The 48,380-nt window shown below is 58.3% G+C and carries 49 protein-coding genes and 5 tRNA genes; 30 read left to right on the top strand and 24 right to left on the bottom strand.

Features of this window, described 5'->3' with window-relative positions:
* Positions 1 to 186 precede the first annotated feature (186 nt).
* Genes ACQRAX_RS24675 through ACQRAX_RS24665 form a run of 3 tightly spaced genes read left to right on the top strand, consistent with a single transcriptional unit; the run spans position 187 to position 3,749 of the window.
* The gene (locus ACQRAX_RS24675) at positions 187 to 846 is read left to right on the top strand and encodes a paraquat-inducible protein A (protein WP_412041569.1); all 660 of its coding nucleotides are present in this window, start codon (positions 187 to 189) and stop codon (positions 844 to 846) included.
* Positions 833 to 1,456: a paraquat-inducible protein A gene (locus ACQRAX_RS24670; RefSeq protein WP_412041568.1), complete on the top strand. Its 624-nt coding sequence runs from the start codon at positions 833 to 835 to the stop codon at positions 1,454 to 1,456. Before ACQRAX_RS24675 ends, ACQRAX_RS24670 begins: the two co-directional genes overlap by 14 nt.
* Entirely contained in the window at positions 1,449 to 3,749 is a 2,301-nt protein-coding gene (locus ACQRAX_RS24665) for a PqiB family protein (protein ID WP_412041567.1), read from the top strand. Before ACQRAX_RS24670 ends, ACQRAX_RS24665 begins: the two co-directional genes overlap by 8 nt.
* 189 nt (positions 3,750 to 3,938) lie before the next feature.
* On the opposite strand, the gene rpsT is transcribed toward ACQRAX_RS24665, so the two are convergent.
* On the bottom strand, positions 3,939 to 4,211 hold the full coding sequence (rpsT, locus tag ACQRAX_RS24660) for a 30S ribosomal protein S20 (protein ID WP_045190361.1): 273 nt from the start codon (positions 4,209 to 4,211) through the stop codon (positions 3,939 to 3,941).
* A gap of 251 nt (positions 4,212 to 4,462) precedes the next feature.
* Between rpsT and murJ the strand changes: the two genes are divergently transcribed.
* From murJ to ispH, 6 genes are all read left to right on the top strand, one after another.
* Entirely contained in the window at positions 4,463 to 6,001 is a 1,539-nt protein-coding gene (gene murJ, locus ACQRAX_RS24655) for a murein biosynthesis integral membrane protein MurJ (RefSeq protein ID WP_412041566.1), read from the top strand.
* Positions 6,002 to 6,119: 118 nt separating this feature from the next.
* Positions 6,120 to 7,070 carry a bifunctional riboflavin kinase/FAD synthetase gene (ribF, locus tag ACQRAX_RS24650; protein ID WP_412041571.1) on the top strand — a complete coding sequence of 317 codons (951 nt, stop codon included), beginning with the start codon at positions 6,120 to 6,122 and terminating at the stop codon, positions 7,068 to 7,070.
* Positions 7,067 to 9,898, top strand: coding sequence for an isoleucine--tRNA ligase (gene ileS, locus ACQRAX_RS24645; RefSeq protein ID WP_412041565.1), 2,832 nt, complete (start codon positions 7,067 to 7,069; stop codon positions 9,896 to 9,898). Before ribF ends, ileS begins: the two co-directional genes overlap by 4 nt.
* Positions 9,891 to 10,406, top strand: a complete 516-nt coding sequence (gene lspA, locus ACQRAX_RS24640; RefSeq protein WP_412041564.1) for a signal peptidase II — start codon at positions 9,891 to 9,893, stop codon at positions 10,404 to 10,406. Before ileS ends, lspA begins: the two co-directional genes overlap by 8 nt.
* A complete protein-coding gene (fkpB, locus tag ACQRAX_RS24635) occupies positions 10,399 to 10,836 on the top strand; it encodes an FKBP-type peptidyl-prolyl cis-trans isomerase (protein WP_412041563.1) in 438 nt (145 codons plus the stop codon). Before lspA ends, fkpB begins: the two co-directional genes overlap by 8 nt.
* A gap of 14 nt (positions 10,837 to 10,850) precedes the next feature.
* Positions 10,851 to 11,798, top strand: a complete 948-nt coding sequence (gene ispH / locus ACQRAX_RS24630; RefSeq protein WP_412041562.1) for a 4-hydroxy-3-methylbut-2-enyl diphosphate reductase — start codon at positions 10,851 to 10,853, stop codon at positions 11,796 to 11,798.
* Here the strand turns inward: ispH and ACQRAX_RS24625 are convergent.
* Positions 11,787 to 12,266: a GspH/FimT family protein gene (locus tag ACQRAX_RS24625; RefSeq protein ID WP_412041561.1), complete on the bottom strand. Its 480-nt coding sequence runs from the start codon at positions 12,264 to 12,266 to the stop codon at positions 11,787 to 11,789. The two genes, ispH and ACQRAX_RS24625, sit on opposite strands and share 12 nt — an antisense overlap.
* 137 nt (positions 12,267 to 12,403) lie before the next feature.
* Between ACQRAX_RS24625 and ACQRAX_RS24620 the strand changes: the two genes are divergently transcribed.
* From ACQRAX_RS24620 to thiO, 5 genes are read left to right on the top strand one after another with little or no spacing between them, the layout of a single operon-like run.
* Positions 12,404 to 12,622: a type IV pilus modification PilV family protein gene (locus tag ACQRAX_RS24620; protein ID WP_412041560.1), complete on the top strand. Its 219-nt coding sequence runs from the start codon at positions 12,404 to 12,406 to the stop codon at positions 12,620 to 12,622.
* Positions 12,619 to 13,290, top strand: coding sequence for a hypothetical protein (locus tag ACQRAX_RS24615; RefSeq protein ID WP_412041559.1), 672 nt, complete (start codon positions 12,619 to 12,621; stop codon positions 13,288 to 13,290). The genes ACQRAX_RS24620 and ACQRAX_RS24615 overlap by 4 nt, the downstream gene beginning before the upstream one ends.
* Positions 13,287 to 13,808, top strand: coding sequence for a hypothetical protein (locus ACQRAX_RS24610; RefSeq protein ID WP_412041558.1), 522 nt, complete (start codon positions 13,287 to 13,289; stop codon positions 13,806 to 13,808). The genes ACQRAX_RS24615 and ACQRAX_RS24610 overlap by 4 nt, the downstream gene beginning before the upstream one ends.
* 11 nt (positions 13,809 to 13,819) lie before the next feature.
* Positions 13,820 to 14,227, top strand: coding sequence for a type IV pilin protein (locus tag ACQRAX_RS24605; protein ID WP_412041557.1), 408 nt, complete (start codon positions 13,820 to 13,822; stop codon positions 14,225 to 14,227).
* A 37-nt stretch (positions 14,228 to 14,264) separates the two neighbouring features.
* Positions 14,265 to 15,362: a glycine oxidase ThiO gene (thiO, locus tag ACQRAX_RS24600; protein ID WP_412041556.1), complete on the top strand. Its 1,098-nt coding sequence runs from the start codon at positions 14,265 to 14,267 to the stop codon at positions 15,360 to 15,362.
* Positions 15,363 to 15,406: 44 nt separating this feature from the next.
* Here the strand turns inward: thiO and ACQRAX_RS24595 are convergent, their stop codons facing one another.
* The 10 genes from ACQRAX_RS24595 to ACQRAX_RS24550 form a co-directional block, all read right to left on the bottom strand.
* Positions 15,407 to 16,816, bottom strand: a complete 1,410-nt coding sequence (locus ACQRAX_RS24595; RefSeq protein WP_412041555.1) for an amidase — start codon at positions 16,814 to 16,816, stop codon at positions 15,407 to 15,409.
* 1 nt (position 16,817) lies between these two features.
* Positions 16,818 to 18,092: a Zn-dependent hydrolase gene (locus ACQRAX_RS24590; RefSeq protein ID WP_412041554.1), complete on the bottom strand. Its 1,275-nt coding sequence runs from the start codon at positions 18,090 to 18,092 to the stop codon at positions 16,818 to 16,820.
* Between the two features lie 12 nt (positions 18,093 to 18,104).
* Positions 18,105 to 18,800 (bottom strand): ABC transporter ATP-binding protein, encoded by a 696-nt coding sequence (locus ACQRAX_RS24585; RefSeq protein ID WP_412041553.1) that lies wholly within the window; start codon positions 18,798 to 18,800, stop codon positions 18,105 to 18,107.
* Positions 18,800 to 19,552: an ABC transporter ATP-binding protein gene (locus ACQRAX_RS24580; protein ID WP_412041552.1), complete on the bottom strand. Its 753-nt coding sequence runs from the start codon at positions 19,550 to 19,552 to the stop codon at positions 18,800 to 18,802. The genes ACQRAX_RS24585 and ACQRAX_RS24580 overlap by 1 nt, the downstream gene beginning before the upstream one ends.
* Positions 19,549 to 20,559, bottom strand: a complete 1,011-nt coding sequence (locus ACQRAX_RS24575) for a branched-chain amino acid ABC transporter permease (protein ID WP_412041551.1) — start codon at positions 20,557 to 20,559, stop codon at positions 19,549 to 19,551. Before ACQRAX_RS24575 ends, ACQRAX_RS24580 begins: the two co-directional genes overlap by 4 nt.
* A gap of 2 nt (positions 20,560 to 20,561) precedes the next feature.
* Entirely contained in the window at positions 20,562 to 21,422 is an 861-nt protein-coding gene (locus tag ACQRAX_RS24570; protein ID WP_412041550.1) for a branched-chain amino acid ABC transporter permease, read from the bottom strand.
* Positions 21,423 to 21,486: 64 nt separating this feature from the next.
* Positions 21,487 to 22,689: an ABC transporter substrate-binding protein gene (locus tag ACQRAX_RS24565; protein WP_412041549.1), complete on the bottom strand. Its 1,203-nt coding sequence runs from the start codon at positions 22,687 to 22,689 to the stop codon at positions 21,487 to 21,489.
* 91 nt (positions 22,690 to 22,780) lie between these two features.
* Positions 22,781 to 23,551 (bottom strand): FadR/GntR family transcriptional regulator, encoded by a 771-nt coding sequence (locus ACQRAX_RS24560; RefSeq protein ID WP_412041548.1) that lies wholly within the window; start codon positions 23,549 to 23,551, stop codon positions 22,781 to 22,783.
* 236 nt (positions 23,552 to 23,787) lie between these two features.
* Entirely contained in the window at positions 23,788 to 24,018 is a 231-nt protein-coding gene (locus tag ACQRAX_RS24555) for a PP0621 family protein (RefSeq protein ID WP_412041547.1), read from the bottom strand.
* A 93-nt stretch (positions 24,019 to 24,111) separates the two neighbouring features.
* On the bottom strand, positions 24,112 to 25,128 hold the full coding sequence (locus ACQRAX_RS24550) for an outer membrane protein assembly factor BamD (RefSeq protein ID WP_412041546.1): 1,017 nt from the start codon (positions 25,126 to 25,128) through the stop codon (positions 24,112 to 24,114).
* A gap of 150 nt (positions 25,129 to 25,278) precedes the next feature.
* Between ACQRAX_RS24550 and rluD the strand changes: the two genes are divergently transcribed.
* The 10 genes from rluD (at position 25,279) to ACQRAX_RS24500 (ending at position 32,861) form a co-directional block, all read left to right on the top strand.
* Positions 25,279 to 26,241, top strand: coding sequence for a 23S rRNA pseudouridine(1911/1915/1917) synthase RluD (gene rluD, locus ACQRAX_RS24545; RefSeq protein ID WP_412041545.1), 963 nt, complete (start codon positions 25,279 to 25,281; stop codon positions 26,239 to 26,241).
* Entirely contained in the window at positions 26,238 to 26,978 is a 741-nt protein-coding gene (gene pgeF, locus ACQRAX_RS24540; protein ID WP_412041544.1) for a peptidoglycan editing factor PgeF, read from the top strand. The genes rluD and pgeF overlap by 4 nt, the downstream gene beginning before the upstream one ends.
* Before the next feature lie 125 nt (positions 26,979 to 27,103).
* Complete coding sequence (gene clpB, locus ACQRAX_RS24535; RefSeq protein WP_412041543.1) at positions 27,104 to 29,668, top strand: ATP-dependent chaperone ClpB; 2,565 nt, start codon at positions 27,104 to 27,106, stop codon at positions 29,666 to 29,668.
* Positions 29,669 to 29,963: 295 nt separating this feature from the next.
* Positions 29,964 to 30,039 (top strand) — tRNA-Asn (locus ACQRAX_RS24530).
* A 10-nt stretch (positions 30,040 to 30,049) separates the two neighbouring features.
* Positions 30,050 to 30,126 (top strand) — tRNA-Pro (locus tag ACQRAX_RS24525).
* A 5-nt stretch (positions 30,127 to 30,131) separates the two neighbouring features.
* Positions 30,132 to 30,207 (top strand) — tRNA-Lys (locus ACQRAX_RS24520).
* Between the two features lie 98 nt (positions 30,208 to 30,305).
* Positions 30,306 to 30,382: transfer RNA gene (locus tag ACQRAX_RS24515), tRNA-Pro, on the top strand.
* A 107-nt stretch (positions 30,383 to 30,489) separates the two neighbouring features.
* Positions 30,490 to 31,020, top strand: a complete 531-nt coding sequence (locus ACQRAX_RS24510; protein ID WP_412041542.1) for a dihydrofolate reductase family protein — start codon at positions 30,490 to 30,492, stop codon at positions 31,018 to 31,020.
* Positions 31,021 to 31,140: 120 nt separating this feature from the next.
* The gene (locus ACQRAX_RS24505) at positions 31,141 to 32,466 is read left to right on the top strand and encodes a S8 family serine peptidase (protein ID WP_412041541.1); all 1,326 of its coding nucleotides are present in this window, start codon (positions 31,141 to 31,143) and stop codon (positions 32,464 to 32,466) included.
* Between the two features lie 56 nt (positions 32,467 to 32,522).
* Positions 32,523 to 32,861 carry a hypothetical protein gene (locus tag ACQRAX_RS24500; protein ID WP_412041540.1) on the top strand — a complete coding sequence of 113 codons (339 nt, stop codon included), beginning with the start codon at positions 32,523 to 32,525 and terminating at the stop codon, positions 32,859 to 32,861.
* A 17-nt stretch (positions 32,862 to 32,878) separates the two neighbouring features.
* Here the strand turns inward: ACQRAX_RS24500 and ACQRAX_RS24495 are convergent, their stop codons facing one another.
* From ACQRAX_RS24495 to ACQRAX_RS24470, 6 genes are all read right to left on the bottom strand, one after another.
* A complete protein-coding gene (locus ACQRAX_RS24495) occupies positions 32,879 to 34,174 on the bottom strand; it encodes an NAD(P)/FAD-dependent oxidoreductase (RefSeq protein ID WP_412041539.1) in 1,296 nt (431 codons plus the stop codon).
* Positions 34,175 to 34,258: 84 nt separating this feature from the next.
* Positions 34,259 to 34,432 carry a DUF3094 domain-containing protein gene (locus ACQRAX_RS24490; protein WP_412041538.1) on the bottom strand — a complete coding sequence of 58 codons (174 nt, stop codon included), beginning with the start codon at positions 34,430 to 34,432 and terminating at the stop codon, positions 34,259 to 34,261.
* 168 nt (positions 34,433 to 34,600) lie between these two features.
* Positions 34,601 to 35,230, bottom strand: coding sequence for a DUF1780 domain-containing protein (locus ACQRAX_RS24485; RefSeq protein WP_412041570.1), 630 nt, complete (start codon positions 35,228 to 35,230; stop codon positions 34,601 to 34,603).
* 45 nt (positions 35,231 to 35,275) lie between these two features.
* Entirely contained in the window at positions 35,276 to 35,659 is a 384-nt protein-coding gene (locus ACQRAX_RS24480; protein WP_412041537.1) for a hypothetical protein, read from the bottom strand.
* Positions 35,656 to 36,054: a hypothetical protein gene (locus tag ACQRAX_RS24475; RefSeq protein WP_412041536.1), complete on the bottom strand. Its 399-nt coding sequence runs from the start codon at positions 36,052 to 36,054 to the stop codon at positions 35,656 to 35,658. Before ACQRAX_RS24475 ends, ACQRAX_RS24480 begins: the two co-directional genes overlap by 4 nt.
* A gap of 47 nt (positions 36,055 to 36,101) precedes the next feature.
* Positions 36,102 to 38,534: a DUF2235 domain-containing protein gene (locus ACQRAX_RS24470; protein WP_412041535.1), complete on the bottom strand. Its 2,433-nt coding sequence runs from the start codon at positions 38,532 to 38,534 to the stop codon at positions 36,102 to 36,104.
* 184 nt (positions 38,535 to 38,718) lie between these two features.
* Here ACQRAX_RS24470 and ACQRAX_RS24465 point away from each other — a divergent pair, with 184 nt between their 5' ends.
* Entirely contained in the window at positions 38,719 to 39,408 is a 690-nt protein-coding gene (locus tag ACQRAX_RS24465) for an energy-coupling factor ABC transporter permease (RefSeq protein ID WP_045190403.1), read from the top strand.
* Between the two features lie 3 nt (positions 39,409 to 39,411).
* Here ACQRAX_RS24465 and yacG read toward each other — a convergent pair whose 3' ends face one another.
* From yacG to ACQRAX_RS24445, 4 genes are read right to left on the bottom strand one after another with little or no spacing between them, the layout of a single operon-like run.
* Positions 39,412 to 39,618, bottom strand: a complete 207-nt coding sequence (yacG, locus tag ACQRAX_RS24460; protein ID WP_412041534.1) for a DNA gyrase inhibitor YacG — start codon at positions 39,616 to 39,618, stop codon at positions 39,412 to 39,414.
* A complete protein-coding gene (gene coaE / locus ACQRAX_RS24455) occupies positions 39,615 to 40,238 on the bottom strand; it encodes a dephospho-CoA kinase (RefSeq protein ID WP_412041533.1) in 624 nt (207 codons plus the stop codon). The genes yacG and coaE overlap by 4 nt, the downstream gene beginning before the upstream one ends.
* Complete coding sequence (locus tag ACQRAX_RS24450; protein WP_412041532.1) at positions 40,238 to 41,107, bottom strand: prepilin peptidase; 870 nt, start codon at positions 41,105 to 41,107, stop codon at positions 40,238 to 40,240. Before ACQRAX_RS24450 ends, coaE begins: the two co-directional genes overlap by 1 nt.
* A gap of 2 nt (positions 41,108 to 41,109) precedes the next feature.
* Positions 41,110 to 42,318 (bottom strand): type II secretion system F family protein, encoded by a 1,209-nt coding sequence (locus tag ACQRAX_RS24445; protein ID WP_412041531.1) that lies wholly within the window; start codon positions 42,316 to 42,318, stop codon positions 41,110 to 41,112.
* A gap of 220 nt (positions 42,319 to 42,538) precedes the next feature.
* Between ACQRAX_RS24445 and ACQRAX_RS24440 the strand changes: the two genes are divergently transcribed.
* The 5 genes from ACQRAX_RS24440 to ACQRAX_RS24420 all read left to right on the top strand — a co-directional run bounded on the left by ACQRAX_RS24440 (position 42,539) and on the right by ACQRAX_RS24420 (position 46,782).
* Complete coding sequence (locus tag ACQRAX_RS24440; RefSeq protein WP_412041530.1) at positions 42,539 to 42,967, top strand: pilin; 429 nt, start codon at positions 42,539 to 42,541, stop codon at positions 42,965 to 42,967.
* Between the two features lie 62 nt (positions 42,968 to 43,029).
* Positions 43,030 to 43,105, top strand: a tRNA-Thr gene (locus ACQRAX_RS24435).
* A 464-nt stretch (positions 43,106 to 43,569) separates the two neighbouring features.
* Positions 43,570 to 44,706, top strand: a complete 1,137-nt coding sequence (locus ACQRAX_RS24430; RefSeq protein ID WP_412041529.1) for a DUF262 domain-containing protein — start codon at positions 43,570 to 43,572, stop codon at positions 44,704 to 44,706.
* Positions 44,699 to 45,808 carry an AAA family ATPase gene (locus ACQRAX_RS24425; RefSeq protein WP_412041528.1) on the top strand — a complete coding sequence of 370 codons (1,110 nt, stop codon included), beginning with the start codon at positions 44,699 to 44,701 and terminating at the stop codon, positions 45,806 to 45,808. The genes ACQRAX_RS24430 and ACQRAX_RS24425 overlap by 8 nt, the downstream gene beginning before the upstream one ends.
* Entirely contained in the window at positions 45,805 to 46,782 is a 978-nt protein-coding gene (locus ACQRAX_RS24420; RefSeq protein ID WP_412041527.1) for a hypothetical protein, read from the top strand. Before ACQRAX_RS24425 ends, ACQRAX_RS24420 begins: the two co-directional genes overlap by 4 nt.
* Before the next feature lie 527 nt (positions 46,783 to 47,309).
* Here ACQRAX_RS24420 and ACQRAX_RS24415 read toward each other — a convergent pair.
* A complete protein-coding gene (locus ACQRAX_RS24415) occupies positions 47,310 to 47,627 on the bottom strand; it encodes a DUF3077 domain-containing protein (RefSeq protein WP_412041526.1) in 318 nt (105 codons plus the stop codon).
* Positions 47,628 to 47,705: 78 nt separating this feature from the next.
* Positions 47,706 to 47,933, bottom strand: coding sequence for a hypothetical protein (locus ACQRAX_RS24410; RefSeq protein ID WP_412041525.1), 228 nt, complete (start codon positions 47,931 to 47,933; stop codon positions 47,706 to 47,708).
* Between the last annotated feature and the right edge of the window lie 447 nt (positions 47,934 to 48,380).

The raw sequence follows: 48,380 nt of genomic DNA, 5'->3' as shown, positions 1-48,380 counted from the left end.
GAGAGTAGGTCATCGTCAAGATTAAATTCCGAAACCCCTATCTGCATCTGCAGGTAGGGGTTTTGTCTTTTCCGGCTCCCACAGCCCGTTCTCAGATCAACGCTTTGTGAGAGGGGGCTTGACCCGCGATCCAGAGCCCCGCGTATCGGTTAGAATACCGCCCTCGTGTTGACTTAGAAGTTCACTATGTCCGACCCTGTCGAATCCCATCAGCTCGCCGACCTGCCTCTGGATCAATTGGTGGCGTGTCACGAATGTGACCTGTTGATGCACAAGCCTGTGCTCAAACTGGATGAAAAGGCGCATTGCCCACGCTGCGGCTACGAGCTCTATGCTCATCGCCACAATGTTGTCGGACGCAGCCTGGCGCTGGTTTTAGCCGCCTTACTGCTGTACATACCCGCAAACTTTATCCCAATCATGCAACTCCACCTATTGGGGCAGAGCACCAAGGATACGGTCTGGAGTGGCGTGGTTGGGTTGTTCAACACCGGAATGCCTGAAGTGGCAGTGGTAGTGTTCCTCTGCAGTATGGCGATCCCTTTGCTCAAGCTGTTATGTCAGCTGTTTGTGTTGCTGAGCATTCGCTTTAATGTCGCCCGTAGCTACGGGTTGTTGATTTACCGCATTTATCACCATCTGCGCGAATGGGGCATGCTTGAGGTGTATTTCATGGGCGTGCTGGTCGCCATGGTCAAGTTGGTCGACCTGGCAGACATTAGTCTCGGCCTGGGTCTGGGTTGTTTTATCAGTTTGCTATTGGTGCAGGTGTGGCTGGAGGTGGTGATGTCACCCCACCAGATCTGGAGTGCTTTATCGGGGGAAGACCTGCATGCGTGCGATTGATGCTGGCATTCTGATTTGTGGCGAATGCCATGAACTGAATCGTCAGGAGCCTGAAAGTACCTCACAAACGTGCAGTCGTTGCGGCGCGATCGTACATGCGCGGCGGCCAAACAGCCTGGTACGAACCTGGGCCTTGCTGCTTACCTCGGCGATTCTTTATATCCCGGCCAACGTACTGCCAATCATGACGGTCAATACGCTGGGTCAGGGAGAGCCGGACACCATTATGTCGGGCGTCATTGCCCTGATTAAGTTTGGCATGCTGCCGATTGCCGCCGTGGTTTTCATTGCCAGCATTTTGGTACCTACCTTCAAATTAGTGGGTATCGGCCTGTTGCTCTATTCGGTGCAACGCCATCAGCCGCTTTCGGCGCGGCAGCGGATCTTGATGTACCGCTTCATTGAATTTATCGGACGCTGGTCGATGCTCGACATCTTCGTGATCGCCATTCTGGTGGCGGTGGTGAATTTCGGCAGGATCGCTAGCATCGAAGCCAATCTGGGCGCCGTCGCCTTCGCCAGTGTGGTGATTCTGACGATGCTCGCAGCAGTAACTTTCGATCCCCGACTGATTTGGGATAACACGGAGTCGGATGACGACCATGAGTGATTTACCTACGGCTAGAACCCGCCCAGCTTCGAACTGGTCGGCCATATGGATATTGCCACTGATCGCCCTGGTCATCGGTGGTTGGCTTGGCTGGCAGGCGTACCGCGACGCTGGCGTGAACATCGAGGTCCGCTTTGAAAGTGGCGAAGGCATCGTTGCCAACAAAACCGAAGTGGTCTTCAAGGGCATGTCGGTCGGTAAGGTGAAAGAGCTGGTACTGGATGACAAGGGCAACAGTACCGGTGTGATCGCCACCATCGAGATGAACAAGGACGCGGAGCCGCACCTGAACAGTGGAACCCGTTTCTGGCTGGTCAAGCCAAGCGTCAGCCTGGCTGGGATCACTGGCTTGGAGACGCTGGTTTCAGGCAACTACATTGCTATCAGTCCAGGCGAAGGGGAGCCGAAAAAGAGTTTCAAGGCGCTGGATGAGGCCCCGCCACTGTCTGACAGTGAGCCTGGGCTGCACCTGACGCTCAAGGCGGATCGTCTGGGCTCGCTCAACCGTGACAGCCCAGTGTTCTACAAGCAGATCCAGGTCGGTAAGGTGAAGAGCTATCGCCTCGCTGAAGATCAGGGGACAGTGGAGATCAAGGTCTTCATTGAGCCGGCTTATACCAACCTGGTGCGCAAACACACACGTTTCTGGAACGCTAGTGGCATCAGCATTGATGCCAACCTGTCCGGGGTGAAAGTGCGCAGTGAATCGCTGGCCAGCATCGTTGCCGGCGGCATTGCCTTTGCTACGCCAGAGCACCGTAAAGATAGCCCGCCAACCGATCCGAGCTTACCGTTCCGCCTGTATGAAGACTTCGATGATGCCCAGGCGGGTATTCGTGTCAAGGTCAAGCTGGGTGACTTTGAAGGCCTGCAGGCGGGTCGTACGCCGGTGATGTACAAAGGCATTCAGGTCGGTTCGCTGAAAAACCTGAAAGTCGACGGTGACCTCACCAGCGCCATGGCTGAGCTGACCCTGGATCCGCTGGCCGAAGATTACCTGGTTGATGGTACCCAGTTCTGGGTGGTCAAGCCGTCGATCTCGCTGGCCGGGATTACCGGTCTGGAGGCGTTGGTCAAAGGTAACTACATTGCCATCCGCCCAGGTGAGAAGGGCGCCTCTCCGCAGCGCGAATTCGAGGCGCGGGCCAAGGCGCCGCCCTTGGATCTGAAGGCACCGGGTCTGCATTTGGTGCTGTTCAGTGACAATCTCGGGTCGTTGGAGGTTGGTAGTCCGGTTCTTTATCGTCAGGTCAAAGTTGGCTCTGTACAGAGCTATCAGTTCTCGAAAAAAAGCAAGCGCCTGCTGATCGGTGTGCACATCGAGAAGGAGTACGCCGGCCTGGTCAACGGCTCGACACGCTTCTGGAATGCCAGTGGTATTACCCTCACGGGCGGCTTGTCGGGTGTTCAGATCAAGAGCGAATCGCTACAGAGCCTGATGGCCGGGGGGATCTCCTTCGATACTCCAACCCCTAATGTGCCGCTCAAGCGCCGTATCCCGAGCTTTCGCCTGCACCCGGATCAGGAAGCGGCCAATCAATCGGGCACCACCGTGACCATTCGTGTCGAGCGTGCAGATGGTTTGAAGGTCGGTACACCGATTCGTTTCAAGGGTCTGGATGTGGGCAAGATCGAACAGGTCGACCTGACCGATGATCTGCAGGCGGTGATGCTCAAGGCGCGTATTACCGAAGTACCCGAGCGCATTGCGCGTGTCGGTACGCAGTTCTGGGTGGTCAAGCCGGCGCTGGGTATCGTCAAAACGGCGAACCTCGAAACCCTGGTTACCGGTCAGTACCTGGAAGTACAGCCAGCGGCCAAGAACCAGGGGCCTCAGCGTGTCTTCAATGCGCTGCCTGAGGCGCCGGATTTCTCCGCGCGTGAAGCAGGTCTTGCCCTGGTGCTCAGTGCGCCGCGGCGTGGCTCTATCAAGCCAGGGGTGCCGGTAACCTATCGCGAAATTCCGGTCGGCAAGGTGACTGGCTTCGAATTGGGTCAAACCGCCGATCGTGTGTTGATCCATATCCTCATCGAGCCGCGTTATGCGACGCTGGTGCGCGGTGGTAGCCGGTTCTGGAACAGCAGTGGCTTCGGCGTAGACATCGGCTTGTTCAAGGGCGCTACGGTGCGTACCGAATCACTGGAAACCCTGATTCAGGGAGGCATTGCCTTCGCTACCCCAGATGGCGAGAAGATGGGCAATCCGGCCAGGCCGCAGCAGACCTTCGCGTTGTTTGATGATGCTGAAGATGAATGGCTGCAATGGGCGCCGAAGATTCAGATCGGAAAGTAACTGATCGTCAGGGTAACGCCGGCTCCTACATAGATTGTGGGAGCTGGCCCTGCCAGCGATGCAGGCACCACGTAACCGCTCACTATCATCGCCAGCAAGGCTGGCTCCTACAGAAGGGCAGCAGAGCCTGCACAAATCGAAGGCAATAAAAAACCGACCCTAGGGTCGGTTTTTTAATCAGCGTGTCGCTTAGGCAGCTTGTTTCAGCGCCTTGATGTGGCCATTCAGACGGCCTTTATGGCGAGCAGCCTTGTTCTTGTGGATGATGCCTTTATCGGCCATACGGTCGATAACTGGCACAGCCAGGATGTAAGCAGCTTGCGCTTTTTCGGCGTCTTTTGCGTCGATGGCTTTAACTACATTCTTGATGTAGGTACGAACCATGGAACGCAGGCTGGCGTTGTGGCTGCGACGCTTCTCAGCCTGTTTTGCACGTTTTTTGGCGGAAGGTGAGTTGGCCACCGTCGAGCTCCTCGAAAGACTTGGTAAATAGCAAACAAAATAGGCCGCGAATCATGCCGATGAGTTAATCGGTTGTCAAGGGCACTTGCATGGATCCGCTGAGTGGTCGTTCCTTACAAGGGAGAGATTCCCTTCTGCGGTGTGACCTGTAAACTCGGGAGCTTTTGCTCTGCTTGCGTTGCGGCGCGGAGTATCGCACAACTGGGCGGGTTCCGGCACAGCCCTTTATCTTTAGGCGTAAAAAACTTTCAATGAATCTTCTCAAATCCCTGGCCGCCGTCAGCTCCATCACCATGATTTCCCGGGTTTTGGGCTTTGTCCGCGACACCATTTTGGCACGTGTGTTCGGCGCAGGCGTGGCGACCGACGCTTTTTTCATTGCCTTCAAGTTGCCCAACCTGCTGCGTCGGATATTCGCCGAGGGCGCGTTTTCCCAGGCGTTCGTGCCGATCCTGGCCGAATACAAGACCCAGCAGGGCGAGGCGGCGACGCGCACTTTCATTGCCTATGTCAGTGGCCTGTTGACCCTGGTGTTAGCCTTGGTTACGGCCATAGGCATCCTCGCAGCGCCCTGGGTGGTGTGGGTTACAGCACCAGGCTTTATCGCCGACGGCGAACGGTTTGAACTGACTACCGACCTTTTGCGCGTCACCTTCCCTTATATACTGCTGATCTCCCTGTCGTCGCTGGCCGGTGCCATTCTCAATACCTGGAACCGCTTTTCAGTGCCGGCCTTCGTGCCGACTCTGCTGAATGTGGCGATGATCGGCTTTACCCTGTTTCTGACCCCTTACTTCGACCCACCCATCATGGCGCTGGCCTGGGGCGTGTTGGCCGGCGGTCTGGCGCAACTGCTGTACCAACTGCCCCACCTGAAAAAGATCGGCATGCTCGTGCTGCCACGCCTGAACCTGCGGGATAGTGGAGTCTGGCGGGTACTCAAGCAGATGCTGCCGGCGATCCTCGGGGTATCGGTCAGCCAGATCTCGCTGATCATCAACACCATCTTCGCTTCGTTCCTGGTGGCCGGTTCAGTGTCGTGGATGTACTACGCCGACCGCCTGATGGAATTGCCGTCCGGTGTGCTCGGCGTGGCATTGGGGACGATCCTGCTGCCGACTCTGGCCAAGACCTATGCCAATCGTGACCGCGATGAGTACTCGCGGATCCTCGATTGGGGCCTGCGCCTATGTTTCTTGCTGGTGCTGCCGTGCACCCTGGCGATGGCGATTCTCGCCGAGCCGTTGACGGTGGCGCTGTTCCAGTACGGTAAGTTCACCGCATTCGATGCGGCGATGACCCAGCGCGCGCTGATCGCCTATTCCGTCGGGCTGCTGGCCATCATTCTGGTCAAGGTCCTGGCCCCCGGCTTCTATGCCCAGCAGAACATCCGTACACCGGTTAAGATCGCCATATTCACTCTGGTCTGCACCCAGTTGTTCAACCTGATGTTCATCAGCCTCCTGCAACACGCCGGCCTGGCCCTGGCCATCAGCCTCGGTGCCTGCCTGAACGCCGGCTTGCTGTTCTGGAAGCTGCGCCAACAGCAACTGTTCGAGCCGCAACCGGGGTGGGCCAAGTTCCTCGCCAAGCTGGTCCTGGCGGTGGTGCTGATGTCGGCCGTGCTGCTGGTAGGGATGCACTACATGCCAGCGTGGGAGCAAGGGCAGATGCTCGAGCGTTTCCTGCGTCTGGGCGTGCTGATCGTGGCGGGTGTAGTGACTTATTTCGGCAGTCTGTTCGTGTTCGGATTCCGCCCGCGTGACTTTGCGCGCAAGGTGCTGCATTGAGCCGCGAACACGGCCAGACGTCGGTTTTATCTTTTCCATGCCTCGGGGTGACGCTGCTGCCTGTCGTCAGCGCCCGGGTGTGGTTATAATCGACCACTTTATGAGCAAGAAGCGCGTTATGCAGCTGGTTCGAGGCCTTCAAAACCTACGCCCCCTGCACCGGGGCTGTGTCGCCACTATTGGCAACTTCGACGGTGTTCACCGTGGTCACCAGGCAATCCTGGCGCGCCTGCGTGAGCGTGCGGTGGAGCTGGGGGTACCCAGCTGCGTGGTGATTTTCGAACCACAGCCGCGCGAATACTTTGCTCCGGACACCGCGCCGGCCCGTTTGGCACGTCTGCGTGACAAGGTCGCGCTGCTGGCTGCTGAAGGGGTAGACCGGGTGTTGTGCCTGGCGTTCAATCAGCGCCTGAGCAAACTCAGCGCTGCTGAGTTCGTCGACACCATCCTGGTTGATGGCCTGGGCGTTAAGCACCTTGAAGTCGGCGATGATTTCCGCTTCGGGTGCGATCGCGTCGGCGACTTCGAGTTTCTACAGCAAGCCGGGCTGAGCCAGGGCTTCACCGTTGAAGCGGCGCAGACCGTGGAGCAAGAGGGCCTGCGGGTCAGCAGCACGCAAGTGCGCAGCGCGTTGGCCAAGGCCGACTTCGCCCTTGCCGAGCGCCTGTTGGGCCGTCCCTACCAGATCAGCGGCCGTGTGCTGCACGGGCAGAAGCTGGCGCGCCAGTTGGGCACGCCGACCGCCAACATACAACTCAAGCGTCATCGCGTACCGCTGACTGGGGTCTACCTGGTCAGTGTCGAACTCGATGGCAAGGCTTGGCCAGGCGTCGCCAACATCGGCGTGCGGCCAACCGTTTCAGGTGATGGCCGTGCCCACCTGGAAGTGCATCTCCTGGATTATGCCGGCGATCTTTATGGCCGGCGCCTGACGGTGGAATTCCACCACAAGCTGCGCGACGAGCAGCGTTTCGCCTCCCTGGAGGCGCTGAAGTCGGCGATCGATGCGGATATCGCCGCCGCACGTGCCCATTGGCACGCTCAACCGCTAACGAAGAGCCTGAAATGACCGACTATAAAGCCACGCTAAACCTTCCGGACACCGCCTTCCCGATGAAGGCCGGCCTGCCACAGCGCGAACCGCAGATTCTGCAGCGCTGGGACAGCATTGGCCTGTACCAGAAGCTGCGCGAAATTGGCAAGGATCGTCCGAAGTTCGTACTGCACGACGGCCCGCCCTACGCCAACGGCAAGATTCACATCGGTCATGCGCTGAACAAAATTCTCAAGGACATGATTGTCCGCTCCAAGACTCTGTCCGGTTTCGATGCCCCGTACGTACCGGGCTGGGACTGCCACGGTCTGCCGATCGAGCATAAGGTCGAAGTGACTCACGGCAAGCACCTGAGTGCCGACCAGACTCGCGAGCTGTGCCGCGCCTATGCCGCCGAGCAGATCGAAGGGCAGAAAACCGAGTTCATCCGCCTGGGTGTGCTGGGTGACTGGGACAATCCTTACAAGACCATGAACTTTGCCAACGAGGCCGGTGAAATCCGTGCCCTGGCGGAGATGGTCAAGCACGGCTTCGTGTTCAAGGGCCTCAAGCCCGTGAACTGGTGCTTCGACTGCGGCTCGGCTCTGGCCGAAGCCGAGGTCGAGTACGCCGACAAGAAATCGCAAACCATCGACGTCGCCTTCCCGGTGGCCGATGAAGCCAAGCTGGCTGCAGCTTTCGGCCTGGCTTCGCTGGCCAAGCCCGCCTCGATCGTGATCTGGACCACCACACCGTGGACCATCCCGGCCAACCAGGCGCTGAACGTCCACCCGGAGTTCACCTACGCCCTGGTCGACGTCGGTGACAAACTGCTGGTACTGGCGCAAGAGCTGGTTGAGTCGTGCCTGAAGCGTTATGCGCTGGAAGGCTCGGTGATCGCCACCGCGCCAGGCTCGGCACTGGATCTGATCAACTTCCGACACCCTTTCTACGACCGCCTGTCGCCCGTCTACCTGGCTGACTACGTCGAACTGGGTGCCGGTACCGGTGTGGTTCACTCCGCGCCAGCCTATGGTGAAGACGACTTCGTAACCTGCAAGCGTTACGGCATGGTCAACGACGACATCCTCACGCCAGTGCAAAGCAATGGTGTGTATGTACCATCGCTGGAGTTCTTCGGCGGCCAGTTCATCTGGAAAGCCAACCCAGCGATCGTCGACAAGCTCTCGGAAGTCGGTGCGCTGATGCACACCGAAACCATCAGCCACAGCTACATGCACTGCTGGCGTCACAAGACCCCGCTGATCTACCGCGCTACCGCGCAGTGGTTCGTCGGCATGGACAAGCAGCCTGACAACGGCGACACCCTGCGCAAGCGTGCGGTCAAAGCCATCGAAGAAACCAAGTTCGTCCCGGCCTGGGGCCAGGCGCGCCTGCATTCGATGATCGCCAACCGTCCGGACTGGTGCATCTCGCGTCAGCGTAACTGGGGCGTACCGATTCCGTTCTTCCTCAACAAGCAAACCGGTGAGCTGCACCCGCGTACCGTCGAGCTGATGGAAGAAGTGGCAAAGCGCGTCGAGAAAGAAGGCATCGAAGCCTGGTTCAAGATGGACGCCGCTGAGCTGCTCGGCGAAGAGGCTGGCCAGTACGACAAGATCGCTGACACCCTCGACGTCTGGTTCGACTCGGGCACTACCCACTGGCACGTATTGCGTGGCTCGCACAGCATCGGTCACGAGACCGGCCCGCGTGCCGACCTGTACCTGGAAGGTTCCGACCAGCACCGCGGCTGGTTCCATTCGTCGCTGTTGACTGGCTGCGCCATCGACAACCACGCGCCGTACCGCGAGCTGCTCACCCACGGTTTCACCGTAGATGAAAACGGCCGCAAGATGTCCAAGTCGTTGGGTAACACCATCGAGCCGCAGAAGGTCAACGACACCCTGGGGGCCGACATCCTGCGCCTGTGGGTTTCGGCCACTGATTACTCCGGTGAAATGGCGGTTTCCGAGCAGATCCTGCAGCGCAGTGCCGACGCCTACCGTCGTATCCGTAACACCGCGCGCTTCCTGCTCTCCAACCTGTCTGGCTTCGACCCGGCCCGTGACCTGCTGCCGGCCGAAGATATGCTGGCGCTGGACCGCTGGGCTGTTGACCGTACCCTGCTGCTGCAGCGTGAGCTGGAAGAGCACTACGGCGAATATCGCTTCTGGAACGTCTACTCGAAGATCCACAACTTCTGCGTGCAGGAGCTGGGTGGCTTCTACCTGGACATCATCAAGGACCGTCAGTACACCACCGGCGCCAACAGTGTTGCCCGCCGTTCCTGCCAGACTGCGCTGTACCACATCAGCGAAGCGCTGGTGCGCTGGATTGCGCCGATCCTGGCTTTCACTGCTGACGAGCTGTGGCAGTACCTGCCGGGCGAGCGCAATGAGTCGGTAATGCTCAACACCTGGTATCAGGGTCTGACCGAACTGCCGGAAGGCTTCGAGCTGGGTCGCGCCTACTGGGACCGCGTAATGGCTGCCAAGACCGCGGTCAACAAGGAACTGGAAAACCAACGTTCGGCCAAGGCCATCGGTGGCAACCTGCAAGCTGAAGTCACCTTGTTCGCCGACGACGCCCTGAGCGCCGACCTGAACAAGCTGGGCGACGAGCTGCGTTTCGTGCTGATCACCTCGGCCGCCAGCGTCGCACCGTTCGTCCAGGCACCTGCCGATGCGGTCGAGACTGAAGTGCCAGGCCTGAAGCTGAAAGTGGTCAAGTCCGGTCACGCCAAGTGCGGCCGTTGCTGGCACTTCCGTGCTGACGTTGGCGCGAATCCGGAGCACCCGGAAATCTGCGCCCGTTGTGCCGACAACATCAGCGGCAAAGGCGAGGTGCGCCACTATGCCTAACCCCGCTGCAGGGCGCTTCGGGCGCCTTAGCTGGCTCTGGCTGAGCGTGCTGGTCCTGGTCCTTGACCAGGCCAGCAAGTTCTACTTTGAGGGCACCCTGAGCCTGTACCAGCAGATCGTGGTCATCCCCGACTACTTCAGCTGGACCCTGGCATACAACACCGGTGCCGCGTTCAGCTTCCTGGCCGATAGTTCCGGCTGGCAGCGTTGGCTGTTCGCCCTGATCGCGCTAGTGGTCAGTGCCGTATTGGTAGTCTGGCTCAAGCGCCTGGGGCGCAACGAGACCTGGCTGGCAGTAGCATTGGCCCTGGTACTGGGTGGTGCGCTGGGCAACCTGTATGACCGCATCGTGCTTGGCCACGTGGTCGACTTTATTCTGGTGCACTGGCAGAACCGCTGGTACTTCCCGGCCTTCAACGTGGCCGACAGTGCCATCACCGTGGGTGCGGTGATGCTGGCGCTGGATATGTTCAAGAGCAAGAAGTCCGGAGAACCCGTCCATGACTGAGACCCGAATTGGCCAGAACACCGAAGTTAAACTGCACTTCGCGCTGCACCTGGAAAACGGCGACACCGTCGACAGCACGTTCGACAAGGCGCCAGCGGTGTTCAAGGTTGGCGACGGCAACCTGCTGCCGGGCTTCGAAGCAGCGATCTTCGGTTTCAAGGCCGGTGACAAACGCACCGTGACCGTTGAGCCGGAAAACGCATTTGGTCAGCCTAACCCGCAGAACGTGCAGATCATTCCACGGTCGCAATTCAACGACATGGAACTCTCTGAAGGCCTGCTGGTGATCTTCAATGACGCTGCCAATACCGAGCTGCCAGGTGTGGTCAAGGCTTTCGATGACGCGCAGGTGACCATCGACTTCAACCATCCACTGGCCGGCAAAACCTTGAGCTTTGAGGTACAAATCCTCGAAGTCACGGCGCTTTGAGCCGGGAGCTGAACATGCAAATCAAACTCGCCAACCCCCGCGGCTTCTGCGCGGGCGTGGACCGGGCGATCGAGATCGTCAATCGCGCCCTGGAAGTCTTCGGCCCACCGATCTACGTGCGTCACGAAGTGGTGCACAACAAGTTCGTGGTCGAAGACCTGCGCGCGCGTGGCGCAATCTTTGTCGAAGAGCTGGAGCAGGTACCGGATGACGTCATCGTCATTTTCAGTGCCCACGGTGTTTCCCAGGCCGTGCGCCAGGAAGCTGCCGGGCGCGGCCTGAAAGTCTTCGATGCGACCTGCCCATTGGTCACCAAGGTGCATATCGAGGTGGCGCGCTACAGTCGCGACGGTCGCGAATGCATCCTTATCGGCCATGAAGGTCATCCGGAAGTCGAAGGCACCATGGGTCAGTACGACGCCAGCAATGGCGGCGCGATCTACCTGGTCGAAGACGAGGACGATGTGGCCAAGCTGCAGGTCAATGACCCGAACAAGCTGGCTTTTGTTACCCAGACGACCTTGTCGATGGATGACACCAGCCGGGTCATCGACGCCCTGCGCGCGCGCTTCCCGAATATCGGTGGGCCACGCAAGGACGACATCTGCTACGCCACCCAGAACCGCCAGGATGCGGTCAAGCAACTGGCGGATGAATGCGATGTGGTGCTGGTGGTCGGCAGCCCGAACAGCTCCAACTCCAACCGCCTGCGTGAGCTGGCCGAGCGCATGGCAACGCCGGCTTACCTGATCGATGGCGCTGAAGACCTGCAAAAGAGCTGGTTCGACGGTGTAGAACGTATTGGCATCACTGCGGGCGCCTCGGCGCCGGAAGTGCTGGTGCGTGGCGTGATTGCGCAACTCAGAGAGTGGGGCGCCACCGGTGCTGAAGAGCTCGATGGACGCGAAGAGAACATTACCTTCTCGATGCCCAAAGAGCTGCGTGTACGCTCACTGATCTGAGCCACCCGCCGCACACAGCGGGTGGTGGCTTAACGTGTCGCGCAGGCTGACTCTACCGCTGCGCGACAGCACCACCTGATAGTGACTCAGTGCTTCGGGACGTTGGCATACATGCAGCGTCCCGGCCTGAAAACCGCCGGTTTCCAGCACAGGTACACCCAGGCCACTGAAGCGCACCTGCCGAGCCACCGGTTGGTTCCCGACAATGACCGATCGCCCATTACGGCGCCATTCATGCAGCAATTGCATGTCTTGCTCGACAATCATCCTCCAGCCATTGCTCCAGTCTGCGTCCACTGCTTGCAGGCGTACGACGCTATTGCGCAGCAGTGCCTCGCTGCGCGTGGTGCGAAGCGCCTGTGCCAGGTCCTTGGCCGCGGCTTGTCGTTGTAGCCCACTGCTCATGGCGTTGTAGGCCGGAGTACCGATCTGTGTCAGCAGCCCCAGCAGGGCCGCTGCGAACAACATTTGTATCAGTGTTACGCCCTGTTGCCTCACCGTGCATTCCTCCCTGGAAGTGCTTCGCTATAGGTTCGAACCCTGTGTTGGCGGCGTCCAGTCGGCAGGGTTGGCAAACGACTGTGGAAAAGTCTCGGAGGTTGGCCATGGATGGCTGGCGGCAACAAGGCATGACATTGATTGAAGTGCTGGTGGCGATGGCAGTGTTGGGGTTGGGGTTGTTTGCTGCTGCCAGCTTGCAGCTGCAGGCATTGCAGGCCACAGAGCGCGCGTTGCGTAGCACCCAAGCCGCCTATCTGGCGCACGCTGTGTTCGAGCAGGCACATGCCGACAGGGTGTTGCGCGAAAAGCGAGTGGGGCCATGAACAGGCAGGCGGGGCTCGGCCTGCTGGAAATGCTGCTAGCCCTGAGTCTGGGTGTGCTGCTGGTGCTGGGGGCCAGTCGCCTGTTTGTTGCTGCGGTCCAATCCTGGCAGGCACAAGCGGTGGCGGCGCAGATGCAGGAGGATGCGCGCCTCGCCCTGCAGCGCCTGACCCAAAGCATTCGTATGACGGGCATGTTTGGTTGCCTGCATGACCAGGCCATCGTTTTTCTCGAGCCCACGGCTGCTCAAGCGTTTACCCAGCCTCTACGTATCACACGTGGCGCCGATGGACGCGTTCAGCGCCTGAGCCTGATCAGTGCTGAGGTTGCTCAGGTCAGTGGCCGTCCCGACTGGACTTTGATCACCGACTGTCACACACACGCCAGTGTGCATGCCGGTGATCGCCTTCCTGAGGTAGGGCAGTTCGCGCTACCGATCCGCCGCCAGGACTATCGGCTGGTGGCCAACGCGTTGCACCTGCGTAGTGGCGGGAGCGATGGCGTGTTGGTGGATGGGGTCGATGAGCTGCAGCTTGAACTGCTCAGAGACAGTACCGCAGGTATTTCCGGCATGAGGTTGGGCTTGATCTTGATCGACCCACAGCAGCGGGTGAGGCCACAGAGGTATCGAATGACCATCGCCCTCGGTAACCCGGTGACCGGGTCGTGACTAGGCTCGGCAAGATCCGGCAGCGTGGCCTGGTCCTACTACTCAGCTTGATCCTGGTATCGCTGCTGGGGTTGCTGGGGCTTTCGGCCATGGGTAGTGCGATCCAGCAGGAGCGTATGGCGCACAATCTGATGACCACCTTGCAGGTGTTTGAACAAACGCAGCAGTTGCTGCAGCAAGGGGAGTTGCAGACACATGCGCAAATCTGGCCAGTTTGTGAGTTCTGTTTGCCACCACCGGAGGCCGGCTTCATTAGCAAGGGCGGCGTGTATTCAGGTCCTGAGGCCAGTTCCGGTCTGGCCTGGCTGGTGGCTGACGGTGGTTTCTATCTCATCCAGTCCCTGGGCGTGAGTACCCAGGCCAGGCATGTGCCGCCGGGGCGTGAGGTAAACCTGTTTCGGGTCACTGCCGTCGCACGCACTGGCGCGGCTCGCACTGTGCTGGAAAGCGTGATTGCGCACCCTGTTGGGCAAGCAACGCAGCCATGGCGTCGGATCTTATGGCGACAGGTCTATTAAGGAGCAGGTAAATGCACCAGCAGAAAGGATTGAGCTTGATCGAACTGTTGATTGTCATCGCCGTGGTCGGCATTCTGGCGAGCATTGCCTACCCCAGTTACAGCGATCAGGTCAGAAAAGCGGCGCGTACGGAAATTGTTGGAGTGCTGTTGACCAGTGCACAGCAACTGCAACGTCACTACTCGCGTGCAGGGCAGTACAGCGACAGTGACGCGGTGGTGACATCCCTGGTGAGTGGGACAGATCACTACAGCCTGCACGCAACACGCGACAAGGAGTCATTCACCCTGTTGGCACGACGCCTGCCCGGCGGCCTGATGATGGCCGATCGGTGCGGTGACTATGTCCTTGATCAGGCAGGTGCGCGTGGCAATCGGCAAAGTGCCGAGGATGCTGGCAACAACTGCTGGGGTAGCTGAAGCCTTTCGCGATTTACTTCAGACGTTGGATCGATAGATGACCAAGCAAGTAGTGATAGTCGGCGGCGGAGTGATCGGCCTGCTGACGGCGTTCAACCTGGCGGCGGAGGTTGAGCAGGTGGTGCTGTGTGATCGCGGTGAGCTGGGGCAGGAGTCATCCTGGGCGGGTGGTGGCATCGTCTCTCCGCTTTACCCCTGGCGTTACAGCCCGGCCGTAACGGCGCTGGCGCATTGGTCGCAGGATTTTTATCCACAGCTGGCTGAGCACTTGTTTGCCAGTACTGGCGTGGACCCCGAAGTGCATACCACTGGCCTCTACTGGCTGGACCTGGAAGACGAAGCCGAGGCCTTGGCTTGGGCTGAGCGCGAAGGGCGGCCACTGAGCGCTGTGGATATCTCGGCTGCTTATGACGCAGTGCCGGTGCTCGGAGCTGGTTTCCAGCGAGCAATCTATATGGCGGGCGTGGCCAACGTGCGTAACCCGCGCTTGGTCAAATCGCTCCGGGCGGCACTGCAGGCGATGCCCAATGTGAGCATCCGCGAGCACTGTGAAATCACTGGTTTCAGCCGCGAAGGCGGGCGCATTACCGGTGTTGAGACGGCTGAAGGCGTTATTGCTGGCGACCGTGTGGTGTTGACTGCTGGTGCCTGGAGCGGTGACTTGCTGCGACCTTTGGGGCTAGAGTTGCCGGTCGAGCCGGTCAAAGGGCAGATGGTTCTGTTCAAGTGCGCCGAAGACTTCTTGCCGAGCATGGTCCTGGCCAAAGGGCGCTATGCGATCCCACGACGTGACGGACACATTCTGGTCGGCTCTACCCTGGAGCATGCCGGATATGACAAGACGCCGACTGCCGAAGCGCTGGAGAGCTTGAAGGCTTCAGCGGTGGAGTTGTTGCCAGCCTTGGCTGACGCCACTGTGGTTGCGCATTGGGCAGGTTTGCGCCCTGGCTCGCCTGAGGGCATTCCCTACATCGGTGAAGTGCCGGGTTGGCAAGGGCTGTGGCTGAACTGCGGGCATTACCGCAACGGCCTGGTATTGGCACCGGCATCCTGCCAGTTGTTCGCTGATCTGCTGCTAGGCCGCGAACCGATCATCGATCCACGGCCTTATGCACCTACTGGGCGCTTGAAATAGTGTCTTGAGAGAGCCGTAGCCGCTGTCGAGGCATGAGGCAGCGGTTACATGACAATCGGTGCCTGTAGATGTCGGCCCGGAAAATGCCGCTCATAAAGCTGGCACACCTTCAGCACCTGCTCATCGGCAAAGCGTGCCGCCACTACATGCAGACCTACCGGTAACCCGGTGGCGGTAAAACCGCAGGGTACCGATGCAGCCGGTTGCTGAGTGAGGTTGAACGGGTAGCTGAACGGCGTCCAATCCATCCACTGCTTGAACCCAGAGGCAGGTGGCACATTGTGCCCGGCTTCGAAAGCTTGCAGCGGCAGCGTTGGTGTGACCAGCACGTCGTAACGTTCATGGAAGGCGTTCATCCGCGCAACCAATGCAGCGCGTGCCTCCAGGGCTAACGTGTATTTGGCCAGGCTGATCCCGGCGCCCTGGTCGGCGATCTGTAAAAGTCCGGGGTCAACCAACCTCTGCTGCTCGATACTCAGTTGCCCGATCAGGCGTGCAGCTCCGGCAAACCAAAGCGTATTGAAGATATCCACAGGGTCATCAAAGCCGGGGTCGACGGCTTCCACGTGTGCGCCCAATTGCACCAGGCGCTCAACCGCTTGGCCGACCAGCGCCTGAATCTGCGGATCGACCTTCACATAGCCAAAATTGGCGCTGTAGGCGATACGCAGGCCCTTGAGGTCGTCACCTGTGGATAACCAGGCCTCCTGGCGGGCTGCACCGGCCAGGCCATCACGTGGGTCAGGGCGTGCCACGCAGTCGAGCATCAGTACGGCATCCTCCACCGTGCGTGTCATTGGCCCCAGATGGGAAAGGAGGGTCATCGCGCTGGCTGGCCATTGCGGCACGTAACCGAAGGTGGGTTTGATCCCGAAAGTACCGGTGAAGGCACAAGGTATACGAATCGAACCACCGGCATCGCTACCCTGGTGCAACACGCCCAGATTCAACGCCGCAGCAGCAGCGGCACCTCCGGAGGAGCCGCCTGCAGTCAGGCGGGTGTTCCAGGGATTGCGGGTGATGCCATACAAAGGGTTGTCGGTGACGCCTTTCCAGCCGAATTCCGGGGTGGTGGTCTTGCCAATGAGTACTGCGCCAGCCTCACGCATGAAGGCACTCAACGGTGCGTCGATGTCCCATGGGCCTTCGCTGTCGCTGGTGCGCGACCCTTTGCGGGTCGGCATGCCTCGGGTCAGGGTCAAGTCCTTGATCGAGCTCGGTACGCCGTCCAAGCGTCCGCAGGGCGCGCCTTGCTGCCAGCGCTGTTCGCTGGCGCGGGCAGCGGCGCGGGCGCCATCTTCATCAACATGGCAGTAGGCGTTTACCGCAGGGTTGTGTAGGGCAATACGCGCCAGCACATCTTCGGTAACTTCCACCGGCGACAGTTCACGGCTGCGATACAGGGCCAACAATTCGACCGCGGTCAGTTCGCCAATGCTGGTTTTATCGGTCATCTCACTGGCCTCCCTGGGCAGCGTTGAGCATCGCCCGCAACAGAACTGCACAGCCATCGGCCAGGTCTTGTGGGGCAGCGTTTTCGATTTCGTTGTGGCTGATGCCGCCCTCGCAAGGTACGAAAATCATCCCGGCCGGACCCAGCTCGGCGAGGAATATCGCGTCGTGACCGGCACCACTGACAATGTCCATATGGCTCAGGCCCAAATTGGTTGCGCCTTGGCGCACCGCCTCGACGCATTCGCTGGCGAAGTACAGCGGCGGGAAATCGGCCGTCGGTGTCAGTTGGTAGAGCAGGCCGTGTTTGGCGCAACTTCTGTCGATAACCGCTGCGACTTCGTCAACCATGGCTTGTAGATGTTGTGGATCGAGATGGCGCAGGTCGATGGTCATCTGCACCTGGCCCGGGATCACGTTGCGCGAGCCTGGGTGCAGATTCAGGCAGCCGACGGTGCCGCAGGCATGTGGCTGATGGGCGTGGGCGATACGGTTGACCGTGCTGATCACTTCTGCGGCGCCGACCAGGGCGTCCTTGCGCAGGTGCATCGGTGTCGGCCCGGCATGAGCTTCGACGCCGGTCAGCACCAGGTCGAACCATTTCTGCCCCAGGCAACCCTGGACGACACCAATGGTGGTCTGACGATCTTCCAGAACGGGCCCTTGTTCGATATGCGCTTCGAAATAGGCGCCAACCGCATGGCCCGCCGGAATACGGGCACCGGCGTAACCGATGCGCTGCAGCTCGGCACCCACCGACAGCCCGTGCTCATCCACCTTGTCCAGGGTCTGCTGCAGGTCGAACTTCCCGGCGAACACCCCCGAACCCATCATGCACGGTGGGAAGCGCGAACCTTCTTCGTTGGTCCAGACCACCACTTCCAGTGGTGCTTCAGTCTCTATGCCCAGGTCATTCAGGGTACGGATCACTTCAAGACCGGCCATCACCCCATAGCAACCGTCGAACTTGCCGCCGGTAGGCTGCGTATCGATATGGCTGCCGGTCATCACTGGTGCCAGCGCCGCATTGCGTCCGGCACGGCGGGCGAAGATGTTACCGATGGCATCGATGCTGATGGTGCAGCCCGCTTGCTCACACCATGTAACGAACAGGTCGCGGGCCTGGCGATCGAGGTCGGTCAGGGCCAGGCGACAAACGCCACCTTTGGCGGTGGCGCCCAATTGCGCCAGATCCATCAGCGATTGCCAGAGGCGCTCACGGTTGATCAACGTAGCCTTGCCGAGCAGGTGCTGCGTAGGGTCGATGGACGTATTCATGGGCACTCTCCTTCAGGCGCTCAGGGCCAGGTAACGGTTCTTGATACTCGGATCGGCGCGAAATTGCGCCGCGCTGCCTTGATAGGCCACGCGGCCTTGTTCCAGTACATAGTGGCGGTCGGCAAGGGCGTCGCAGACCAACAGGTTTTGCTCCACCAGGAGGATCGACAGGCCTTCCTCCTTGATCCGCCGCAGAATTTTCACCAGTTCATCGACGATCACCGGGGCCAGGCCTTCGGTGGGCTCGTCGAGAATGAGCAACTTGGGGTCATTGAGCAGGGCGCGGGCGATGGCCAGCATCTGTTGCTCGCCGCCGGACAGAGCGAAACCATTGTTATTGCGGCGCTCCTTGAGGCGCGGAAACATCGTGTAGACATCGGCCAGCTGCCAGCGGCTGTCCTTGCGCGCTGCGATCTTGAGATTTTCCTCGACGCTGAGCAGGCGGAAGATGCCGCGATGTTCCGGCACCAGTGCGATGCCCTGGCGGGCGATTTCGAAAATCTCGCGACCAACCAGCGGCTGGCCTTTGAAATGGATCTGCCCCTGGCGTGGGCGCACGATGCCGAGGATGCTGCGCAAGGTTGTGGTCTTGCCGGCGCCGTTACGGCCCAGCAGGGTGACCAGTTCACCGTCACCGACGCTCAGGGAAACGCCTTCGAGCACATGGCTCTTGTCGTAATAGGAGTGGATATTGTCGACGTTCAGCATCAGGCGGCTTCTCCGAGGTAGGCGGTGCGCACGCGCTCATCGTTACGCACGAATTCCGGGGTGCCCTCGACCAGGATCTTTCCGTGGCTCATCACGGTGATACGCTGGCTGATGGACATGACGATGCTCATGTTGTGCTCGATCAGCAGCACCGTGTGATCGCGGCCCAGATCGCTGATCAGCTCGGTCATCAACGGAATGTCGTCGATGCCCATGCCTGAGGTTGGCTCATCAAGCATCAGCAGTTTGGGGCGGGCGCAAATCGACATGCCCACCTCCAGCACCCGCTGTTGCCCGTGAGAGAGTTCACCGGCCAGGGTGTCGGCGCGGGGCTTGAGCTTGAGGCGCTCCAGCACCTGATCTGCCATGTCCCAGTGGCTGCGCTTGTGCTCTACGCTGCGCCAGAAATTCAGTGCAGCCAGGCCATCGCGACCTTGGGCGGCCAGGCGCAAGTTCTCACGCACACTGAGGTTCTGGAACAGGCTGGTGAGCTGAAACGAGCGCGCCATGCCGAGGCCGACTCGGCCATGGGAAGGTTTGCGAATGACGTTCTGCCCGCCGAACAGGATCTGCCCGGCTGTTGCCTGACGTTCACCGGTCAGGCAATGGAACAGGCTGGTCTTGCCGGCACCGTTGGGGCCGATCACTGTATGAATGGTGCCCGCCTCGACCTTCAGGTCGACACCGTCCACCGCACGGAACGGGCCGTAGGCCAGCTCCAGGCCTCGGGTTTCCAGGAGGTATTCACTCATTGCAGGTTCTCCTTGGTCTTGCGTGCAGAGGTGCGTAGCGCACACAGGCGTTTGCCCAAGTCGGCCAGGCCGCCCCACAGCCCACCGCGCATGAACACCACTACCAGAATCAGGATGATCCCCAGCAGCATCAGCCAGCGTGGCCACAGGTCCGACAGCACATCACCGAGCAGGACAATGGAGCCTGCGCCCAACAACGAACCGAACAGCGAGCCTGTGCCGCCGACGATGGTCATGATCAGGATGTTCTCCGACATCACCAGGTCGATATTCGACAGCGGGGCAAAATGCAGCAGCATCGCGTACAACGCCCCAGCGATACCGGTGACCGCGCCCGAGAGCATGAACACCAGGATCTTGAAATGGCGGGTGTCATAGCCGATGGCGGCGGCGCGGGTCTCGTTCTCGCGAATGGCCAGCAGGGTGCTGCCGAACGGTGAGCGGATCACCCGTTGGGCACCGATGAAAATCAGCAGGAACAGCACCGCGACGAAGGTGTAGAAGTGGCGCGGGTCGCTAAGGTCGACCAGCACATGGCCGGCAATCGACAGGTCAGGGCGCGGGACATCGAGCAGACCGTTGTCGCCACCGGTCCAGCCGCTCAGCGTATAGGCCAGGAAGTAGGCCATCTGGCTGAACGCCAGGGTCAGCATGACAAAGTAGATACCGGTACGGCGGATGGCCAGGGCGCCGACCAACAGCGCCAGGGCAGCGCCAAATACCGCGGCACCGAGCAGGGCAGGGAGCATGCCCCAGTGCAGGTGAATCATCAGCAGCGCCGCGCCATAAGCACCCACGCCGAAGAAGATGCCTTGGCCGAACGACAGCAGCCCGGTGAAACCCAGCAGCAGGTTACAGGCCAGCGCTGCAAGGGCGAAGATCAGGATTTCGGTGGCCAGGGTGGTCGATGGCAGCAGCAGCGGCAAACCGATCAGGGTGGCAATCACCAGCAGCAACAGCGCGGGCGAGCGGCCTTTGGCCAGGGGTAGCGGATTTTTTTCGTTCATCTTCATGCTCTCCCGAACAGACCGTATGGACGTACCAGGATCACCGCGGCCATTGCCCCGTAGATCATCAAGCTCGCGCCTTGTGGCCAGAGACTGGTCATCATGCTTTGCACCACGCCGACCAACAGGCCGCCGACCAGCGCACCACCGAATGAGCCCATACCGCCAATCACCACAACGACAAAGGCGATACCGAGAATCTCCGGCCCTACAAACGGCTGCGCCCCACGCAACGGCGCAAACAGCACCCCGGCGACACCGGCCAGGCCCACCCCGAGGGCGAAGGTCAGGGAGAACAGACGGAAGATGTTGGTACCCAGCAGCGATACCGTTTCCGTGCTTTCGCTACCGGCACGCACCAGTGCACCGAAGCGTGTACGTTCGAGTAGCAACCATAGGCCCAGGCCGATCAAGGCCGAGAAGCCGATCAGGAACAGGCGATAGTAGGGGTAGATGAAGTCGCCAACGATCAGCACGCCGCGCAGCTCTTGAGGCACTGCGATGTTCTTGCCCACTGGGCCCCAGATCAGCACCGAGGCTTCCTGAATGATCAGGGCGATGCCCAGGGTCACGAGGATCTGGAAGGTATGCGGCAGGTGATAGATGCGTTTGATCAATAATCGCTCGACCGCCCAGGCCAATGCCGCCACTGCCAGCGGTGCCAGCAGCAGGGCGACCCAGAAGTTGCCGGTGAGGGCAACGACGGTGTAGCAAAGGTAGGCGCCAAGCAGGAAAAACGCCCCATGGGCGAAATTGACGAAGTTGAGCAAACCGAAAATGATGGTCAGGCCGACGGCGATCAAAAAGTAGATCATTCCCAGGCCAAGGCCGTTGAGCAGCTGGAACAGGTAAAGACTGAGCATGCACGAACCCTCTGCAGCGCGCGTGACGGCTGCATTGCAGTAGTGGGATAGCGAGCGCCGGGCGTCAGGCCAGGGCGCAACCGGTGTTGGCGACGTCGATGAACGAGCGGCCGGCGCTGATCACCTCGGCCAGATCATCCTCGTCACGCATCTGCGCCTGGGGTTTGCCGCGTAGCAGGTAGTAGTCCTTCATTACCTGGTGATCGCCGGGGCGAATCAGTTCATCTCCGGTCGGGCCCTGAAAGCTCATGCCCTGGAGTGTTTTGGCGATGGCCGGGCCATCAAAGCTGCCGGTCTTGATGATGGCTTCGAGCATCACCCGCGTGCCGATGTAGTCGGCGGCCAGTGGGTAATTTGGGTTGATGCCGTAGGCGGCCTGGGTCGCCTTGACCAGCGCCTGATTGAGCGGAGTATCGACCTGATGCCAGTACTGTGCGCCGAGATAGACCCCTTCGAGTACATCGCTGCCCAGCTCCTGGAACTGGTCCAACCCCGCCGACCACACCAGTAGCACTTTCATGCGTTCCTTGATGCCGAAATTCACCGCCTGGCGCAGAGCATTGGACGACTGGCTGCCGAAATTGAGCAGCACCAGTACATCCGGCTTGGCGGCGATGGCATTGGTCAGGTACCCGGAGAACTCCTGCTCCTGCAGTGAGTGGTAGCTGTTGCCGATGTGTTCGACGCCAAATTCCTTGAACACCTTGCGGGCGTTTTCCAGCAGCGCGTCGCCGAATACATATTGCGGGGTGATGGTGTACCAGCGCTTGGCAGCTGGCAGTTGGCGGATCATCGGCACCAGGGTTTCGCGGATGGCACCGTAGGTGGGCACCGACCAGCGAAAGGTCGATGAATTACAGTCTTTACCGGTGATTTCATCGGCGCCGACCGGGGTCATGAACACGCCCCCGGCCTTGTGGATTTCCTTGGACACCGCCAAAGCCGAGGAAGAGAGGGTGCAGCCCTGGAAAAACCGCGCCGCGTCCTGGCCAATGGCCTCCTGGACCTTACGCACCGCCTTGCCAGCATTGCCCTCAGTGTCGATTACCTTGTACTTCAGCGGCCTACCCAGCAGTTGTGGGTGCTCGGCGATGGCCAGGCGTGAACCCATGTCGGCGTACTTGCCATAGCTGGCAAAGGCCCCGGACATCGATTTCAAGCCATAGAAGATAATCGGCTCTTCGGCGTAGGCCAGGCGCATCCCGGCAGGGATACAACCCAGGCCACCAAGGGCAAGGCCTGCCTTGAGCAGGGTACGTCTTTGCATGGGTAACTCCTTGGTTCTGGTTATTAGGCAGGAGTGGCAATGACAAAGCGGGTGCGGCCGGGCCTGTGCGCAGGCCTCTGGTCAGGCGTGATCAGTGGTGGTGGTCGAACTCCAGTAGAAAGTGACGGGCGACTTCACCTTCCAGGGCGGTCATGTGCTGTTCGGCATCGCACATGTGTTCGTGCATCAAACGGCGCACTGCGGGTTCGTCGGCGGCACGCAGGGCGACCAGCAGTTGCTTGTGATAATCGATATTGGCGGCGTCGAACTGCTCGCGCTTAGGCTTGTAGGCCTTTTTCAGCACCACCAGGTCGCGCAGCAGATCGTTGAGGAATGTCGCCATGAAGCTCAACAAAGGGTTAGGGCAGCGACGGGCGAGAATGTTGTGAAATTCAAGCTCGGCCAGTCGTTGTTCGCGTTGCCCCAGCTCGCTGTCTTCCGGGGTGCTGCAGCAATCGATGTTGGCCTGCAGGGCGCTGAAGTCGTCTTCGTCCAGGCGACCGATGACCGCGACGGCCAGTTCCACTTCAATGACCTTGCGCAGCTGATAGACCTGCTCGCCGTCGAGTTGCTGAAAGTGCAGGTAATTGCGCAGGGCGCGGCTGGCAGGTTCAGTGCCGGCTTCATTGAGGTAGGCACCGCCGTTGGGACCGGTACGGCTATTGACCAGACCTTCAACTTCCAGCGCCTTGAGTGCTTCGCGGGCGGTGCCCTTGGAGCATTCAAAACTCTCCATCAGCTCGCGCTCGGTGGGTAGCCGGTCACCGGGGCGCAGGGCATCGATGACAATCGAGCGTTTGACCGACTCGACAATCATGTCCGAGAGCTTCTGACGTTTGCGCTTGAGCGGGCGTTTGAGCATGGAGGTCATTTTTCATATTTATGCGGATAAATAGTACTTAATGACCTTTGACCGTTCAGGTCAACAGGTAGGGCGGGGAAGGTGTCGCAAATAGTGCGAGGAGGTCGCTGACAGGTATACAACATAACTCAGTAGGAGCCGGCCTTGCCGGCGATAGCAACGGCGCAATGTCAGCGGTTGCGCGGCGTCAACATCGCTGGCAAAGCCAGCTCCCACAAAAGCAATCCCAACGCTGTCTAGCGCTGCGAACCCGGCCCTTGTTCCAAATGCGCCTGGCTGCAGTACCACTGCGCGCCCAAACGCAGGGCACGGTCATTGGGCAGGTGCACGCCACAATGGGCGCAGCGCACCATCTTCAACGGGTCTTCAAGACCGTTGTCGGGCGCAGCAGCGTTGCTGGCCTTGAACTTGCGCCACAGCCAGAAAGCAGCGGCAATCAGGGCAATCCAGAAAAGTAGGCGAACCATGGTGTCCAGCTTTGTCAGTGAAGAGCCTTCAGTCTAGGGCTCGGGCAAGAAAAAAGGGAGGCCTTGGCCTCCCTTTATCTGTTGCATGATCGATCAGTCGAACACGCCAAAGGTCATGTAGCTGAACCAGGAGCGGTCGTCGTTGTTGCCTTCCGCTTCGTGCTCTTCTTCCTCAACCGCGTCGCCATCTTTTGGCTGCAGTTCTTCTGGAATCGCTTCCTTGGCGTCTTCGTACTGGCGGATCACGTCCTGGTTGGCGCGGGTTTCGCCCGGCGGCAGCGGCGCATCGCTCTCGATCAGGCCCAGAGTGGCCTTGGACAGCCACGAGCGGTTGTCGGCTTCGTCCTGCTTAGGCACGAACTGACCATCGACCAGGCTTGGGTGGTCCGGGTAGTTGAGCTTGAGGGTTTCCAGGCTGGTGGCCGCCAGTTCGTCCAGATGCAGACGCATATAGGCTTCGGTCATCACCGCCAGGCCGTCGCCGACCGCTGGGGTTTCCTGGAAGTTCTCTACGACATAGCGGCCACGGTTGGCGGCGGCTACATAAGCCTGACGGGTCAGGTAGTAGTCGGCGACGTGGATTTCGTAAGCCGCCAGCAGGTTGCGCAGGTAAATCATGCGCTGCTTGGCGTCTGGCGAGTAGCGGCTGTTAGGGAAGCGGCTGGTCAGCTGGGCGAACTCGTTGTAGGAGTCGCGGGCAGCGCCCGGGTCACGCTTGGTCATGTCCAGTGGCAGGAAGCGCGCCAGCAGGCCACGGTCTTGGTCGAAAGACGTCAGGCCCTTGAGGTAGTAGGCGTAGTCGACGTTCGGATGCTGAGGATGCAAGCGAATGAAACGCTCGGCGGCCGACTTGGCGGCTTCGGGTTCGGCGTTCTTGTAGTTCGCGTAGATCAGCTCGAGCTGCGCCTGATCGGCATAGCGGCCGAACGGATAGCGCGATTCCAGAGCCTTCAGCTTGCTCGTGGCGCTGGTGTAGCTGTGGTTGTCCAGATCGGCCTGCGCCTGCTGGTACAGCTCGGCTTCGCTCAGGTTTTCGTCGACGACTTCCTTCGAAGAACAAGCAGCGGTCAGTCCGAGGATGGCGATCAGCAGCAGGTGTTTCACTTGCATGGCGGCTTGCGTCCCTATGACGGCCGCTGTCTTGGGCGTGGCCGTCCTGTTATGATGAGCACCCCGATGCAATACCCGGGGCAAAAGACGTCGTATTTAACCACAAGCGTGCAGTCGAAACCAAAGGCTGTGCCGCCCGCTGATTCGAGCATGTCCGAGATCATTCAACTTCGCGCAGAGGTGCCGTCCGAATTGGGCGGGCAACGCCTCGACCAAATCGCCGCCCAATTGTTCGCTGAGCACTCGCGCTCGCGCCTGTCCACCTGGATCAAGGAGGGGCGCCTGACGGTGGATGGCGCTGTCCTGCGTCCGCGCGATATCGTCCACGGCGGTGCGCTGCTGGCGCTCGACGCCGAGCAGGAAGCCCAGGGCGAGTGGGTGGCCCAGGACATCGAGCTGGATATCGTCTATGAAGACGACCACATCCTGGTGATCAACAAGCCCGCCGGGCTGGTGGTCCACCCGGCTGCTGGCCATGCCGATGGCACCCTGCTCAATGCGCTGCTGCACCACGTGCCGGACATCATCAATGTCCCGCGTGCTGGCATCGTCCATCGCCTGGACAAGGACACCACCGGTCTGATGGTGGTGGCCAAGACGATTCAGGCGCAGACCCAACTGGTTGCCCAGTTGCAAAGCCGCAGTGTCAGCCGCATCTATGAATGCATCGTGATTGGTGTGGTGACCGCTGGCGGCAAGATCAATGCGCCGATCGGTCGTCACGGTGGTCAGCGCCAGCGCATGGCGGTAACCGAAGGCGGCAAGCCGGCGGTCAGCCACTACCGTGTGCTGGAGCGCTTCCGCTCGCACACCCATGTGCGGGTCAAGCTGGAAACCGGCCGTACCCACCAGATCCGTGTGCACATGGCCCACGTTAACTTCCCGTTGGTCGGCGATCCGGTCTATGGCGGTCGCTTCCGCATTCCGCCAGCGGCCAGCCTGACCATGGTTGACGCCCTTAAGACTTTCCCGCGCCAGGCCCTGCATGCGCGCTTCCTGGAGCTGGATCACCCGGTGACGGGCGAGCGTATGGGCTGGGAGTCGGCGCTGCCGGACGACTTCGTCTGGCTGCTGTCGCTGCTCAAGCAGGACCGTGAGGCGTTTGTTGGATGAGTGAGCTGATGCACGCCTTGCTGATCCCGGACTGGCCTGCGCCAGCTGGGGTTCGTGCGTGCGTCACCACGCGTTCGGGTGGGGTTAGCCTGCCGCCTTACGAAAGCTTCAACCTCGGTGATCATGTCGGCGATGAGCCTGCTGCGGTGGCCGAAAACCGCCGCCGTCTGAGCACCCAGTTCGGCATCCAGCCAGCCTGGCTCAAGCAGGTGCACGGCGTGGTGGTAGCGGACGCCGACCCAAGCGTGATCGCCGAAGCCGACGCCAGCTGGACGGCCACGCCCGGAATCGCCTGCACGGCAATGACCGCCGATTGCCTGCCGCTGCTGTTCTGCGACCGTGCCGGTACTCGCGTCGCCGCGGCCCATGCGGGTTGGCGCGGACTGGCCAATGGCGTGATCGAGGCTACTCTCGACCGTCTGGCGCTGGCGCCGGAAGCGGTATTGGTGTGGCTGGGCCCGGCGATTGGCCCGCAAGCCTTTGAAGTGGGTCTGGAAGTGCGCGATGCCTTCACGACCGTTCATCCGGAAACTGCCCAGGCCTTTGTGCCCGGCGCCGGCCCCGGTAAATTGATGGCCGACATCTATAAGCTGGCGCGCCTGCGTCTGGCTGCCCGTGGTGTAACGGCTGTATACGGTGGTGGTTTTTGCACCGTCAGCGATCCACGCTTCTATTCTTATCGGCGAACGCCGCAAGGTGGGCGCTTCGCATCGCTGGTCTGGCTTGATCCGCGCTGATCTGAATCAACCCCGCTAAGCTTGAAACCTCCAGAATCACCCTCATCTAATGGGGTATCTCTGGCAGGTTTATCTTCATCAGGTGTGTCCATCGCTCCGGCCTGCCCATAAAAGGAAGGTAACTTATGCGAATAGACCGTTTGACCAGCAAATTACAGCTGGCGTTATCCGACTCCCAATCCCTGGCCGTTGGTATGGACCATCCCGCCATCGAGCCTGCGCACCTGTTGCAAGCGTTGATCGATCAGCAAGGTGGTTCGATCAAACCGCTGCTGATGCAGGTGGGCTTTGACGTCAACAGCCTGCGCAAGGCGTTGAGCAAAGAGCTCGACCAACTGCCAAAAATTCAGAACCCGACCGGCGACGTGAATATGTCGCAGGACTTGGCGCGTCTGCTCAACCAGGCCGATCGCCTGGCTCAGCAGAAGGGTGACCAGTTCATCTCCAGTGAACTGGTGCTGCTCGCAGCCATGGACGAGAACAGCAAGCTCGGCAAGTTGCTGCTCGGCCAGGGCGTGACTAAAAAAGCCCTGGAAAACGCCATCAGCAACCTGCGTGGCGGCGAGGCGGTCAATGACCCCAACGCCGAAGAGTCGCGTCAGGCGCTGGACAAGTACACCGTCGACCTGACCAAGCGCGCCGAAGACGGCAAGCTTGACCCGGTAATCGGCCGTGACGACGAAATCCGCCGCACCATTCAAGTGTTGCAACGCCGGACCAAGAACAACCCGGTGCTGATCGGTGAGCCTGGTGTGGGTAAAACCGCCATCGCCGAAGGCCTGGCCCAGCGCATCATCAACGGCGAAGTGCCAGACGGCCTCAAAGGCAAGCGTCTGCTGTCGCTGGACATGGGCGCGCTGATTGCCGGTGCGAAGTTTCGCGGTGAGTTCGAAGAGCGCCTCAAAGGCCTGCTCAATGAGCTGTCCAAACAAGAAGGGCAGATCATTCTGTTCATCGACGAACTGCACACCATGGTTGGTGCCGGTAAGGGCGAAGGCTCCATGGACGCTGGCAACATGCTCAAGCCCGCCTTGGCGCGGGGCGAGCTGCACTGCGTCGGTGCCACGACCCTGAACGAATACCGTCAGTACATCGAGAAAGACGCAGCCCTTGAGCGGCGCTTCCAGAAAGTGCTGGTAGAAGAGCCGAGCGAAGAAGACACCATCGCTATCCTGCGTGGTCTCAAAGAGCGTTACGAGGTTCACCACAAGGTGGCGATCACCGACGGCGCGATCATTGCCGCGGCCAAGCTCAGCCATCGCTACATCACTGATCGGCAACTGCCGGACAAGGCCATCGACCTGGTGGACGAAGCGGCTAGCCGCATTCGTATGGAGATCGACTCCAAGCCCGAAGTGCTCGATCGCCTGGAGCGCCGCCTGATTCAACTGAAGGTTGAATCCCAGGCGCTGAAGAAAGAAGAAGACGAAGCGGCGCTCAAGCGTCTGGAAAAACTGACGGAAGAGATCGCCCGACTGGAGCGTGAGTACGCCGATCTGGAAGAAATCTGGACCTCGGAAAAAGCCGAGGTGCAGGGTTCTGCGCAGATTCAGCAGAAAATCGAACAGTCGCGTCAGGAGCTGGAAGCCGCACGCCGCAAGGGCGACCTCAGTCGCATGGCCGAGCTGCAGTACGGGGTAATCCCGGACCTGGAGCGCAGCCTGCAGATGGTCGACCAGCACGGCAAGGCTGAAAACCAGTTGCTGCGTAACAAGGTAACCGAGGAAGAAATCGCTGAAGTAGTGTCCAAATGGACCGGTATTCCGGTATCCAAAATGCTCGAAGGCGAGCGGGACAAGCTGCTGAAGATGGAAAGCCTGCTGCATGAGCGGGTGATCGGTCAGGAAGAGGCTGTGGTGGCCGTCTCCAACGCCGTGCGTCGCTCCCGCGCAGGGCTGTCTGACCCGAACCGGCCAAGCGGCTCGTTCCTCTTCCTCGGCCCGACCGGTGTAGGTAAGACCGAGCTGTGTAAGGCACTGGCCGAATTCCTCTTTGACACCGAAGAGGCGATGGTACGGATCGACATGTCCGAGTTCATGGAGAAGCATTCCGTGGCGCGGCTGATCGGTGCACCACCCGGCTATGTCGGTTACGAAGAGGGCGGTTACCTGACCGAAGCGGTACGGCGCAAGCCTTACGCGGTGGTACTGCTCGACGAAGTCGAGAAGGCGCATCCGGATGTGTTCAACGTGTTGCTGCAGGTGCTTGAAGACGGTCGCCTGACGGATAGCCACGGGCGTACGGTGGACTTCCGTAACACCGTGATTGTCATGACCTCCAACCTGGGCTCGGCGCAGATCCAGGAGCTGGTCGGTGATCGAGAAGCACAACGTGCTGCGGTGATGGACGCGGTGGGTTCGCACTTTCGCCCTGAGTTCGTCAACCGGATCGACGAAGTGGTGGTGTTCGAGCCTCTGGGCCGCGATCAGATCGCGGGTATCACCCAGATCCAGTTGGGCCGTCTGCGCAGCCGTCTGGCTGAGCGCGACCTGAACCTGGAACTGAGTGACGAAGCGCTGGATAAACTGATCGCTGTCGGCTACGACCCGGTCTATGGTGCACGGCCGCTGAAGCGGGCCATCCAGCGTTGGATCGAGAACCCGTTGGCGCAGTTGATTCTGGCCGGCAAGTTCCTGCCGGGCACCGGGATTACTGCCACGGTCGAGGGCGAGGAAATCGTCTTCGCCTGATTTTTCGGTGGGTTACGCTAAGGCCTCGAAATTCGAGGCCTTTTTTCTTTGCATTTTTTCTCGAGTGCTTGTAAAGTGCGCCCCGCTGTATGTCACCCCGCAGGTTTCCGGCAAAATTGGCGATCTGAAAAAAAGTTGCAAATCAGTAAGTTGAATGCAAATTAGGGGTTGACAAGGGTTTTGAAGGTTGTAGAATAGCGCGCCTCAGAGACATGAACGCAGCGATGCACAAGGTCGAAGAGTTCGAAGCGGTAGTGATACAGTTTTCGAAATTGCAGTAATTGAAATTGATAGTTCCGCGATAGCTCAGTCGGTAGAGCAAATGACTGTTAATCATTGGGTCCCAGGTTCGAGTCCTGGTCGCGGAGCCAAATTTCAAACCGGGGTATAGCGCAGTCCGGTAGCGCGCCTGCTTTGGGAGCAGGATGTCAGGAGTTCGAATCCCCTTACCCCGACCATTTTTGGGTCGTTAGCTCAGTTGGTAGAGCAGTTGGCTTTTAACCAATTGGTCGTAGGTTCGAATCCTACACGACCCACCATTTTCGAGTCCGGTTCGCTGGATTTGGATCTTAAAAGGTTGGAACGCCATTAGCGTCCAGCCGTAAAAAAGGCGCCTTAATTGGTGCCTTTTTTTTACCGGGGTATAGCGCAGTCCGGTAGCGCGCCTGCTTTGGGAGCAGGATGTCAGGAGTTCGAATCCCCTTACCCCGACCATATTCAGAGAAAAGGGCACCTTGCAAAGGGTGCCCTTTTTTCGTTTCTGCAGCCCTGAAGATTTGCCTGCTACTATCGGGCAATGACCTGCAAGGGAGCTGCCCGCCATGACCCTCAAAGCCTCCGTTTACATCGCCACTAGCCTTGATGGCTTCATCGCCCGTGAAAGCGGTGAACTGGACTGGTTGATGGTGGCCACCACCTCCAGCGATGACCACGGCTACGCCGCCTACATGGCGAGCATTGACACGCTGGTCATGGGTCGCAATACCTTCGAAAAAGTCCTGACCTTTGGTGAATGGCCCTATCCGCACAAACGGGTGGTGGTATTGAGTAGCACCTTGCAACAAGCACACGCAGGGCCGCACGTCGAAGTGCATCCGGGGCCCCTGGCCGAACTGCTCGACTACTTGCAGGAAAGCGGCGCCAAGAGCCTGTACCTCGATGGCGGCCAGGTCGTACAGAGTTTCTTGCGAGAAGGGTGCGTGGATGAGCTGACCATCACCCGGATCCCGGTGTTGCTGGGCAGCGGCATTCCCCTGTTCGGCACCTTGGGCAAAGATGTGTTGCTGCAGCACATGCGCAGTACCACGTTTGAAAATGGCTTTGTGCAGAGCACTTATCGGGTACTCAGATAGCTCGTTGCATACGCTTGCTAAAAGCAGGGTGCTGGTCTTTGCTTGCTCGAGTATGGATGCGCTTTGTGGGGGCCTGTGGGGTCTCAGCATCCCGATTGCACTCACATCAGGATGCTCGCCATGACCAAGATCGGCCCCTTGCTACGCAACGTATTGAATCGTCTCGATAGCCCTTCCGCTGAACTGCAAGGCCAGGCGCTATGGTCGATAGCTGCTCATGTGGGAAGTGGCGAAAGCCCGGACAGAATACCCCTGGTAGTGAAATTAACGACCAAGCGCCCGCGCCATGGTGAAGGGTGGGAGGAGTACAAGCAGCGATTTGACCAGGAAGTTTCTGTGGTCAACCAGGTTTTGAGTGGTGGGCAGGCTACGCCGCTGTATCTGGCGGGGTCCATCGCGGGGGCGTTCCGGCCTGAGCAAGTTGAAGGCATGGCGCAGCTCAACGAAATCGGCTTGATAGAGCTCGACCCCATCGTTAATCCCACATTGATGGATGATGCCTGTATCGACATTGGCCTGGATGGATATCGCAATCAACACGGCCAATTGACAGGGACGGGCGTAAGGGTTGCGGTACTGGATTCAGGTATCGACATTAACCACCCCTTCCTAAACGTTGCCAGTTCTGTCTCGACTTGCGGTGAAGATTTTCTCATTCCCGGCTCTCACGGTACTCACTGTGCCGGCAGCATTGCCTCGCGAGACACCCTCTATCGAGGTGTAGCACCGGACGTCGACCTGTTGAACATCAAGGTGCTTCGTCATGACGGCAGTGGCCGACATACCTCCATCGTCCAAGGCATAGATGCTGCGCTTGATCTGAAGGCAGACATCATTTCCATGAGCCTTGGCTTCAATCATCTACCGGCCTGGTCGGATGGTGGGCATGGCTGGGCCTGTCCAGATGGGCGTTGCCCCTTGTGCACCGCCGTAGACAACGCCAGCACCTTTGGCGCCATTGTCTGCGTGGCAGCGGGTAACGAGCACACTCGTGCTGAAGCCCTGCGGCGTATGGGTTATGGTCACCTGATTGATACCGAGCTGGGCTGCCCAGGCCAATCCAGGGGCGCCATCACCGTAGGCGCAATCTCCAAGAGAACCTTTTTGCCTGCAGAATTCTCCAGCCGAGGCCCTTCTGCCTATGGCACAGAAAAGCCAGATTTGGTCGCGCCGGGTATCAACATCATGTCCACGACACCCGTGCCAAGGCAAGCAGACGGTAGCCTGGCGCCCACGCCAATGCGCGCTGATCTGTTTGGCAGAAAGAGTGGTACTTCAATGGCGACGCCTATCGTCGCTGGGGTGGCGGCTTTGTTGCTGCAGCAACGTCGCAGTCAGAACCAGAGCGTAACGGTGTCGGCAATGCGCAAGGCGATCCTGGACGCCACAATGGCAATGGGCTTGCCGGTAAACGTCGTAGGCGTTGGTCGGGTCACGTTAAGCTAGGTGGGATAGGTGCTATTGTCCTGTGTAGTGATCACAGGACTGAGTGGTGGATCGCAATGGTCGAGACAAGAGAAATTGAAAAACTGCGCCAACTGGGTTTGACCGAGCAAACCTCTGCTGGAGTCGAGGCTGTGCGCGTGACGGCGCAATGTCGCCTGTCTGCGCAGGGTTATACCCGGGATAAATGGCGCTCGGCCTTGCTCGACTGGGAATGTGGAATAGAGCAGCAATTGGCCTCTCATGGCGCGGAGCTGGTGCCGGGAAGCCTGTCGGTTGCCGGGCAAACGGTCGAAGTGGTGGTGCCTATTGACCAGCTGTCTTCCGTTGTTGCCGAAATGGCTGATGCGGACGTCAGAATTGATATCGTAACGCCCCACCAAGTGGTGGAGCGTTAGCGGCCAGTTAATCGAGTTTAGTGCAGCTTCAGGCGTGGTTCGGTGCCGCGGCCAATCCGGCTGCCCAGCATCAGCATCAAGGTGCGGAAGGTGCCATACAGCGCCATCTGGTGCATGCGGTACAGCGACACATAGAACATCCGCGCCAACCAACCTTCCAGCATCACGCTGCCGGTCAGGTTACCCATCAGGTTACCCACCGCCGAGAAACTAGACAGCGACACCAGTGAGCCATAGTCACGGTAGGTATAGGTCGGCAACGGCTTGCCTTCCAAACGAGCTTTCAACGATTTGGCCAGCATCGACGCCTGCTGGTGAGCTGCCTGGGCCCGCGGTGGTACGTTGCGGTCGCTGCCCGGTTGCGGACATGCCGCGCAATCACCAAAGGCGAAAATATCGTCGTCCAAAGTAGTCTGCAGGGTAGGGCGCACCACCAGTTGGTTGATCCGGTTGGTCTCCAGGCCGTCGATGTCCTTGAGGAAGCCTGGTGCACGAATACCTGCTGCCCAGACCTTGAGACTCGCCGCAATTACCTCCCCATTGCTGGTTTTAAGCTCGGTGGCCGTAACTTCGCTAACCGAGGCGTTGGTCATCACCGTGACCCCCAGTTTCTCCAGAGTCTGGTGCACTGGCACGCTGATCCGCTCAGGTAGCGCCGGCAGCACCCGCGGGCCCGCTTCGATCAAAGTAATGTGCATGTCCTTGGGCTGGATGCGATCCAGGCCATAGGCCGCCAGCTCGTGTGCGGCGTGATGCAGCTCGGCGGCCAACTCAACTCCGGTGGCGCCGGCACCGACAATCGCCACGCTAATAGTTTCATTGGCTTGATCACCCGCATGGGCGCGCAGGTAGTGGTTGAGCAGCTGTTGATGGAAGCGCTCAGCCTGCTTGCGGGTATCCAGGAACAGGCAGTTTTGCGCCGCGCCCAGGGTGCCGAAGTCATTGGTGTTGCTGCCGACCGCGATCACCAGGGTGTCATACGCCAGGGTACGTGCAGGCAGCAGCTCACGGCCCTCTTCGTCGAGGGTCGCGGCCAGTTGGATCTGCTTGCCTTCGCGGTCCAGACCACTCATGCGCCCGAGCTGGAACTGGAAATGATTCCACTTGGCCTGAGCCACGTAGTTCAGTTCGTCTTCCGAGGAGTTCAGCGAGCCGGCGGCAACTTCGTGCAGCAACGGCTTCCAGATGTGCGTCAGGTTGGCGTCGACCAAGGTGATGCTGGCGCTGCCCTTCTTGCCCAGGGTTTTACCCAGGCGGGTCGCCAGTTCCAGGCCGCCGGCGCCGCCGCCGACAATCACAATACGGTGAGTCATGGAGATATCTCATAAGGTTTACGGAATTCGGGTCTCGAGTGGGCGGCCGCACAGGGCGGGCAGTTTGGGCGAGCGCAAGGCAGCTCATAGCACCAGGTTACTCAAGAGGCGGCTCAACACGCCCAGGCCAATCGTCACCAGCACCACCATGCAAAGGAGCAGCCACGGCCGGAAAGGCTTGCGCTCGACTTGATGCTGGGGGGCTTGCAGGTATTGATCGACACGACGTTGGTCTTCGGGATTCAGGCGGCTGGTCATGAGGGCCTCGTCAGGTAGACGCTTGTGACTGAAAAGAAGCTACACGGTTCACTGTAGTCGTTTGCCCAGGGCTCAGTGTGCAGTCACAGCGCAGTCTTGATGACGAATGATTGCGCTTTGTATCACCGCCGCCGAATTTATGCCATTACGCGTTGGCAGGGGGCCAGCTCAGAGGCTGATACCCACGTCGAAGACAATGCTGCGCCCCAGGTTGCCGCGCAGAAAATCCGGCGCATCCGGGTGGGCGAACAGCACCCGGGCGAAGGTCGGCCCGACCAGTGACAGCGAGCGCCAGCCCTGGCGCAGGTATTCGGTGGGCGGCGGGAAGTGGCTGTTGAGGTCGAGCACTTCGCGCTTGAGGCTGGCAAAGGCGATGATGTCCAGTTCGCTCAGATCCAGCCCGCGCTCCTGGTAGTTGTGGGATTTTTTGCGCAAGGTCGGCGCCAGGCGTTGCAGCAGCTCCTGGGCACTGATTCGCCGTGGCCTGGCTTCGCGCCGCACCAGCTGGCTCAGGGAAAAGGCGCTGCGCCGGCGTTGCAGTTCTTCACGCCATTCGTCATTCAATCGGCGGCCTTCGTCGAGGACGAAAAACACCTCGAACGAGGCATCGCGAAACAACACATCAGGCGGCTCCTGGCCGGCGGGGCTGAAGTCTTCGCTGCGGTAAGGAATGTTCAAGCCTTGCAGCAGGCGCTGGCAGACCCAACGCTCGCGTTCCCATTTACGGGCATTGGAAAGAAACGCATTGGCTTGTTCGGCCTGAATAGTGAGCAGGCGCAAGTAGTCTGAGTCGTCCATGGGGACAAGCTTAGCGTTCAATTGTGGCTTCATGAATAAAGTCGTTCATTCATGCATCGGGACGCTTTGGCGCTGCTGCAGTTGTTGATTATCCAAGGTTCGGAACGTTCGTGGCTGAGTTCTCAAACTGTCTTGCCGGGGCGCCATGGTAGCTGCCTTGTCCAGACTGTAAGCATTGGTGATCGATTCATAGTTGATCGATTGGGCGTTTTGCTTTTTCTCGACCAGACGCTGCAAATCGCTACGGATGTTGGAAGGCAAGTTGCGGATCTTGTCGAGATCCTTGCCATCGCTCTCCACGACACTCTTGGAGCACTGCATAAAACAGGGCGGGGCCGGCTCGAAGGGATAGGATAGGCAATCGCAATCCGCCTGCGCCAGGGTAGAGAAAATAACGAAACCAAGGGTTGTCCAAGGCAGTGCTTTCATTGCTTGTCTCCTGCGCGTAGCTGTTTGAGAAATATCCAGGCCAGGGTGTAGCCGATCAGCCAGGCACCGAAAAAAGCCAATGAGCAGAGCAAATAAAAGCGTTGATCGGCGTATAGATTATTGATCTTCTCCGAAATGGCATTGATCGAGCTGGGATTAAAGCGTGTCGCGAGGTATCTGCCGACCAGTTGGTTGCCCAGGAAAATGGAGTAGGCAAGACCTGCCCAGCCGGGCAGGAATAACAGGTAAAGCAGGCGCAGCGTCCAACTGTCAGGTCGGTTGTGTGACGTACCGATGATCATGGCCGCTGTTGCGCCACCTATTGCCACTGCCCAGCCGGAAATCACTGTAGAGCTGTCGAGTACCTCTTTGAGAATGGCGGGAAGATCGCTCATCGGTTAATGCTCCTGATTTTGAGCGGCGACTGAGTAGGGCATCGGCGTTAATTAGATGACTGTTCAACCGTGATGCGCGCGCATCCCTTGTTGTTGCGATAGAAAGCGTCGGTAAAGAAGGGCCACCCCACCCCGTCGTTGACGTAGAAAAACAATGGGCCGTCAGCGTGGGCGGTGAATGAAGCGGTAAATATTCGGCCACTGTCGACGGGAGCCCCCTCAGGAGGACAACGCCAGCCGTTAGGCCAATCCGGGGTGTTTTGAATGGAGATACAGTAATCTGAGGGCAATGAAGTGCTCGAGTGGACAGGCAGTGCGTGTACATCATTGCCATTACTGCCAATACGCACCATGGTCTGGAACCAGCGAGCGTTCAGGTGGCGGCGTGCAGGTGTGGCGACGGTCATCATTAACGATTTTGGAAACTTCAGCGGGCATTCGAAACCAGCCGGATTGGTCGGAATGTCGCGATCGCTCCAGTGCCACTGATCTGGTACCTGCAGTGTTACCTGATAGGTCCGTCCTTGATGAACCTTGAGCCCGGAATCGGTACATAGACTGCGCGTATCAAACCAAAAACTCGCCTTGTTTTCGGCCCTTTTTTCGTGTGCCTGGCACAAAGCTCCGGAAGCCTCGGCCCAGGTAAACAGGGGTTGGCTGATCAATATCAAAGCGCCAATCAGTATTGCCAAGACAAACATCACTGGCAGCAATCGGTAACCGAGCAGGTACATGAATGCCTTGTACGCACCGTGGGTGCGTAAGCCCTGGATAGCCCTGTCCTGCAGCGTGGGTTTGCGTGGCTGAGGTATCGACCCGACCGATGTTGGCCTCAGCGGCGCTATGCCATACCAGACGCGGCGCATCTTGTCCCTGATGGTTGTGTCCAGCCGTTTGCCCCAGGCCATAACCGCGAACAGGAACGCGATCAATGGCAGGAAAAAAATTGGGTTGGTGGCGAAGGAGGCGGTCCAGGGGCTGGCCAATGAAGGCAACACATAGTTCAACCAGCCAACTGGCTTGCTGAACATGCACAACGTCTCCTGGCAGCTTGCTCGTGCGGGGGCATACAGCGGCATTGCCGCCAGTGTCAGTGACACGAACAGCGTCAGGAAGTACGCCACGCGCCGTCGCCAAACGGTGTTATAGACATCTTCGCGCGCGGCCCTGAAACCCTTCATCCATCGTTTGGGGGCAGTCGCGGCATCAGTACCGCCGTGTTTGATGTTAATCAGCGTCAGGTAGTGCTCAATGTTGACGATACTGCCATCGAAGCGCACCACGCAAAAATTTGGCGGCAGACTGATCGGCGCATAGCCGTCCGGATCGACTTTGATTCGGCGCAACACGCTTTCATGCACCTTGGTTCTGGGGACCCTGACCTGCTCGGTGCGATTGAGGCGGTCGATTCGCCGCGGGTTGTAGCAGTAATAGCTCGCTATGCCGTGGCGCGAGTCGTAGAGCTTGCCGTTTTCGTCCGACAAAGCAATCAGTTCGCTCCAGATCGTAGGCTCCAGGCGCAGACCATGCTTGTGGGCTTCACTCATGATCCACTGCAGTGGTACGTAGGACAGGCTGTCATCGGCATAGCCACCGCCAACGTTAGCGTGCATGCCGCAAAACCACACCTGGCTGATGCGTTCCCCATCAATGTGGCGACTGCGCCGGTTGGCATTTTTCACCCCTTGCTCGGGAATTTTCGGGTCGGGTGCTTCGTTCCACAAGCGTGGGTGGAAGGCGTTGCGTTCATCGTCCAGCGCTAGCGCGTGGCGCGCATGCCGAACCCGGGGGCTGAGGTTGTAGTCACGCATGGTCAGCGGCCAGATGAAGCGATCGATGGCCCGTGTGAGTTGGTCTACCGGTAACCCGTAGGCATCTACGGTATCCCACAGGCCAAGAAATTCGATCTCCAGGGAGGGGGTAGCGTCTGGGCGACCAATGCGCTCTGCTTCATGGTAGGGGGTGTTGCGGTAAAGCCGGTTCTTGGCACTGAGGATGCCGTCGCGTAGGTTCCGGAGCAACTTGATGCCCCAATGACTGGGGAACCGGTCGCGCCGAAAAGCCCGGTAGGCGTCCCAGGCCAAGCGCTCAAGGTCACGTTCGCTACCCGTGTAGCGCAGCAGCCCTTGGGTCATCACCAGGCCAACCAGTACCCTTGCGGTAAAAGCCCCGCGGCTGAAGCCAAACACATAAATCTTGTCGCCTGGCGTGTACATGCGGCAAAGGAACAGGTACAGGTCCACCACGTTACGTGCCAGACCCACGCCAAACCCGCCACCGAGTAACGCCAGCGGCTTAAATGTCGAAGTGCCGACACCGTCGTCGTAGAAGGCGAACTGTCTGGGTTGTTCCGGGGTGGCGGGATCGCAAAGGTCTACGGCCTGATAAAGCCGCCAGACATTGGTCTTGAACAGCTTCCCGGCACTATTGCCGGTGCCGTCTGAGAACAGTACAAGGTGTTTGGGGGCAGGCGTGGGCATGACCAACTCCTCTCAAGGAGCGCCAGGACTACCCACGACTGCTTATTCAGTGGCCCGCGCCAGGGTCGCTTGTTATTGAGCATAGTTGAAGCTCAATACAGTGAAGGCAAACAGCCATGTCCGCTTGCTCGCTGTTTCGCGGTGTAGACTGCCAGCACAGTCTTTGCCAAAGGGCCCCGCTGCCGTGATTGATGCTCAAGTGCTGTCTGACCACAGCCTGACCCTGGGCTGGGTCGGTTATGTCGTGCTGCTGGTATGGGCGGTGGCGCGTACGCGCTGGGTTGAACTGTTCACCGACAGTCGCCGCCAGCACCTGCTGTTCGGCACGGTGTTCGCGTTGTTTGCCTTGTGGCTGGTCAGGCGCGACTTCGACAACGGCGTGTCGTATCACTTCATCGGTATGACCGCGGTGACCTTGCTGCTGGATTGGCCGCTGGCGATTGTTGGCGGTTTACTGGCCCAGATCGGGCTCATATTGATGGGGCGCCAGGACCTGGCGGCCATGGGCGTCAACGGCCTGTTGTTCATCGGCCTGCCGGTGCTGGTCACCGAAGCCTGCGCCATTCTCGTCGAGCGCGCGCAGCCGAAAAACCTCTTCGTTTATATCTTCTGTTCGGGATTTTTTGCCGCAGCCTTGGCGGCACTGCTGTGCCTGCTGATCGGCCTGGGCTTGTTGTGGTACGACGGGCTGTTCGTGATGCCGGAGTGGATCGAAGACTTCATCGGCTACCTGTGGCTGATCATCTTCCCCGAAGCCTTCATCAACGGCATGGTGGTCAGTGCCCTGGTGGTGTTCTGCCCGGAGTGGCTGGAAACCTTCAACCGCACCCGCTATTTGCAGGCACCGTGGAAGGATGACGACTCCGGGCGCTGAGGATCAATGGTGGGCGCGTGGATCGAGCTCGCCGGAAAACAGATCGTCTTCAGCATCCGGTGCTACCGGAATCTTGTGCTCTTCCGCAGCCCAGGCACCCAGGTCGATCAACTTGCAGCGGTCGGAGCAGAACGGCCGAAACGCGCTGGCTTCGTTCCATTCAACAGGGGCGCCACAGGTCGGGCATTCTACGGTCATGGGTTGGCTCATGCTTGGCCTCCTCGCAAAGTCAGGTAAAAGTGGTGCAGGCGGTCGACCTCCGAATGCAGCCAGCTCAGGTCGCGGTCATTGACCAGCACATCATGGGCATGGCGCAGGCGCTCTTCGCGGCTGGTCTGGGCCTTGAGGATGGCCTGGACCTGTTCCGGGCTGGTCTGGTCGCGCAGCAGCGTGCGCTGTACTTGCAGCTCGGTCGGGGCGTCGATCACCAGCAGGCGTTGGGTGCGCTGAAACTGGCCGGATTCGACCATCAGCGGCGAAACGAACACCGCATACGGTGACTCCGCCTTGGCCAGGTAGCTGAAAATCTCCTGACCGATCAGCGGGTGCAGCAGTGCCTCCAGCCAACGCCGTTGCTCTGGGTCGGCAAAGATCAGCTCACGCAGCGCCGCACGGTTCAGTTGCCCGTCCTCCTGCAGTACCCCGGCGCCAAAGCGCTCAATGATACTGGTCAGGGCCGGGCGCCCGGGTTCGACCACCCAGCGCGCGGCCTGATCGGCATCGACCAGGTGCACACCCAGTTCGACAAAGCGTTGCGCCGCAGCGCTTTTGCCACTGCCGATGCCGCCGGTGAGGCCGAGAATCCAGGGAGTGAAAGCAGCGGTGGTCATCACAATCCAGAGAATTTCAGGTAAGAAGTGGTTATTTGACCACCCCAGAGCAGAGCGATCCAGCCCGAGATGGCCAGATAAGGACCAAAGGGGATTGGCGTACTGGCCTTGAGGCCTTTAACCCGCAGCATAATCAGCCCGATCACCGCGCCCAGCACCGACGACGACAACAGCGTCAGCGGCAGAACCTGCCAGCCACCCCAGGCGCCGATCAGTGCCAGCAACTTGAAGTCGCCGTAGCCCATGCCCTCTTTGCCGGTAATGAGCTTGAACAGCCAGAACACCGACCACAAGCTCAAATACCCTACAACTGCGCCCCACACCGCATCTTCAAGCGGTACAAACATCTCGAAGGCGTTGACGAGAAGCCCCAGCCACAACAGCGGCAGCACCAGCACATCGGGTAATAGTCGGTGCTCGATGTCGATCAGGCTCATCGCCAGCAGGCCCCAACTGAACAGCAGCACAGCGACGGTACTGTTGCTGGCGCCCAGGTGCCAGGCAACAAACACCGTCAACGCTGCGCAGCCCAGCTCCACCAACGGATAGCGCACGCTGATGGCACTGCGGCAACTGGAGCAGCGCCCCTGCAACAGCAGATAACTCACGACCGGAATGTTTTCCCAGGGGCGAATACGATGCCCGCACTGCGGGCACTGTGAAGCGGGCAAGCACAGGTTGTAACGTTCAGACGCAGCTTCATCGGGCAGGTCGAGCACCTCCCGCGCTTCTACCTGCCACTGGCGTTGCAGCATGATCGGCAAACGATGCACCAGCACGTTGAGAAAACTGCCGACGATCAGCCCCAGCAGCAAGGCGAACCCCAAGTACAACAACGGCTGGCTGGCCAGCGTATCCATCAGGTCCATGTTCAGATCACACTACCCAGCTGAAAGATTGGCAGGTACATGGCGATCACCAGGCTGCCTACCAGCAGCCCGAGAATCAACACAATCAAAGGTTCGAGCAGGCTGGCCAGGTTGTCCAGCAAGCGCTCGACGGCGCTTTCATAATGGCTGGCGACTCTGGCGAGCATAGCGTCCAGCGTACCGCCTGTCTCACCAATGGCGCACATCTGTTGCATCAACCGCGGAAACAGATTGCTGCTGGCCATCGCCAGGCTCAAGGCCTGACCGCTGGCGAGGTCCTTGCGCAGGCGCAGCACCGCTTGTTCGTACAGTGGATTGCCACAGGCACCGGCCACCGGTCCCAGCGCCTCCACCAGCGGCACCCCGGCTGCAAACGACGTCGACAAGGTGCGGGCGAAGCGGGCGAGGGCGGCATTACTCAGCAAGTCGCCAACAATCGGCAGCTTCAACGCCACGCCCAAACAGCGCAACCGAAAAGCCGGCTGACGTCGATAGGCCTGGCGCAGGCTCCAGCCAGCACCGAGCAGAAGCAGCAGCATCCAAGCGAAGTACTGACGCAACCAATCGGACAAACCAATCACCCGCCGCGTAAAGGCCGGCAGCTCAGCGCCAAAGCCACTGAACATCGCCTGAAACTGCGGCACCACCTCAAGCAGCAACAAACTGGAAACGCCCAAACCGGTCAGCAGCACAATCAGTGGATAGGTCATGGCCTTCTTCAAACGAGCGCGCATGGCTTGGCGCTGCTCCTGCAGATTGGCGACCTGCTCCAGCACCGTTTCCAAGCTGCCCGACTGCTCACCGGCAGCAATCAGGTTGCAGTACAACGCATCGAAATAGCGCGGATGCCGGCGCAGGGAATTTGCCAGATTGCAGCCCGCACCGATATCGGTTTTCAGCGCGCCGAGCAGGCTGATCAGTGCCGGGTTGCTGCTGCTCTGGGCAATCACCTCAAGTGCCTGCACCAGCGCCACGCCCGAGCAGATCAAACTCGCCAACTGGCGGCTGAACTGGCTCAGCTCGCGAGTGCCCAGCGTACTCTGTCGGCGCCAGAGCCCGGCGTGTGCCCGCTCGATCCTGCCGGGGCGAATACCGCGCTTGCGTAACTCCGCGCGCAGCAGGGCAGGGCTGCGCCCGCGGCTTTCGCCAGACACCAGCGCCCCTTGTGCAGAGGTGCCTTGCCAGCGGTAGCAATAGGTTTTTCCGGTCATCGCGACATCCTTGTGGCGTGGCCCGCACAAACCCCGAAACAGCTTCGTGGCCGGTGCAGCGAGCAGAGGTGCCCGCCGCTCACTAGAGTAGTCGAGCGAGCACAGCCGAATCACAGGCGCAGGGTGACAAAAGGTGTCTATTCGGGCCTACTGGCGCGCCTGTTCGCAGCCACACCAGGTGCGCTGCCGACACGAACCGATTTTGCGAGGGAGAACGTCCATGAAAGGGCAACGCGGCATTACCTTGATTGAACTGATGATCGTGGTTGCGATCATTGGCATCCTGGCGACCATCGCCTTACCCCTGTACACCAACCACCAGGTGCGAACCAAAGCGACCGCCGCGCTGGTGGAAATATCCGCCCTGAAAACCCCGTTCGACCTGCGCCTGAACGAAGGCAAAGACGTTACCGACGTCGCCGCCCTTGGCGGCCAGGCCAGCACCAGCAACTGCGCCATCACCGCCACCGGCACAGCGGCTACTGGCGTTGGCAGCATCGTCTGCACCCTGGCCGACGCCCCGGCCATTGCCCAAGGCAAAACCCTGAGCCTGACCCGCTCGGCCACGGGGTGGGCGTGCACTAGCGACCTGAGCGAAGACCTCGCTCCCGCTGGTTGCAAGGCCGCCGAAAGTGCCGCCGCGAAGTGAGCAATAGCTGTTATTAAACAGTGAATTGCGTAAGCGATCCGGCAGTGGTAGCGTTGAACCACGCCGGTGTAGCTCAGTCGGTAGAGCAGCGCACTCGTAACGCGAAGGTCGCAGGTTCGATTCCTGTCTCCGGCACCAGTTCAGGTTCCATTGAAGGCTTTCAAAATCTCTGGAGCCCCCGAAAAACCCGCCTTTTGGCGGGTTTTTTCGTTATGGTCAGCAAGCTGACCATTCGCGAATGGCAGCAATGGGGCGAAGGTGGTCATTCACGGCCGGCAGCTATCGACCCAGAGCGGCCGGTGGCGAAGGGCTGCCCTCGGCCATTAGCTGCCTGTCGCGTGGGGCCGCAGTCGACCCAATGCAGCCGGTCAGAATCGGCAGAGATCGGCCATGATCTGCCGCTCGTCGGCCACGGGAACAATTCTACCTAGGTAATGACAGCCACATGGGGGCTCGCCATCCTATACGCGAGTTAGCTACGGCCATATTATGGGCCCATGCAGGAGTTATTCAGCGACGCCGTAGACGAAGGTCGCCGCATCCAGCAGGGCATGATGCGAAAAAATCTAATGGATAACGAGCAATAATTTTAAGGAAGCAATATGACTGATTACGTAGAAACCGATATCGACGAGGAGTTGATTGCACCTGGCTCAGAGGAAGAGGAGGAGCCGGAACTTCTCGATGAGGTAATGCATCCGTTTAACCCTACAGATATCGATATTGTGGTAGAGCCAAAGTCGCTGGACGCGCTAATAAAAAGAATCCAGCATAATGAAATCGATATGAATACCGATTTTCAACGACATGCTGAGCTATGGGATAACCGTAAGATGAGCCGGTTAATCGAATCGATACTTATACGATTCCCGTTGCCCGCTTTTTACTTTGATGCATCTGACGAAAACAACTGGCTGATAGTCGATGGGTTGCAGCGACTATCAACCATTCGAAAGTTTGTTTTGGATAAAAAACTTCGCCTGAACGGGCTTGAGTTTTTAACCGAACTTAACGGCAAGACCTTTGATAAACTGCATCGTCAGTATCAGCGCCGGATTGAGGAGTGCCCAGTAACCGTCTACATGATTAAACCGGGCACACCGGATGACGTTAAGTACTCTGTATTTCGTCGGATCAATACCGGCGGCCTAACACTTAATAATCAAGAAATACGCAATGCGCTCGCCAAACCCAGGGATCGTGAGTTGCTAGAAAAGCTAGCGAATTTAGAGTGCTCGAAAATCATGCTGGGCGATTTATCCAAGCGCATGAAAGATCAGGAATTGGTGTTGCGCTTCTGGGCATTTTATCGATTTGACTATCTTGACCCTCAAAACAAAAAGGAAATAGCCTCGTTTTTAGACAAGGCCATGGAAGACATAAAAAAGGGCGACGAGCAATACCGTGAAAACTTTAGGAGCCAATACTCCACTGCTATTGAGCGCTGCTACCAATTGCTGGGTAATACTGGATTTGAAAAAGACAATCAGTCTAATTCTCGCAAGCGCTCAAAGAACTCAACACTATTCGAGGTTTTGATGGTCGAGCTGGCTAAGATAAAAAAGTCAGACTTCACAATCTTGCTTAACAAAAAAAACAAATTGCGCCAAGAACTATCGAGCCTACTAGAAAATACCGAGTTTTTTAATTCGATCACTTACTCTACACAGAAAAAAATTCACGTAATAATTCGCTATAATAAAATTAAAAACCTGATCAAGATGGTGCTAAATGATTAAATTCATTAACGTCAAAAACTTCAAGACCTTACTAAATGCCAGCTTTCCGCTTGGAGCTTTAAATTTATTCTCAGGCCTTAATGGCATGGGCAAATCAACCTTGATTCAGAGCTTGCTCCTGCTGCGGCAGTCGTATGAACGAAACACGCTACAGAACAAAGGATTGCTGTTAAATGGTGATTACGTAAACATTGGAACTGGCAAGGATGCGCTTTCAAGCTTCAGCGAGCAAGAGGAAATAATATTTACCGTCAAATGGGATGAGATAGCAGAGCCTGTCGTCTTTGAATTTGACTATCAGCATGACTCGGATTTATTGCCGTTGCGTAGATCGGGGATAGATGGGCATTCAGGATCCTTGAGCTTATTTAGTTCTAATTTTCAATACCTTAGTGCAGATAGATTAGGCCCGCAAAGCCATCATCAGCTGTCTGAATTTCATATTCGTGATTTGAAATCCCTCGGCCACCATGGTGAGTTCGCTGTGCATTTCATAGCGGTAAATGGCGCCAAAGAACTTGAGATTGCGGCTTTACAACACCCAAAAGCTGTTTCCGGAACCTTGCTTGCAAATATCGAAGCTTGGATGTCAGACATCACCCCGGGACTTAAAATAAAAGCGGTGGCACAGCCGCAGTTCAATTCGGCAAGCCTTAGTTACTCGTTCAATCAGGGGAAAGACACAACTGAAGAATTTAAACCTCAGAACGTCGGATTCGGTCTTAGTTACGTACTCCCTATTATTAGCAGTATTTTAAGTTCTGCCAAAGGGGACTTGCTAATTATTGAAAATCCAGAATCGCACTTGCACCCTGCTGGCCAGGCGCTTATGGGGAAGCTCTGCGCGATAGCAGCAAAAAACGAAGTACAGCTAATTGTTGAGTCTCATTCCGACCACTTTTTAAATGGCATTAGGGTTGCAGTGAAGCAACAGATTGTAGAAGCCAGTGATGTTAAGGTTTTTTTCTTACAGCGTGATGTTTACAATCCAATCCATGCTTCGGAAGTGATGTATCCAAACATTGATGAAAAGGGGCGCATTGATTGTTGGCCAGATGGCTTTTTTGACCAGTGGGACAAGGAATTGGACCAATTATTATGAGCGATGGAATTATTCTTAATCATCATTCTTTGCCTTTTGCCTGTAAAGAGGATGCAGACAGTGGGTTATTAGCTTTTTTTGACGTCCTCAAGATTTGCCGCAAGGCAGGTTTAAAAATTTTACTCGTGGATAAGGATCAAGATAAATCGCTTATGGGGTTGGAGCTTGCGAGTGGTTATTTTGTTCGCAATTGGTTTTCCTCGGCCAAGCAAATAGCTGAACTTGCTGACTGCTGTCGATTTTTAAAATCTATAGAAACCAAGCAGCCACTTTTTCAAAGCGTAGATATTGAAAGCGTTGGCGACGCTATTGAGGTCGGGCTTTTAGGTGAGAGCTCTGGCAAGCCAACTTTGTTGGCGGCTTTTTATTTTAGAACATTTCTTGCAAGCTTTACTGCTTTGCCAGATTGGGCGGATGCTCGTATCAATGTATGGATTTTTGAACTTGATGCAACACCTGAACAAAGAGAGGAAAATATTCTAAATCTTAGTAGTGGGGATAGCTTGGCAGCCCATAGCGAGGAACTTGCACTACGCCGTAACTCTCTGCTTGATAACGCAAAAAATATCTGGCAGCAAAGAACCAGCCTGCTTCCAAACTTAACATTACTTCCAAATCAAATAGGAACTATCCTCCAAAGCTGGTCTGCTCGGACAGATATTTTATTAAAATCTAGAGATGCATTAAATGTTATGGAGCTATTCTGTGTCAAATGGAATGCCGGCGAATACGCTGAATATAGGCATGAGTATTTAAGAGGTTTGGGGCTTGCCGCTGAGGTCAGCGGCGAATCTGCAAGTGTTAACGAGGACGCCAGAAAGAGGAGGGAACGACTTTTCTGGTTGGATGATGGTCGTCAGGTTTACTGTGAAAATCATGTCAAGTTACCTGATGGGTATCGCATGCATTTTTATCCAGATCCTGATAAAAAGCGTATTTATGTGGCTTATCTCGGCCCGCATTTAACTTTGTGAGTCAAGTGTCACCACATTGCCCACATTAAATTTATGCCTATCAGAATTTTTAGGTGTCGTGTGAGAATTGCTAAGTACTTAGTAGTTTCATCCGCACAACTGAGCGACTGGTCTTGGCCGTTTGTTGACGTTCACCGTTGGCAGTGGGCTGCAGGCCAAAACGTGGAGTCACCTGCGTCACGCCAGCAGTTCGGGGGCAAAGTAGTCCTTAGCATCCTGCTATGGCTATTTTATCTTCGGGCACTAAGTGCAGGCACCAATAGCAGTGCGCCAATGATTCCGTCGCGCATGACCTTACCGAGCCGACCGGCATTTGAATATACATCCCTTATGGTTTTGACGTAGGAGCAATTGGCTAGATGCTCTTCGATGGTCTCAATATGCTTGTGTGCGATGAAGGCAATGGCGAAACAAGTAAATGTCATCGGCACTAACATTAATCCGGCAATCAAAGCTATTGAGATACTTGTCTCATTGTTACCTCGCCAAAACGAAAAGCGCCGAATTGTTCAGACCAACGCCAATCATCAACCTGCCTTACTATCACCTGCTGAACACCCCACCACCATCCCATGCGCCACATCCTCAACCAGCGCCTTGGCCATCCCGCTCAGGTAGTGCGCCGCACAGAGCATGGCCTCATCCTGTTCGAACATCACATGCAGGGTCAATTTGTTCACATAAGCCATAAGCATCGTCGCTTGTTCCAAAACAAAATCAGCGCTGTGCCCTGGCTCAACCCGGAACAGGTTTTCGGAACAGGTCCCGCTCAGGCTTGCGCCGAACACGCCCACCCCGGTTGTTTTGAGATCAGCAATGCGGCCTTCAATCGATTTCTGGTTCATCCCTACCTCTCCTGGTATGTACTACGTTGCAAGCGGCCAGCGTTGCTTCAACAACGCTGGCGCTTATCCACAGATACCTCAGTGCTTCATCTGCACCTTGCTCAACGCCACTTCAACCAAACTGCGGGCATTGTCGATTTCATGCATGGTCGCCAAAGTCAAAACCTGGCCTGGAGGGTCGGGATGGAGTAGTACCGTTTGCTGAGCGACGGTCAGTGCGCAGACCAGGTATTCGGATACTTGGACGAGGATGTCTTCGAGGGAATGGTTACTGTGGTGCGGTGGATCAGGGACGATTTTCAACATGACGAACTCCGACATCGGTGGAGCTGCCACATTTCTGCTGTCAAACAAATAGGTGGCAGCTGTACGCGGGTTGACAGACCGAGGATATCGGAACTCGGCGCACACGAATGTGCCCCACGCACAGCCGCCATAAAGCGATGCACATGTGATCCGAAACTCAGATACGGCCTGTCAAAACCGGTCGTTGAAATAGGCAACGACCGAGTGAGACTAGAACCCCAGCGGGACCACTGCAATGGCTTAAGCGCGGCGAAAGTATGATTCGGAAATGGACTACAGGGAATCAGGAAATTCTGAAGATTCGATGCCTTGAAGCACCTCTTCGGTGGCTCCCTGTTACAAAACTACCGTCACTCGCGCCTTGTTCACTGTATCCGCTCCATGAAGACCACATTCCAAGCGACTAACTGAAACCCGATGCTGCGCTCCCGATTTCTTTCTGGAGTC

Source organism: Pseudomonas sp. UM16 (assembly GCF_050312595.1).
Lineage (GTDB): Bacteria > Pseudomonadota > Gammaproteobacteria > Pseudomonadales > Pseudomonadaceae > Aquipseudomonas.
Note: the sequence above shows the minus strand (reverse complement) of the source record. Positions and strands in the feature narration are given on the sequence as shown.

Coding starts and splice junctions, on each gene's coding strand:
- ACQRAX_RS24550 (WP_412041546.1), bottom strand. CDS start 25,128: ATGCAAGTGAAACACCTGCTGCTGATCGCCATCCTCGGACTGACCGCT.
- ACQRAX_RS24620 (WP_412041560.1), top strand. CDS start 12,404: ATGGATGGCTGGCGGCAACAAGGCATGACATTGATTGAAGTGCTGGTG.
- ACQRAX_RS24565 (WP_412041549.1), bottom strand. CDS start 22,689: ATGCAAAGACGTACCCTGCTCAAGGCAGGCCTTGCCCTTGGTGGCCTG.
- thiO (WP_412041556.1), top strand. CDS start 14,265: ATGACCAAGCAAGTAGTGATAGTCGGCGGCGGAGTGATCGGCCTGCTG.
- ACQRAX_RS24555 (WP_412041547.1), bottom strand. CDS start 24,018: ATGGTTCGCCTACTTTTCTGGATTGCCCTGATTGCCGCTGCTTTCTGG.
- ACQRAX_RS24500 (WP_412041540.1), top strand. CDS start 32,523: ATGGTCGAGACAAGAGAAATTGAAAAACTGCGCCAACTGGGTTTGACC.
- lspA (WP_412041564.1), top strand. CDS start 9,891: ATGCCTAACCCCGCTGCAGGGCGCTTCGGGCGCCTTAGCTGGCTCTGG.
- ACQRAX_RS24485 (WP_412041570.1), bottom strand. CDS start 35,230: ATGGACGACTCAGACTACTTGCGCCTGCTCACTATTCAGGCCGAACAA.
- pgeF (WP_412041544.1), top strand. CDS start 26,238: ATGAGTGAGCTGATGCACGCCTTGCTGATCCCGGACTGGCCTGCGCCA.
- ACQRAX_RS24560 (WP_412041548.1), bottom strand. CDS start 23,551: ATGCTCAAACGCCCGCTCAAGCGCAAACGTCAGAAGCTCTCGGACATG.
- ACQRAX_RS24430 (WP_412041529.1), top strand. CDS start 43,570: ATGACTGATTACGTAGAAACCGATATCGACGAGGAGTTGATTGCACCT.
- ACQRAX_RS24510 (WP_412041542.1), top strand. CDS start 30,490: ATGACCCTCAAAGCCTCCGTTTACATCGCCACTAGCCTTGATGGCTTC.
- ACQRAX_RS24590 (WP_412041554.1), bottom strand. CDS start 18,092: ATGAATACGTCCATCGACCCTACGCAGCACCTGCTCGGCAAGGCTACG.
- clpB (WP_412041543.1), top strand. CDS start 27,104: ATGCGAATAGACCGTTTGACCAGCAAATTACAGCTGGCGTTATCCGAC.
- ACQRAX_RS24575 (WP_412041551.1), bottom strand. CDS start 20,559: ATGAACGAAAAAAATCCGCTACCCCTGGCCAAAGGCCGCTCGCCCGCG.
- ACQRAX_RS24625 (WP_412041561.1), bottom strand. CDS start 12,266: ATGTTGTTCGCAGCGGCCCTGCTGGGGCTGCTGACACAGATCGGTACT.
- ribF (WP_412041571.1), top strand. CDS start 6,120: ATGCAGCTGGTTCGAGGCCTTCAAAACCTACGCCCCCTGCACCGGGGC.
- ACQRAX_RS24580 (WP_412041552.1), bottom strand. CDS start 19,552: ATGAGTGAATACCTCCTGGAAACCCGAGGCCTGGAGCTGGCCTACGGC.
- ACQRAX_RS24445 (WP_412041531.1), bottom strand. CDS start 42,318: ATGACCGGAAAAACCTATTGCTACCGCTGGCAAGGCACCTCTGCACAA.
- ACQRAX_RS24595 (WP_412041555.1), bottom strand. CDS start 16,816: ATGACCGATAAAACCAGCATTGGCGAACTGACCGCGGTCGAATTGTTG.
- ACQRAX_RS24450 (WP_412041532.1), bottom strand. CDS start 41,107: ATGGACCTGATGGATACGCTGGCCAGCCAGCCGTTGTTGTACTTGGGG.
- ACQRAX_RS24615 (WP_412041559.1), top strand. CDS start 12,619: ATGAACAGGCAGGCGGGGCTCGGCCTGCTGGAAATGCTGCTAGCCCTG.
- ACQRAX_RS24670 (WP_412041568.1), top strand. CDS start 833: ATGCGTGCGATTGATGCTGGCATTCTGATTTGTGGCGAATGCCATGAA.
- ACQRAX_RS24410 (WP_412041525.1), bottom strand. CDS start 47,933: ATGTTGAAAATCGTCCCTGATCCACCGCACCACAGTAACCATTCCCTC.
- ACQRAX_RS24440 (WP_412041530.1), top strand. CDS start 42,539: ATGAAAGGGCAACGCGGCATTACCTTGATTGAACTGATGATCGTGGTT.
- ACQRAX_RS24505 (WP_412041541.1), top strand. CDS start 31,141: ATGACCAAGATCGGCCCCTTGCTACGCAACGTATTGAATCGTCTCGAT.
- ACQRAX_RS24570 (WP_412041550.1), bottom strand. CDS start 21,422: ATGCTCAGTCTTTACCTGTTCCAGCTGCTCAACGGCCTTGGCCTGGGA.
- ACQRAX_RS24425 (WP_412041528.1), top strand. CDS start 44,699: ATGATTAAATTCATTAACGTCAAAAACTTCAAGACCTTACTAAATGCC.
- coaE (WP_412041533.1), bottom strand. CDS start 40,238: ATGACCACCGCTGCTTTCACTCCCTGGATTCTCGGCCTCACCGGCGGC.
- ACQRAX_RS24420 (WP_412041527.1), top strand. CDS start 45,805: ATGAGCGATGGAATTATTCTTAATCATCATTCTTTGCCTTTTGCCTGT.
- ACQRAX_RS24605 (WP_412041557.1), top strand. CDS start 13,820: ATGCACCAGCAGAAAGGATTGAGCTTGATCGAACTGTTGATTGTCATC.
- ACQRAX_RS24495 (WP_412041539.1), bottom strand. CDS start 34,174: ATGACTCACCGTATTGTGATTGTCGGCGGCGGCGCCGGCGGCCTGGAA.
- ACQRAX_RS24585 (WP_412041553.1), bottom strand. CDS start 18,800: ATGCTGAACGTCGACAATATCCACTCCTATTACGACAAGAGCCATGTG.
- ACQRAX_RS24490 (WP_412041538.1), bottom strand. CDS start 34,432: ATGACCAGCCGCCTGAATCCCGAAGACCAACGTCGTGTCGATCAATAC.
- ACQRAX_RS24665 (WP_412041567.1), top strand. CDS start 1,449: ATGAGTGATTTACCTACGGCTAGAACCCGCCCAGCTTCGAACTGGTCG.
- murJ (WP_412041566.1), top strand. CDS start 4,463: ATGAATCTTCTCAAATCCCTGGCCGCCGTCAGCTCCATCACCATGATT.
- ispH (WP_412041562.1), top strand. CDS start 10,851: ATGCAAATCAAACTCGCCAACCCCCGCGGCTTCTGCGCGGGCGTGGAC.
- ACQRAX_RS24470 (WP_412041535.1), bottom strand. CDS start 38,534: ATGCCCACGCCTGCCCCCAAACACCTTGTACTGTTCTCAGACGGCACC.
- ACQRAX_RS24415 (WP_412041526.1), bottom strand. CDS start 47,627: ATGAACCAGAAATCGATTGAAGGCCGCATTGCTGATCTCAAAACAACC.
- rluD (WP_412041545.1), top strand. CDS start 25,279: ATGTCCGAGATCATTCAACTTCGCGCAGAGGTGCCGTCCGAATTGGGC.
- ileS (WP_412041565.1), top strand. CDS start 7,067: ATGACCGACTATAAAGCCACGCTAAACCTTCCGGACACCGCCTTCCCG.
- ACQRAX_RS24675 (WP_412041569.1), top strand. CDS start 187: ATGTCCGACCCTGTCGAATCCCATCAGCTCGCCGACCTGCCTCTGGAT.
- ACQRAX_RS24475 (WP_412041536.1), bottom strand. CDS start 36,054: ATGAGCGATCTTCCCGCCATTCTCAAAGAGGTACTCGACAGCTCTACA.
- yacG (WP_412041534.1), bottom strand. CDS start 39,618: ATGAGCCAACCCATGACCGTAGAATGCCCGACCTGTGGCGCCCCTGTT.
- fkpB (WP_412041563.1), top strand. CDS start 10,399: ATGACTGAGACCCGAATTGGCCAGAACACCGAAGTTAAACTGCACTTC.
- ACQRAX_RS24480 (WP_412041537.1), bottom strand. CDS start 35,659: ATGAAAGCACTGCCTTGGACAACCCTTGGTTTCGTTATTTTCTCTACC.